Annotated in this window: 53 protein-coding genes and 1 pseudogene (1 of these 54 only partly in view); 28 read left to right on the top strand and 26 right to left on the bottom strand. The window is 56.0% G+C overall.

Features of this window, described 5'->3' with window-relative positions:
* The 8 genes from JMF85_RS01490 to JMF85_RS01455 form a co-directional block, all read left to right on the top strand.
* A protein-coding gene (locus JMF85_RS01490; protein WP_201317625.1) for a cadherin-like beta sandwich domain-containing protein crosses the window boundary here: on the top strand, window positions 1-4285 show its 3' portion. Its footprint begins 512 nt before the window's first position; the window shows 4285 of its 4797 coding nt (coding positions 513-4797); the start codon falls outside the window, past its left edge; its stop codon occupies window positions 4283-4285.
* Window positions 4286-4468: 183 nt separating this feature from the next.
* Window positions 4469-4786, top strand: coding sequence for a metal-sensitive transcriptional regulator (locus JMF85_RS01485; RefSeq protein ID WP_201317652.1), 318 nt, complete (start codon window positions 4469-4471; stop codon window positions 4784-4786).
* Between the two features lie 23 nt (window positions 4787-4809).
* Window positions 4810-5010, top strand: coding sequence for a copper chaperone CopZ (gene copZ / locus JMF85_RS01480; protein WP_201317624.1), 201 nt, complete (start codon window positions 4810-4812; stop codon window positions 5008-5010).
* Between the two features lie 136 nt (window positions 5011-5146).
* Complete coding sequence (locus tag JMF85_RS01475) at window positions 5147-7576, top strand: heavy metal translocating P-type ATPase (RefSeq protein ID WP_201317623.1); 2430 nt, start codon at window positions 5147-5149, stop codon at window positions 7574-7576.
* Window positions 7577-7740: 164 nt separating this feature from the next.
* Complete coding sequence (gene bacA / locus JMF85_RS01470; protein ID WP_127606785.1) at window positions 7741-8538, top strand: undecaprenyl-diphosphate phosphatase; 798 nt, start codon at window positions 7741-7743, stop codon at window positions 8536-8538.
* Between the two features lie 123 nt (window positions 8539-8661).
* On the top strand, window positions 8662-8781 hold the full coding sequence (locus JMF85_RS01465; RefSeq protein WP_201317622.1) for a sporulation protein YjcZ: 120 nt from the start codon (window positions 8662-8664) through the stop codon (window positions 8779-8781).
* Window positions 8782-8967: 186 nt separating this feature from the next.
* On the top strand, window positions 8968-9273 hold the full coding sequence (locus tag JMF85_RS01460; protein ID WP_054795782.1) for a DUF2325 domain-containing protein: 306 nt from the start codon (window positions 8968-8970) through the stop codon (window positions 9271-9273).
* Window positions 9274-9407: 134 nt separating this feature from the next.
* On the top strand, window positions 9408-10043 hold the full coding sequence (locus JMF85_RS01455; RefSeq protein WP_127606789.1) for a stalk domain-containing protein: 636 nt from the start codon (window positions 9408-9410) through the stop codon (window positions 10041-10043).
* An 89-nt stretch (window positions 10044-10132) separates the two neighbouring features.
* Here the strand turns inward: JMF85_RS01455 and JMF85_RS01450 are convergent, their stop codons facing one another.
* Window positions 10133-10393 (bottom strand): hypothetical protein, encoded by a 261-nt coding sequence (locus JMF85_RS01450; RefSeq protein WP_127606791.1) that lies wholly within the window; start codon window positions 10391-10393, stop codon window positions 10133-10135.
* A gap of 111 nt (window positions 10394-10504) precedes the next feature.
* Window positions 10505-10606 (bottom strand): sporulation protein YjcZ, encoded by a 102-nt coding sequence (locus tag JMF85_RS27905; RefSeq protein WP_127606794.1) that lies wholly within the window; start codon window positions 10604-10606, stop codon window positions 10505-10507.
* A gap of 361 nt (window positions 10607-10967) precedes the next feature.
* Between JMF85_RS27905 and JMF85_RS01445 the strand changes: the two genes are divergently transcribed.
* Together JMF85_RS01445 and JMF85_RS01440 are read left to right on the top strand one after the other, a co-directional pair.
* On the top strand, window positions 10968-11354 hold the full coding sequence (locus tag JMF85_RS01445; protein WP_201317621.1) for a hypothetical protein: 387 nt from the start codon (window positions 10968-10970) through the stop codon (window positions 11352-11354).
* Window positions 11354-12082 (top strand): HD domain-containing protein, encoded by a 729-nt coding sequence (locus JMF85_RS01440; RefSeq protein WP_236595701.1) that lies wholly within the window; start codon window positions 11354-11356, stop codon window positions 12080-12082. Before JMF85_RS01445 ends, JMF85_RS01440 begins: the two co-directional genes overlap by 1 nt.
* Window positions 12083-12095: 13 nt before the next feature.
* Here the strand turns inward: JMF85_RS01440 and JMF85_RS01435 are convergent, their stop codons facing one another.
* The 3 genes from JMF85_RS01435 to JMF85_RS01425 form a co-directional block, all read right to left on the bottom strand.
* Window positions 12096-12434 carry a L,D-transpeptidase gene (locus JMF85_RS01435; RefSeq protein WP_054795792.1) on the bottom strand — a complete coding sequence of 113 codons (339 nt, stop codon included), beginning with the start codon at window positions 12432-12434 and terminating at the stop codon, window positions 12096-12098.
* Window positions 12435-12502: 68 nt separating this feature from the next.
* Window positions 12503-12799, bottom strand: coding sequence for a Rieske (2Fe-2S) protein (locus JMF85_RS01430; protein ID WP_201317620.1), 297 nt, complete (start codon window positions 12797-12799; stop codon window positions 12503-12505).
* Window positions 12800-12851: 52 nt separating this feature from the next.
* A complete protein-coding gene (locus tag JMF85_RS01425; RefSeq protein ID WP_372813767.1) occupies window positions 12852-14507 on the bottom strand; it encodes a hydroxysqualene dehydroxylase in 1656 nt (551 codons plus the stop codon).
* Between the two features lie 192 nt (window positions 14508-14699).
* On the opposite strand from JMF85_RS01425, the gene JMF85_RS01420 reads away from it, so the two are divergent.
* Entirely contained in the window at window positions 14700-14906 is a 207-nt protein-coding gene (locus JMF85_RS01420) for a MarR family transcriptional regulator (protein WP_054795787.1), read from the top strand.
* 122 nt (window positions 14907-15028) lie between these two features.
* On the opposite strand, the gene JMF85_RS01415 is transcribed toward JMF85_RS01420, so the two are convergent.
* A complete protein-coding gene (locus tag JMF85_RS01415) occupies window positions 15029-15502 on the bottom strand; it encodes a YdeI/OmpD-associated family protein (RefSeq protein WP_201317619.1) in 474 nt (157 codons plus the stop codon).
* Between the two features lie 114 nt (window positions 15503-15616).
* Window positions 15617-16855 carry an MFS transporter gene (locus tag JMF85_RS01410; RefSeq protein WP_201317618.1) on the bottom strand — a complete coding sequence of 413 codons (1239 nt, stop codon included), beginning with the start codon at window positions 16853-16855 and terminating at the stop codon, window positions 15617-15619.
* 132 nt (window positions 16856-16987) lie between these two features.
* Between JMF85_RS01410 and JMF85_RS01405 the strand changes: the two genes are divergently transcribed.
* A complete protein-coding gene (locus JMF85_RS01405; protein WP_201317617.1) occupies window positions 16988-18961 on the top strand; it encodes an ABC transporter substrate-binding protein in 1974 nt (657 codons plus the stop codon).
* Between the two features lie 162 nt (window positions 18962-19123).
* Here JMF85_RS01405 and JMF85_RS01400 read toward each other — a convergent pair whose 3' ends face one another.
* On the bottom strand, window positions 19124-19597 hold the full coding sequence (locus JMF85_RS01400) for a hypothetical protein (RefSeq protein ID WP_054797561.1): 474 nt from the start codon (window positions 19595-19597) through the stop codon (window positions 19124-19126).
* A 187-nt stretch (window positions 19598-19784) separates the two neighbouring features.
* On the opposite strand from JMF85_RS01400, the gene hisC reads away from it, so the two are divergent.
* Window positions 19785-20927, top strand: a complete 1143-nt coding sequence (hisC, locus tag JMF85_RS01395; RefSeq protein WP_236595700.1) for a histidinol-phosphate transaminase — start codon at window positions 19785-19787, stop codon at window positions 20925-20927.
* A gap of 135 nt (window positions 20928-21062) precedes the next feature.
* Here the strand turns inward: hisC and JMF85_RS01390 are convergent, their stop codons facing one another.
* From JMF85_RS01390 to JMF85_RS01380, 3 genes are all read right to left on the bottom strand, one after another.
* Window positions 21063-22511: a hypothetical protein gene (locus JMF85_RS01390; RefSeq protein ID WP_201317616.1), complete on the bottom strand. Its 1449-nt coding sequence runs from the start codon at window positions 22509-22511 to the stop codon at window positions 21063-21065.
* 123 nt (window positions 22512-22634) lie between these two features.
* Window positions 22635-23207: a thymidine kinase gene (locus JMF85_RS01385; protein ID WP_054797562.1), complete on the bottom strand. Its 573-nt coding sequence runs from the start codon at window positions 23205-23207 to the stop codon at window positions 22635-22637.
* Between the two features lie 263 nt (window positions 23208-23470).
* On the bottom strand, window positions 23471-25306 hold the full coding sequence (locus JMF85_RS01380; protein ID WP_201317615.1) for a PAS domain-containing sensor histidine kinase: 1836 nt from the start codon (window positions 25304-25306) through the stop codon (window positions 23471-23473).
* 329 nt (window positions 25307-25635) lie between these two features.
* Between JMF85_RS01380 and gltB the strand changes: the two are divergent.
* The 3 genes and pseudogenes from gltB to JMF85_RS01365 all read left to right on the top strand — a co-directional run bounded on the left by gltB (window position 25636) and on the right by JMF85_RS01365 (window position 32296).
* Window positions 25636-30230: pseudogene (gltB, locus tag JMF85_RS01375) on the top strand (glutamate synthase large subunit).
* A 16-nt stretch (window positions 30231-30246) separates the two neighbouring features.
* Entirely contained in the window at window positions 30247-31731 is a 1485-nt protein-coding gene (locus JMF85_RS01370) for a glutamate synthase subunit beta (RefSeq protein WP_201317614.1), read from the top strand.
* A 133-nt stretch (window positions 31732-31864) separates the two neighbouring features.
* Window positions 31865-32296 carry a hypothetical protein gene (locus JMF85_RS01365; RefSeq protein ID WP_054797563.1) on the top strand — a complete coding sequence of 144 codons (432 nt, stop codon included), beginning with the start codon at window positions 31865-31867 and terminating at the stop codon, window positions 32294-32296.
* A 93-nt stretch (window positions 32297-32389) separates the two neighbouring features.
* Here the strand turns inward: JMF85_RS01365 and JMF85_RS01360 are convergent, their stop codons facing one another.
* Both JMF85_RS01360 and JMF85_RS01355 read right to left on the bottom strand, forming a co-directional pair.
* A complete protein-coding gene (locus tag JMF85_RS01360) occupies window positions 32390-32905 on the bottom strand; it encodes a hypothetical protein (RefSeq protein WP_054797564.1) in 516 nt (171 codons plus the stop codon).
* Window positions 32906-32966: 61 nt separating this feature from the next.
* Window positions 32967-34763 (bottom strand): ABC transporter substrate-binding protein, encoded by a 1797-nt coding sequence (locus JMF85_RS01355; RefSeq protein WP_201317613.1) that lies wholly within the window; start codon window positions 34761-34763, stop codon window positions 32967-32969.
* A gap of 162 nt (window positions 34764-34925) precedes the next feature.
* Between JMF85_RS01355 and JMF85_RS01350 the strand changes: the two genes are divergently transcribed.
* Window positions 34926-35375, top strand: coding sequence for a hypothetical protein (locus tag JMF85_RS01350; protein WP_054797565.1), 450 nt, complete (start codon window positions 34926-34928; stop codon window positions 35373-35375).
* Window positions 35347-36939 (top strand): DUF4153 domain-containing protein, encoded by a 1593-nt coding sequence (locus JMF85_RS01345; RefSeq protein WP_236595699.1) that lies wholly within the window; start codon window positions 35347-35349, stop codon window positions 36937-36939. The genes JMF85_RS01350 and JMF85_RS01345 overlap by 29 nt, the downstream gene beginning before the upstream one ends.
* Here the strand turns inward: JMF85_RS01345 and JMF85_RS01340 are convergent.
* The 3 genes from JMF85_RS01340 to JMF85_RS01330 form a co-directional block, all read right to left on the bottom strand.
* Complete coding sequence (locus JMF85_RS01340) at window positions 36923-37690, bottom strand: HAD family hydrolase (protein WP_054797566.1); 768 nt, start codon at window positions 37688-37690, stop codon at window positions 36923-36925. The two genes, JMF85_RS01345 and JMF85_RS01340, sit on opposite strands and share 17 nt — an antisense overlap.
* A 132-nt stretch (window positions 37691-37822) precedes the next feature.
* Window positions 37823-38269: a bactofilin family protein gene (locus JMF85_RS01335; protein WP_155615021.1), complete on the bottom strand. Its 447-nt coding sequence runs from the start codon at window positions 38267-38269 to the stop codon at window positions 37823-37825.
* Window positions 38266-39300 carry a M23 family metallopeptidase gene (locus tag JMF85_RS01330; RefSeq protein ID WP_127606824.1) on the bottom strand — a complete coding sequence of 345 codons (1035 nt, stop codon included), beginning with the start codon at window positions 39298-39300 and terminating at the stop codon, window positions 38266-38268. Before JMF85_RS01330 ends, JMF85_RS01335 begins: the two co-directional genes overlap by 4 nt.
* A gap of 134 nt (window positions 39301-39434) precedes the next feature.
* Between JMF85_RS01330 and JMF85_RS01325 the strand changes: the two genes are divergently transcribed.
* A complete protein-coding gene (locus tag JMF85_RS01325) occupies window positions 39435-39812 on the top strand; it encodes a hypothetical protein (protein ID WP_230876181.1) in 378 nt (125 codons plus the stop codon).
* Window positions 39813-39822: 10 nt separating this feature from the next.
* Here the strand turns inward: JMF85_RS01325 and JMF85_RS01320 are convergent, their stop codons facing one another.
* From JMF85_RS01320 to JMF85_RS01305, 4 genes are read right to left on the bottom strand one after another with little or no spacing between them, the layout of a single operon-like run.
* The gene (locus JMF85_RS01320) at window positions 39823-41244 is read right to left on the bottom strand and encodes a GerAB/ArcD/ProY family transporter (protein WP_201317612.1); all 1422 of its coding nucleotides are present in this window, start codon (window positions 41242-41244) and stop codon (window positions 39823-39825) included.
* A 31-nt stretch (window positions 41245-41275) separates the two neighbouring features.
* The gene (locus JMF85_RS01315) at window positions 41276-41506 is read right to left on the bottom strand and encodes a hypothetical protein (RefSeq protein WP_127606828.1); all 231 of its coding nucleotides are present in this window, start codon (window positions 41504-41506) and stop codon (window positions 41276-41278) included.
* Entirely contained in the window at window positions 41503-42672 is a 1170-nt protein-coding gene (locus tag JMF85_RS01310) for a Ger(x)C family spore germination protein (RefSeq protein ID WP_155615023.1), read from the bottom strand. Before JMF85_RS01310 ends, JMF85_RS01315 begins: the two co-directional genes overlap by 4 nt.
* A complete protein-coding gene (locus JMF85_RS01305; RefSeq protein WP_127606832.1) occupies window positions 42669-44297 on the bottom strand; it encodes a spore germination protein in 1629 nt (542 codons plus the stop codon). Before JMF85_RS01305 ends, JMF85_RS01310 begins: the two co-directional genes overlap by 4 nt.
* Window positions 44298-44521: 224 nt before the next feature.
* Between JMF85_RS01305 and cls the strand changes: the two genes are divergently transcribed.
* Complete coding sequence (gene cls / locus JMF85_RS01300; protein ID WP_127606834.1) at window positions 44522-45952, top strand: cardiolipin synthase; 1431 nt, start codon at window positions 44522-44524, stop codon at window positions 45950-45952.
* Here the strand turns inward: cls and ligD are convergent.
* The 5 genes from ligD to JMF85_RS01275 form a co-directional block, all read right to left on the bottom strand.
* Window positions 45945-46856, bottom strand: a complete 912-nt coding sequence (gene ligD / locus JMF85_RS01295) for a non-homologous end-joining DNA ligase (protein ID WP_127606836.1) — start codon at window positions 46854-46856, stop codon at window positions 45945-45947. The genes cls and ligD overlap by 8 nt on opposite strands.
* Window positions 46857-46941: 85 nt before the next feature.
* A complete protein-coding gene (locus JMF85_RS01290; RefSeq protein WP_201317611.1) occupies window positions 46942-48093 on the bottom strand; it encodes a cation:proton antiporter in 1152 nt (383 codons plus the stop codon).
* 235 nt (window positions 48094-48328) lie between these two features.
* Window positions 48329-48751, bottom strand: a complete 423-nt coding sequence (gene arsC / locus JMF85_RS01285) for an arsenate reductase (thioredoxin) (RefSeq protein WP_155615024.1) — start codon at window positions 48749-48751, stop codon at window positions 48329-48331.
* Window positions 48752-48793: 42 nt separating this feature from the next.
* Window positions 48794-50086 carry an arsenic transporter gene (locus JMF85_RS01280; protein ID WP_054797569.1) on the bottom strand — a complete coding sequence of 431 codons (1293 nt, stop codon included), beginning with the start codon at window positions 50084-50086 and terminating at the stop codon, window positions 48794-48796.
* Between the two features lie 16 nt (window positions 50087-50102).
* A complete protein-coding gene (locus JMF85_RS01275) occupies window positions 50103-50393 on the bottom strand; it encodes an ArsR/SmtB family transcription factor (protein ID WP_397375509.1) in 291 nt (96 codons plus the stop codon).
* 188 nt (window positions 50394-50581) lie between these two features.
* Here JMF85_RS01275 and JMF85_RS01270 point away from each other — a divergent pair, with 188 nt between their 5' ends.
* A complete protein-coding gene (locus JMF85_RS01270; protein ID WP_372813757.1) occupies window positions 50582-51565 on the top strand; it encodes an ATP-dependent DNA ligase in 984 nt (327 codons plus the stop codon).
* An 82-nt stretch (window positions 51566-51647) separates the two neighbouring features.
* On the opposite strand, the gene ku is transcribed toward JMF85_RS01270, so the two are convergent.
* A complete protein-coding gene (ku, locus tag JMF85_RS01265) occupies window positions 51648-52529 on the bottom strand; it encodes a non-homologous end joining protein Ku (protein WP_155615026.1) in 882 nt (293 codons plus the stop codon).
* A gap of 200 nt (window positions 52530-52729) precedes the next feature.
* Here ku and JMF85_RS01260 point away from each other — a divergent pair, with 200 nt between their 5' ends.
* From JMF85_RS01260 to tsaD, 7 genes are all read left to right on the top strand, one after another.
* Window positions 52730-52933 carry a hypothetical protein gene (locus tag JMF85_RS01260; RefSeq protein ID WP_054797571.1) on the top strand — a complete coding sequence of 68 codons (204 nt, stop codon included), beginning with the start codon at window positions 52730-52732 and terminating at the stop codon, window positions 52931-52933.
* Entirely contained in the window at window positions 52930-53112 is a 183-nt protein-coding gene (locus JMF85_RS01255; protein ID WP_054800003.1) for an H-type small acid-soluble spore protein, read from the top strand. The genes JMF85_RS01260 and JMF85_RS01255 overlap by 4 nt, the downstream gene beginning before the upstream one ends.
* A gap of 137 nt (window positions 53113-53249) precedes the next feature.
* A complete protein-coding gene (gene thiL, locus JMF85_RS01250) occupies window positions 53250-54308 on the top strand; it encodes a thiamine-phosphate kinase (protein WP_127606846.1) in 1059 nt (352 codons plus the stop codon).
* Window positions 54309-54310: 2 nt separating this feature from the next.
* The gene (tsaE, locus tag JMF85_RS01245; protein ID WP_054797573.1) at window positions 54311-54787 is read left to right on the top strand and encodes a tRNA (adenosine(37)-N6)-threonylcarbamoyltransferase complex ATPase subunit type 1 TsaE; all 477 of its coding nucleotides are present in this window, start codon (window positions 54311-54313) and stop codon (window positions 54785-54787) included.
* A complete protein-coding gene (tsaB, locus tag JMF85_RS01240) occupies window positions 54748-55635 on the top strand; it encodes a tRNA (adenosine(37)-N6)-threonylcarbamoyltransferase complex dimerization subunit type 1 TsaB (RefSeq protein ID WP_230876182.1) in 888 nt (295 codons plus the stop codon). The genes tsaE and tsaB overlap by 40 nt, the downstream gene beginning before the upstream one ends.
* 16 nt (window positions 55636-55651) lie before the next feature.
* On the top strand, window positions 55652-56152 hold the full coding sequence (gene rimI / locus JMF85_RS01235) for a ribosomal protein S18-alanine N-acetyltransferase (RefSeq protein WP_127606848.1): 501 nt from the start codon (window positions 55652-55654) through the stop codon (window positions 56150-56152).
* A gap of 67 nt (window positions 56153-56219) precedes the next feature.
* Window positions 56220-57287 carry a tRNA (adenosine(37)-N6)-threonylcarbamoyltransferase complex transferase subunit TsaD gene (gene tsaD, locus JMF85_RS01230; protein ID WP_054797575.1) on the top strand — a complete coding sequence of 356 codons (1068 nt, stop codon included), beginning with the start codon at window positions 56220-56222 and terminating at the stop codon, window positions 57285-57287.
* Window positions 57288-57549 lie beyond the last annotated feature (262 nt).

Here is a 57549-nt window from a genome sequence, read left to right as displayed (position 1 = left end):
GATCCGGGTACACCGTGCTGCTCCGAGCGCTGTTGATCATTTGAGCGTAACGGCGTCGCCGGAAACTGCAAGGGTGTATAACGAGACCGAATGGAGCCTCTCCTTTACGCCTACGGAGCCATTGACGCACGAAGATAAGATTTATTTGGCCCTGACGCCAGGGTTTACTTTCAATTTCAAAGAAAACAACAGGATTTATTGGAGCGGCCTCCCTGCGGTGACGGTGAACGACATTCCTGCCAGCGCCGTCATCCTTACGACAAACACTTCGAACGAGGACGTTCTGGAAATTTGGCTCGGTGAGATGCCTGCTTCTTCGACGGCTAACGTTGTCTTGAAGCAAGGAGCTCTTCGTAACCCGCCGACGATGGGCAGCGTTCAATTTCAAGTGACGACGAGCAAGGACACGACTCCGGCTGTCGCTTACGGTACGATAGCGCCAAGCTCGTTAAACGTGGCAGCCTCCAATCTGACGGCAAGTGCGCAGAACGTCGCCTATAGGTTGACCTATACGGCGAGAAGCGAAATCAGCGAGCATAACCGGATTTATTTGAAAGTGCCGTTCCATATAAGCAACGAGGCGGCCGAAACGGTCCGGTTAAATGATACGGCGCTGCAGCACATCGGATCGGATGGGAACGGCGTGTACTATTTAACGCCTGCGAAGGATCAGATCATTGCAGCCGACAGCCCGGTATCGCTGGAATTTAGCCCCGCGGCGGGCATTGCCAACAGCTGGCAAAGCGCAGAGCCTTTGCTGATTGGGGTAAGCACCGATGATCAAAAACAGGTTTTGGACTATTTCCCCGTTATCTATGAGATGGACGAAACGAAACCGACCGGCGGCTTTACGGTGAATGGCGGAGCGGCCAAGACGTTCTCCCGCCGGGTAACCTTGGATTTGAGCGCAACGGATGGAACGGGGTCCGGCGTGTCCGGCGTCATCGTATCGGAGGATCCCGAATTTGAGCATACGGCTAATTACCCGTATGTGCCTCAGATTGATTATTTGCTCAGAGGGAGCGATCCGGTTCACACCCTTTATCTGAAATTTTCGGACTGGGCGGGGAACGAAAGCGACCCTTATACGGCAACTATCCAGTACAGCAGCGAATTGAACTTGTCTTCGTTGGCTGTGGACGGCGGTTACGCTGTTTTTCCCGAAGTTTCGGATGAGGCTCAGCATTACTATATCCAGGTGCCGAACGATGTAAGCACCCTAAGTTTGACGCCCGAGACGAACGATCCAGACGCCGTTCTCTCGGTATCGCCCGATGTGCTGGATGCGAACGGTCGAATTACGCTGCCTTCGCTGAGGCCGGGCTCGAACGAAATCACGATTACGGTTTCCAAGGGTGCCGATCACAACGTATACGGACTGACGGTTTTCCGTGAATCGTCTCCGCTGATCGGCATCAACAATGGAGATATCGTGTCTCTAGGCTCCAAAGAATGGATCGTCGTCGATAAAGACCGCCGCGAGCTTTTGTTGAAAGAGGTCGATACGGGCTGCCCTGACTCGACGGACAATGACGGTACTTGCCATTGGGGCGTCAGCGGTTCTTCATGGTACTTTGAGGGCGCAGAAGCGGATGGTTATGTGTTCCGGCCCGAGCAGCCGGGGAGTATCGCCCATTATTTGAACCACATGTTCTGGGGGGAGCTGGGTGCCGATCAGAGCCTGGTTCAGCGTCATCCTTTCGATCAAACCCTGTATTTGCTAAATTACGAAGCTCCGCTTGCCGACATGACGAGAAGCTCGTTCGAAAGTAAGGTTGTAGCGAATGTAGGCCTGCTGGGGGTTGACCGGTATGAAGCGCTCAAGGCGGAGCTGTCCGCTTACGAATCGGAGTTCACGTATTTTCTGATGAATCCGATTCGGGCGGAGTCCGAAAATGCTCATTTCATATTGGCCGTAGATCCATTGGGCCATGTACGCTACTCGGACGCCCCGTCCGCGGTTCGTCCGGTTGTGTATTTGAAGCCGAGTGTTAGCAAGACGACCGGCAGCGGCGTTGCCGGCGATCCTTACCTGCTGGCCGAAGTGGAGGGCAACGCGGATATCGCCAAGGTTCGGGTAGGGGAAAACGACTTCGAATACGATGCAAGCACGACGCCCCCGGCTTGGTCGGCAGAGGTGGAGGCGGAAAGCGTCATGCTGTCGGTTATCATGAGCGACAGCAGCAGCTCGTTTAGGGTCCACGATACATCGCCGGCTGCTTTGAGTTATACGGTGAACGATAACACGATTACGATCGATCCGCTTCCGAAGGGCGTTTCGACGCTTCATCTGACAACAACGGCGACGGACGGTACGACCAGGCACTATGACGTTCGCATCGCGCGTCCGGCGCTGAGCGCGCTGGATATGGTGCTGGAAGCGAAAGCGGCATTAGACGAAAACGAAATTAAAAGCGATAACTTGAGTCTGGCGAGCGTCACGCAAAATGTGCATTTGCCGGTTATCGGTTTGCACGGTACGACGATTGAATGGCAAAGCGATCAGACCGCTGTTGTGGACGTGGACGGTACCGTCCATCGCCCGCCTTTTTACGGGACAAACGCGAATGTTACGTTGACAGCGACGATTCGTAAAGGAAACGCATGGCAGACAAAGACATTTGAGTTAACGGTGCTGAAGGCCGAGCCGGCAACGGCCGACCATGAAGCGGCGGTGGCAGCCGCGAAGGCGGCGCTGACGTGGGAGTCGATCCGCGGCTGGAACAGCGCGCCGGATCGAGTGGTTTCGAATCTCGCCCTCCCTACGAAAGGCGCAAGGGGAACGATGATTACATGGAGCTCCAGCGCATCGTCCGTCATTTCACCAAACGGAACGGTCACGAGAGCCGCCTACGGTTCGGGCGACATTACAGTGACGCTGACGGCAAAGCTGACACGAGGCAACGCGAGCGCCCTGCAGCCGTTCATCCTTACCGTTCTTGAGGAAGAACCGGAGACGGATGCGGATGCCATCGCGGTAAACGCGGCCTATCATGCCTTAACTTGGCTGGAGCTTCGCCAGGCGAACACGGACATCGATAGCGTGACATCAAGCGTGTACCTCCCATCCGTAGGTGTACAAGGAACAACGATTCAGTGGAGCTCGAGCCAACCTTCGGTTATCGCGCTGGATGGAACCGTCGTGCGACCGTCGTACAGCCAGGGCGATGCTTTAGTAACGCTGAGAGCGGTCATTAGCCGCGGCGGAGCATACAGCGAGAAGCTTTTTGCGGTGAAGGTGCTGAAGCTGGAGCCGACAGGGGCGGAAGACCAGACAGCCGTAGAGAGAGCGAAAGTCGAGTTGACGGAGTTCATCCATACGTCCTATAACCTGGGCGGTATTACGACGAATATGCAGTTACCTGCGACAGGAGCGCAAGGTTCATCGATTTCATGGAGTTCGAGCCATACGGCGGTGGTCGGTAATGACGGTACGGTGAATCGACCGGCTTACAGCGCGGGCGATGCGACGGTTACCTTAACGGCTACGATTAGCCGGGGCGGGGCAAGCGTTCAACAACTATTTACGGTTACCGTTGTAAAAAGGGCCCCGTATCCTATGGGTGAGCCTGTAGCTGCGGATACCAACCGGCCTATGGTATTTAACGGCGGCATCATCCTTAATTTGGCCGGTGCCGGCGTGGGCAGCGGTGCAACCGTATTGGTGACCGCCGGCGCAACGGACGATATGAGACCAGGCATGCAAGTAGCAGGCAGCGTGGCACATATTTCACTGTCCAACGTAACGCTGGCTCCGGGCAGCACCGTTGCCCTTACCTTGCCGGTGAATGCCGCGGCGGACTTATCCAAAGTCGGAGTATTCGACTACAACGAATCGACAAAACAATGGGAAGCTTTACCAACATCCATCGATCCGGATACCCGTCAAGTCACGGTGCACATCTCGCACTTCTCCACGTACGGGGTGTTCGAAGCCGATACGGCGGCTGCGCCGATCGTTTCGTTCAACGAACAATCTCAGCTTGTGCTGCCTTCCGTGAGCGGCATATCTTATTATTACTCGCTGGACGGAACAGAACCGGGACGAGAGTCGCTTCTTTACAATCCGGCAGCCAAGCCGACAATCGGGCATACGACTCCTGTACACGTGGTGGCGGTCGAGTCCGGTAAACGGAACAGTTCGGTTCGGGCCGCGGCGACATTGGAGTATGTCATCGGGCAGGCGAAGAGTCTCAGCGATTGGAATAAGGACGGGAAGGTCGATTCGTCCGACATGAAGGCGCTGCTGAAGCTCATTCCGGCCCGCCGTGAATCATCTGAATAAAAGGAGGAGGCTGACGATAAGCTGCATGTCGTCAGCCCTTATTTTTCAGTAAAAGGAGGAGATTTAGTCAAATAAACGACTTTATAAAACCGTTGACATAGGGTAGGGGGGTACTGTATGATATCGGTATCGGAACAGGAGGTGCCCACCATGATGAACAGTTCTCACGAAGTCGAAGATCCGATGTCCTGCAGCGATACTCTCTGCTACCCGCCGGACGATGAAAGAAAGAGCCATCATTTCGAGAAAGAAAAGGCCAGCCTGACTGCGAGATTGAACCGCATTGAAGGTCAGATTCGCGGCGTTAAAGGCATGATCGAGAAGGATGTGTACTGCGACGATGTGCTGAACCAAATCGCGGCGGTGCAAGCGGCCTTAAATGGAGTCGGCAAGCTGCTGCTCGCGGCCCATATGAAAAGCTGCGTTATCGAGCGGATCGAAGCCGGCGAAAGCAACGTGATCGACGAACTCCTGATTACGGTTAACAAATTAATGAAATAATATCAGCGAAGGAGGGATACCGCATGTCGAACGTTACGTTGAGAGTAGAGGGCATGTCCTGCAACCATTGCGTAAATTCCGTCGAGGGAGCGCTGAAAAATTTGGGCGCTGTCGGCAAAGTAGACCTTGCAGCCAAATCGGTAACCGTCGAATTCGACGAAAGCAAGGTTTCCTTGAACGCGATTAAAGAAGCGATTGAAGATCAAGGCTATGATGTCGTGTAACGACGAATCGCGCGAAAGAGAGCACCTGGGTTAACTTGGTGTGCTCTCTCTTTCCTATAACTCGACAACAGACATAACCGGATGTAAAGCGGCGATTGCAAGAGAGGCCAGGAAGTGTGTAGGGGGGAGAAGAGATATGGAGAAAACCGACCAGGCAGGAACGCAGCAGCAGACGACTTTGCAAATTACCGGGATGACCTGCGCCGCTTGCGCCAACCGGATTGAGAAGGGGCTCGGCAAGCTCGATGGCGTCACCGAAGCAACCGTCAATTTCGCACTGGAACAAGCGTCGGTCACGTATGACCCGGATCAAATAAAGCTCCAGGATATGGAGCAAAAAATCGAGGCGCTTGGTTACGGTACCGTCAAAGAAACGGCCGATTTCCAAATCGGCGGCATGACGTGCGCGGCTTGTGCGACCCGCATCGAGAAAGGGCTCGGCAAGCTCGGCGGCGTCACTCGCGCGAATGTGAACCTGGCGCTCGAGACCGCCCGTATCGAGTACAATCCGGCCCAAGTGTCGATAACCGACATGGTGCGCAAGGTCGAGCAGCTAGGCTACACCGCCGCCCTGAAGCAAGAGTCCCGGGAAAGCGGGGACCACCGGCAGCAGGCGATCCGCAAGATGCGGATGAAGCTGCTCGTATCAGCCCTCCTTTCCCTGCCTTTACTGTGGGCGATGGTCGGTCACTTCTCCTTCACGTCCTTCATCTGGGTGCCGGCTCTGTTCATGAACCCGTGGTTCCAGCTCGCGCTGGCCACACCGGTACAATTCGCGATCGGCCGCCAGTTTTATACCGGCGCTTACAAAGCGCTGCGCAACGGCAGCGCCAACATGGACGTGCTGGTGGCGTTGGGCACTTCAGCGGCTTATTTTTACAGCCTTTATCTTACGGTCCAATCGTTGAACGCTCACGGGCATCAAGTCGAGTTGTACTATGAAACAAGCTCCGTCCTGATCACGTTAATATTGCTCGGCAAACTGTTCGAAGCGCTGGCCAAGGGACGTTCTTCCGAAGCGATTAAATCTTTGATGGGGCTGCAAGCCAAGACGGCGCTTGTCTTCCGCCAAGGGCAAGAGCTGGAAATCCCGGTGGACGAAGTGATGGCCGGCGACGTGATCATCGTGAAGCCGGGCGAGAAAATTCCGGTGGACGGCCTCGTGCTTGAAGGAACGTCCTCCGTAGACGAATCGATGCTGACGGGAGAAAGCATTCCCGTGCAAAAAAGCGCCCAAGACCGTGTCATCGGAGCTACATTAAACAAGAACGGCATGCTTAAAATCCAGGCGACAAAAGTCGGCAAAGAAACCGCACTGGCGCAAATCATTAAAGTCGTCGAGGAAGCGCAGGGCTCCAAAGCGCCGATTCAACGGGTAGCGGACGTCATCTCCGGCATCTTCGTGCCGATCGTTGTCGGGATCGCCCTCGTCACGTTCCTCGTCTGGTTCTTCTTCGTCGAACCGGGCGAATTCGCCGGGGCGCTGGAGAAGGCGATCGCCGTGCTCGTCATTGCCTGCCCTTGCGCGCTGGGACTAGCGACGCCGACTTCCATCATGGCCGGCTCGGGGCGTTCCGCAGAGCTTGGCATCCTGTTCAAGGGCGGCGAGCACCTCGAGGCGACACACAGAATCGACACGATCGTCCTGGACAAAACGGGCACGGTAACGAAGGGCAAACCGGAATTGACCGACGTGCTGCCTGCCGAAGGCATCGACCCATCCAGCTTCTTGCGTTGGGTGGGCGCCGCGGAACGCAACTCCGAGCACCCGCTAGCCGAGGCGATTGTGGCAGGCGTCCAAGAGCAGGGCCTTGCCCTGCCGGAAGCCGGGCAATTCGAGGCGATTCCCGGCTTCGGCATTCGCGCCGAGGTGGAAGGCAAGCAGATTGCCATCGGCACCCGGAAGCTTATGACGCAGCTTGGCGTTAGCCCCGGCGCGGCGCTTGAGACGATGAGCATGCTTGAAGAGGCTGGCAAAACCGCCATGCTGGTCGCCGTGGACGGTACCTATGCAGGGATGGTGGCCGTCGCCGATACGATCAAGGAGACATCGAAAGAGGCGGTTGCCCGCCTGCAGGCGCTCGGGATCGAAGTCATGATGATCACCGGCGACAACGAACGGACGGCTCGGGCGATTGCCGCGAAAGCCGGTATCGACCGGGTGCTGGCCGAGGTGCTGCCGGAAGGAAAAGCCGCCGAAGTGCGCAAGCTGCAAGACGCCGGCCGCAAGGTGGCGATGGTCGGCGACGGCATCAATGACGCGCCTGCGCTTGCGACAGCGGACATCGGCATGGCGATCGGAACCGGAACGGACGTCGCCATGGAAGCGGCTGACGTAACGTTGATGCGGGGCGATCTTAACAGTATTCCGGACGCCATCTTTTTAAGTAAAAAAACGATGAGCAACATCCGCCAAAACTTGTTTTGGGCGCTCGCCTATAACGTGATTGGCATTCCGATCGCAGCAAGCGGCTTTCTCGCCCCTTGGCTCGCGGGAGCCGCCATGGCGCTCAGCTCCGTCTCGGTCGTGCTGAACGCGCTGCGCCTGCAGCGGATGAAGCTCTAATTCCCACCTTCGACAAGCCGGGCCTTGATGGTCCGGCTGTTCCGGTTTTGCTTGGCAAAATGGCCAACCAGGGATCAGCCGTCTTTTTCCGCTTCTCTCTTGACTCCCGATCCTCTATAATGAGGAATGGTGGACAATAGAGAGTATATGGGAGTGTGAGGAAATTGAACGACTTTTGGTCGGCCGTCATTCTGGGCATTGTGGAAGGATTGACGGAGTTTTTGCCCGTATCTTCGACGGGTCATATGATTTTGACGGCGCACTTGATTGGTTTCACGGGCGAAAAGGCGAAGACGTTCGAGATCGTTGTACAACTGGGTGCCGTTCTAGCCGTATTTGTCTTGTATTGGCGGAGGTTTTTCGGCTTTCTCAACTTGAAGCGAAGCCTCTCGAACAGCGGTCGAGTCAACCTGATTCATATCGCGCTGGCCATGCTGCCTGCGGTCGTCGTGGGCTTGGCGCTGCACGATTTGGTCAAGAAATATTTGTTCGGACCGGGAACTGTGCTCATAAGCCTGGTGGCCGGAGGAATTCTGATTATTATAGCCGATCGGGCCCGCGTGCGCGTGACGGCCGAGACGATGGACGACATTACATATAAGCAGGCGTTCGGGATCGGCTTATTTCAATGTTTAGCGTTATGGCCGGGTTTTTCACGCTCGGGCTCGACCATTTCCGGAGGGATATTGCTCGGGACGAGCCAGAAGGCGGCAGCTGAGTTTACGTTCATCGTGTCCGTGCCGATCATGTTCGCCGCGACCTTCCTGGATTTATACAAAAGCCGGGATTTGTTGTCCATGGACGACTTAGGTCTTTTCGTTACAGGGCTGGCAGCTTCCTTCATCGTCGCGATGATCGCCGTGGTGACCTTCCTGAACATCATTAAACGACTGAGCCTATCGTGGTTTGCGTATTACCGTTTTGTGTTAGCGATTGTATTTTACCTCATTCTGTTCTTATAAAACGGGCCATTATTTAGAGACCCCCCGTTAATTGTCCATACCGATTCCCGCTCAGGACATATATTGAACCATGTTCGCGGGAGAGTGACCCACGGCTAACTCAACAGAGGGAGTGGATCGCGAATGGGTGCTGCGGGTGCAGGCTTCGGATGGGGCGGCGGTTACTTTACGACAACGGGCGTTATTTTGGTTCTCTATATTTTGCTGGTCATCATCTTGTTTGCCGTTCTCTATTTCATCTAAGTGACGAGACTGTCCTCGCCGCATCGCGAATTTCCCGCGATGCGGCTTTTTGGCCATTATCCAGGGAGTCTAGAAAAATAAGCCGGGTAAGGTTGACATTATCGTTGAGAACCATTATCATTGATTTATAAGGAATTGAGAATGATTATCATTGATGATAAATACATAGATAAGGGAGATTAGAGCATGCCGTCGATATTGGTCGTAGGCGCCGATCATTTGGGCAATATGCCCGAACATTTGGCGGAAATCGGATTTGATGATGTGGTGCATATGTCGGGTCGCAAGTGCCAAATGGTGCGTAAAGGTATTCCGGATAAGGTTGACGCGGTGCTCGTGCTGACCGATTACGTCAACCACAATTTGACCAAAGTGATCAAGCAGCAGGCGAAGGATCAGGAAGTGCCGATTTATTACGCTAAGCGTTCATGGTGTTCCGTGAAGAAGGCGCTTTGCGATTGTGCCGACAGCTGCGAATGGTTGAATAAATAAGAAGTCGGAGCTCGCCCGGCGCACCGCCGGACTCCGAAGCGACGTCCGGTCTTGTGCCGGGCGGTTTTCGCGTTTTCTGGTTGTCATGTATACTAGAGCTATCGGTGACTATCAGAATAAAGGAGCTTACGCCTTTGAAAAAGTTCTTGTTAGGCATGATGTGCGGTGCGGCGCTGACCGCTTCCACAACGCTGTATGCGGCAGACGGGGTTTGGGCGCTGTTGTTTCCGGTCAAGTTTCAATTCGACGGCGAAAGCCGTGACATCGGGTCCCGGTTTACGGTGCTCAATTACGAGGGGCATACGTATGTGCCGCTGCGCTTGATGACGGAAGAGCTTGGAGCGGGCGCCGCTTATGATCAGAAGACGCGAACCGTATCCGTCGTGAAGGAGCCTGTAGGCGGGACGGAGGCCGAGCGGAAAGTATGGGCTGCGCAGTATAGGTTGGAGCGGGGCATGGGGAGCAAGGACGTTAAGCGATGGTTCGGCGACCCGTCTCAAGTGACGTGGATCGATAGCTCGAGCCAGCAGATCTGGCGGTATGATCTCGGAGCCAAGACCGATTATCGCTTCGGGAGCTTGAACGAGACCGACGTGCAAGGACTGAAGCGGGGAGACTTGGACGCACAGCTGTTCATTCGTTGGAACGGCGAAGGCCAAGTAGACCGTTATGATTTGTGGTATACGTCCCGAGCGGATAACGGAGAGCGGCATATTTATACCCATATCGTGTATCCGGACGGATCGACGGCCGGGGCGCTCTATGAATAGCGGCCGTATAGGTTGAACAACTCGGGATACTTCCACGACCAGACTTGCTCAAGAGCCGGCCTTCCCCTTGGAGGAGGACCGGCTCTTCGTCATGACATGGACATCGAGGCGCTCAGCACAACGAAAAACACGATAGCGAAGATCAAATAAAGGACGATCGCGATCGCGGCGATAATTAAGGCGGCTCTCGCATAGTTTCGCTTGTTCGGGTTGGTGCCTTCTCCGAACCCCCAGACGAACAGCATGATGATGTTGACGATCGGAATGGCCAGAATGATCATCGTCAAGATCCAATCCTTGACCGAAAGCTCCTTCGCTTCGCTGCGGTCGATTGTGTGACCCGAAGGCATTCTCCTCACCTCTCTCAAAAGTTATACCTTACCACCATATGTACGTCTTCGCCGTAACATGCAAACGGCCAAAGGTTTCCCTTTGGCCGTAGTTTTGTGCTTTTAGTCAGATTAGATCAACCATGCACGGCTTACGATTACCAACAAGATGAAGAGAACCAAGATGACACCAGTCGATGTAAAACCTCCGCAAGAACAAGAGAAACCACCCATTGTTCATTCCTCCTCTAGAGTTGTTGTTGTTGTGGAGCGTGAGCTCATTAACACATAATCATACTATGTCGCAGGGCATTCGGCTGGATGGGCGAATGCCGCGCAGCCATTGAAAATGGGCAGTCGAACCCATCTTCACACCCGCCTGCTCACGAACGACGTCTGTGTAACAGGCGCTTTTTGCGTTTCTACGGAATTCTTCACCCCTTCCGGTGCAAATATAGAAGAAATATAGTGCGTTGCTTGGGCAATTTCAAAGGCTTTGCGCAAAATAAAGGGGCTGCTGTCCTTTTTTGTAAAAAGTCCGAAACTCTTTCCGTGCTTCGGCAGTCTATACTAAGTACAGAAGAAGGCGGAATCCATGAGCATTATTTTTATCCTGTTTGCGGTGTTCGCAATCGTCGTGATCGTAAGCTCGATAGGTAGAAGGAGCGGGCATTCCGGCCCGGGCAGGCGGCATCGCAGCGGGGAAAGCTTCATGTTCCCGCCTGCGTCGTCGTCTTTGGAGGATGACATGGCCCGCCGTCATCATCATCATTATAGCGGTTCGGACGACCTCGATTCGAGACGCTCCACCGATTCAGGCAGTAGGGGCGGCGGGGCTGACGGCGGCGGAAGCGGCTGGGGTGGAGGAGACAATGGCAGCAGCAGTGGCGGCGGCGGTGGAGATACCGGAAGCAGCAGCAGCGGTGGCGGCGGTGGTGGAGATACCGGAAGCAGCAGCAGCGGTGGCGGCGGCGGAGATTGATGGAAGGAAGGGAAGATGAACGGGAGATGAACGAAATGAACGAAACGTACCGAGAGCGACTGCTGGAACGCGCACGAACGTATGCGCAGGAGGAAATGGGGCGAGACAGCAGCGGTCACGACTGGCAGCATACGGCCCGGGTGGCCCGCACGGCACGCCTGCTCGCAGAGCGTGAACAGGCGGATGCCTTCCTATGCGAGCTGGCCGCGCTCGTGCACGACATCGCGGACGAGAAGCTGAATCCGAGCAAGGAAGCCGGATTGGATAAAGTGAATACATGGCTGATCGAGAATGGCGCGGCTGAGCCGGATCGCCTGCATGTGATGGACATCATCGCCAATATGTCTTACAACGGCGGACATGGGGGGCAATTGTCTACCCTGGAGGGACGTATCGTTCAGGATGCGGACAGGCTTGATGCGTTGGGTGCGGTAGGTATCGCGCGAACCTTTGCCTATTCGGGCTGGAAAGGGCAGCTGATTTTCGACCCGGACCTCCGCCCGCGCGATTCGATGAGTCAAGAGCAGTACCGCAAGCAGCCGAGTACGGCGATTAATCATTTTTACGAGAAGCTGTTGAAGCTGAAGACGAAGATGAACACGACGGCCGCCCGTGAGCTCGCGGAAGAGCGTCATCGGTATATGGAGGCGTTCCTGGCGCAGTTTTACCGGGAGTTGGGCGTGGAGAACGACTGGGGGACAAGCGTCAGCGCAAAAGACGTGAAGTAATTTCCGGAGCGGACTATGGACGAATCGTAACGCGGTCGCCCACGAAGACGAGCCTGGATAACGCGATTACATCTGCATTGTGCATGCGGATGCAGCCGTGGGAGGACAGTTTTCCGATGGAGGAAGGGTTATTGGTGCCGTGTATTCCGTAATGCGGCTTCGATAACCCTAGCCAGTAGGCGCCAAAAGGCCCTCCGGGGTTCGGTTCTTTGTTAATAATGGTAAATTCGCCGCTGGGCGTGCCGGTCAACATGGTGCCGATGCCGACCGGATACGTCCGATAAACGCGGTTCCCTTCTAACACGTGCAGCTTTCGATCCGAAAGATCTACAATGATACGATAGGTAGGCACAACCAACATCTCCTTTTTCCGAGATGTTACAGTGTACGCAAGCTCGATCCCAAGCGCGCCTTCCGAAGTTAGCCATCCACCTGAGCGATCAGCATCCCGTCCCTGACTACGACCGAATAAGCAGCCAAGCTGCGGGCAGGTACGTTCAGACAAGCGCCCTTATGCGGATCGAAAGACCAGCCGTGCATCGGGCAGACCAACTCTTCATCCTCGATGTCGACAAGCTGGCCGGCGTGCGGGCATTTGCGGGAGACGAGCCGGTAAACGTCACGGTCTTTCAGAAGAAAGCAGGGACGTTGTTCGACCTCGACCTCGACAGGCAGCTTTTGAAATTGCTGCTCTGCGCCCAATACGAATACTTTCATCCCCTCACCTCAAGCTCCCTAATTCGACATGGCCCGTTCGTCCTCCTACCGGTTACCCGATCGGAGTGAAAATTTTACCATCCCACGGCAGCCCTTTCTTAAACCGTGACTCGTCGTGGATTCGGTACGGCGTCAGCAGAGGGAACTGGTACATCTCCCACACTTTGCACTTGTGCACATCGAGCCCGGAGCGTTCGATAATCGCGTTGACGGCCCGCCGGGCGGCTTCGTTCGCACCTTCCATGGTGGCGAGGTCCGTATTTGTTTTCACGTAATCCGAGGCGAGGAACAAGTTGGGGATGGCGGTGTATGCCTGCGGGCGCAAATTCCACGTGTAAACCTTGTTCACAAGCAGCGGCTCCAAATTGACCGCAACCCCGTCCGGATTCGGCAAATGCACATCCTCGTCGAGGAACCACGAATGCACGTTGTCGTCCTCCAGGACGACGGCCCCGTTCACGTTCAAGCTTTGCTTCAGCTGCGTCCACACTTCTTGCATCACTTCTTCGCGCGTGCACCTCTTCGCGGGTTTGCCGAAGAGGACGCCCGGTGCCTCCCAGTCCGAAATGTCCACGGACAACACGCCTTGAACCATGCCGTCGCCATAATCGGCCAAATCGAAATCAGGCCAAAATTGCTTCTGCGACACGCTGGTCAGCGCCCAAGGCGAATCCATATAGATCATATGGCCGTGGATGATCGGAACGTCCCGCTTCAAATAAAACTGGATGCCGTTCATCCAATCGACATCTTCCGCCAGCTGCCGAATTCCGTCGAGCGTCGGGTCGGCGTGCAGCATCTCGTCAGTGACAAATTGCGCCATCACTTCAACGGGGAAAGCCGCGACGTAATAATCCCCCTGCACCTCGCAGGTTTGCCCGTTCTCCGTAATCGTCGCCCCGCTGATGACGCCGTTCTCGCAATGAATGCGCTCGACCTTGGCTTCCAGATGGTAGTCGACGCCGAGACTTTGCAAATACTCAAGCCACGGGTGAAGCCACACTTCGTTCGTCGGTCCGTCCAACAGCCGATCCGCGCTGCCGCCGGGCACGACCATGTCAAGCATAATTTGGGCGCCAACGGCCCCGACCGTGCTGGTGTTGGCTTCCCGCGCTTTAGCTGCGACCAGAATGCGCGTCATCCCGGCGAATACACGGCGAAACTGGGCCGACTGCTCATCGGCGTTGATAAAGCTCCACCACGGGATGTTCTGGTACTGCTGCTGCCGGCGATCGTCGGAGCTGGTCATGACCTGCCAGATGCGCTCCATGTACAGGCGGATCTCCTCATCGGTCAGTCCGAGATTATTGTCGAACAGCGACTTGAATGCGTCCTTCACATCTTCAATGGAATGTGGAAACTCGGTGAGAAACTCCACCGGAGGCCCGTCCACCCGAGCCAGTCCGAGCCGTGTGCCTTCGACTAAATTGCCGGCGACGCCCTGCTCGTTATCCCCGTAAGGAATCCGTTCCATCGTATCGACAATATGCTTATAGAAACGCGGAAAAAACCGGAATCCATGCTCTCCTGGCAAATCCTTCCGTCCCTCCGTACCGCTTCCCGGCACCGGCATGGAACGGGCTTTACCCCCGGGCAGCCTGCGCATCTCGTACACGGCTACCTCAAACCCTCGTTCCGCCAATTCCTGGGCCGCACTCATACCGGCGACTCCGCCTCCCAATACGACAACCTTCGCGCTCATCGACACCGCTCCCCTAATTATGTATTCCTAGATCTTTTATACCATGAATACATAGGCCTAAGGAATCAAGTTTTGATTAAAATGAGAAAAATAGCAAAAAAAGAGATATTTTACAAAAAGAAACCCCCTCAACCGTCGACAAGGCCGCGAATGTTGTAAAACAACATTCGGCTTGTCCGAAGAGGGGGCTTTAATAATATGCAATTGTCGAATTGCAGCGGGTGCGGCAAACTGCAAACCGGCCGTTTCGAAACGTTATGCACAGATTGCTTGAAGAAACACATTGAGGTTTCGCATCAGATCAAACATTATCTGCAGCTGCATCCGGGAGCCAGCTTGATCGACATTTGCCAGCACACCGGATTGCCGCTGAGCACGGTTAACGAGATCATCAAGCGGGTGTAATCCTCACCAGCGCCAGATCCTGTAAAGCTTCAAGGAATAACAGGCACCGGCGATATGCTGCTCCTTCTCCGGTAACGTTTAGCCCGCGTTCCGGTTTACGTCGTCCGGCAGCCTTGCCCGGATTAGCCCTTCAGCCTTCTGCCTTCAGCGAGCATGCCGATCGCTTTCTCAATCCGGCCGGCACGGGTTTCCGGTTTCTTGGCGGAGACGATCCAGTCGACATACTCCTTGCGATGGGAATACGAAGCTTGCTCGAACCTGGACTCAGCTGCCGGATACTGGCGCAGAGCGGCTGACAAGTCGTCCGGCACCTCGATCGTTCGCTCTTCCGTATCCCGTTCCATATATACCTTCACGGTATCTCCGGATGCGGCTCCTGCAGCCTCCCTCAGCTCGCGTTTCACGACCAAGTAGTGTATGCCATCGCCCTGCGGCATGACCGAGCTTCGGTAAGGCACGCCGTTCACGGTTCCTTTGACCTTGACTTGGCCCTTGGCGCCGAACACGCTTTCCACCTGAAACGGCACCTTCACATACGTCCATGTTCCGATTCCTTCCGGTCGGTGAAGCTTGGCTTCAAACTCCATCTTGCGCATCTCCCTCGCTCCCTCTTTCCATCTCGCTTCCCCATCTTCCTGAACTTGCCTTAAAAATCGCTGAGCAGGATGCCCGGCTGACCTCTCAACCAGCGAACGTGTGTTTGACAGGCATTATACCACATCACGCTTGCCGCCGAAAATAAGCCATGCCGCCGTCAGCAGCGCCAAACAGATTGCGCAGGCGCTGCTGAGGCCGTCCGGTCCGAGCGCAGCGAGCAGACCGACGGCGGCCAGCGGCCCAAGCGCGGCCCCGACGTCGATGACGACGGTATACGTGGTCATGAAGGTAACGGCGGATCGGCCTGCAGCTGCATCCGAAGCCATGGCGTCGGTCAGCGTCGTGATCGCGGTGCTGGCCAGCATGACGCCGAGCAGCGCGAGCAGCCAGAGCGGCAGCGGCACCGGCGCGGCCAGCAGCGCGAACGAGACCGCGCCAAGGCCTAGCACGGCGGCATAAAGTCCGCGCCGGTCGGGCAGGGCGTCGGAGCGCTTGCCGATCCACGGCGAGAGCAGCGGCGACCAGCCCCAGCGGATCGCCTGCGCGATCCCGGCGAGGGAGGCGGCGCCCAAGCTCGCGCCAAACAGCGTGATCGCCGTTCCATTCGGCAAGCGGGAGGCGAGCAGGGGGCTGAGCCCGGCCAGGAGGATGCCGAAGAAGACGAACCCCATCCCCAAGCCGGAGCTTAGTGTAAGCACGGCAAAGCGTGAGCTTCGCAGGGAGGCGGCCGTTCGCTGGGGCGGCTGCGTTTCGGGCTGTTTCGCGCCAGCTTTGCTGTGAGCGGCCTGCGCAGGCAAGCGGCGCCAAGCTAGCGGCAGAGCGAGCAGCATAACAGCGCCGAGAACCGCTGCGACGAGGCGCACGCCGAGCACGTCGGCCAGCATGCCACCCAACAGCATGCCGGCCAGGCTGCCCATGCCCATAATGCCGTTGTACCGGCCCAGCAGTTGTCCGCGATTGTCGCCGCCGCCGGGGGCGGACGCATCGAGGATGACGAGGTAACCGCCGATCCGCAGCAGCGACCAGGCGGCCCCCCATAAGGCGCGTGCCGCGAGCAGCAGGGCAAAGCCGCTTCCCAGGCCGAACGCCAATGTGGTCAGGCTGGCCGCTGCGACGGCTGCGGTGATGCCGACGCGGACGGGCATCCGGGCGTACAGCCAGCCGATCAACGGACCGAGCGGCAGCCGGACCAGCCGGTTGACCGACAGCAGGAGGCCGATTTGCCAGAAGGAATCCAGTCCGTACTGCTGCATACCGTAGACCGGCAGCACAATGTACAGCATGGAGTCGCCCAACAAGCAGACGCCCGTAATCCAGGCGATCGCGATAGGCGCGTGTCGTGTATCGTTCATATTGGCGAAACCCGCTTTCTGCGTGAAGTGATAAGGTTTATTGTACGTAGAAAAAAGGGTACGAAAAGGGTAAACTGAACGTAAATAATTTCCCCCTTTTCTCGGCAGGGCGGTGAAGGAGTTGAGCGGCGTATGAGGCTGGAGGAACATTACCTGGAGTTGTATCGCGGCCTGCGGCTCCGGTTGACGGATCGTCAGGCGGAGGTGACGCTTCCCGAGCTATCGCAGCTGCTGCATTGCTCGGAACGGAACGTGAAGCTGCTGCTTCGACGTATGCGGGAGCGGCTGTGGATCGAATGGCGCGCCGGGTTAGGACGCGGTCACCGTTCCAGACTGACGTTCGCGGTCGACCCGGAGTCGATGCTGGCGGCGGAGACGGAACGGCTTCTGGCTGAAGGCCGCTTTCAAGAAGTGATGGCATTGACCGAACGGGGGGCTTTTACGGACGAGGGCGCGGCCCGAATGGACGTTTTGCTGCGGGAGGCTTTCGGTTACCGCCTGCAGCCGGGGAGCGGAACAAGCGCCGAAGGCGTGCTGCGTTTTCCGGCTTATCGGATTCCCGCCGCGCTGGACCCGGCTTACACGACCCGGCGAACGGAGCTGCATCTCCTGCGGCAATTGTTCGATACGCTGCTCGTCTACGACGAACTTTCCGGGCGATTCCGACCGGGCCTGGCTCACGAGGCGGAGCGAAACGAGGCCGGAGACCGATGGGTCTTTTATTTACAGAAGCATGTCCGCTTTCACCACGGCAAGCCGTTCACCTCAAGGGATGCAGCGTTTACGTTGCGCAGACTTACCGATCCGGACGCCGGGTCTCCATACGCCTCGTTGTTCGCCGTAGTGAGCGGCATCGAATGTTTGGACGAGCATCGTTTGCTGGTCAGCTTGCATGCGCCTGCGCCCTATCTAGGCTCGCTGCTGGCTTCTCCGGCCGCGTCGATTGTGCCGGCGGAGCTGCCTGCCGACTTTGCTTCGCTGCCGGTCGGAACGGGGCCGTTTCGGTTAAAACGGCCCAACGCCCGCGGCCTGATTCTGGAGGTGTTCGCGGATTATTACTTGCGTCCGGCTCATGTGGACCGGGTGGAGATGTGGCGGTGGCAGCCGATCCGATCGAACGACGGAGCCGTTAGGCTTGAGGGCGATAACGAAGTGGGCGAGTTGAATTTTCGCCATTATCGGGAGCGGGAGGAGGCGGCGCTCGGCCCTCGGTGGCGCGAGGTGGAGCGGATAGACCGCGGCTGCAAATACGTGTGCCTAAACCTGGGCAAGCCCGGTCCGCTGAACGATCCGGCAATGAGAGCATGCATCTTTCGCGCGCTCCGCGATCCGGCCTTTGTCCGGCAGCTGGGCGGCAACCGCGGCGATTTCGCCGATACGTTCATCGGGTACGAAGAAGCAAATGGACAGGCTCCATATTCGGATACGGGTAAAGTCACCGATGCAGGTACAAGCACGAGTACGAGTACGGGTACGGGCACGGAGTTAACCGGCCGTATGCAGACTGAATGGATCGTTGGAGCCCGGCAGGCCGAACCGGCTGAACAAATCGAACCGGCAACAACGGTTGTCCGTCCGGATCGCCCCTTGCGCATTGTGACCTACCCGGGGGCCGGCCACGAACTGGACGCCGAATGGCTTGAAGGCAGACTTGTGGAATTTGGAATTGCCGCGGAGGTCGAACAGGTGGAATACGAACGCCTGCTGGATGAGGAAACGCTCGCCCGCGCCGATCTTTTCTTATTGGAGCAGCCCGTCGGAGAAGACGCCGAATGGACGCTGCTTACGATTCTGGCGAATCCGGGCGGCCCGGTCCGGCGCTGCTTGCCCGTCTCGACCGAACGGGAGGTCGGGGAGCGGGTAACATATGCGCTTCGGCACGCGAACCGGGAGCGGCGCTTGCGCGACCTGAGGGCGATCGAGACCAAGCTTATCGAAGAGCGGTTTGTCGTACCTTGGTACCGCTGGCGGCAGACTGCCTCTTTTCCGCAGGAGCTGGAGGGGGTTACAATTAATGCGCTGGGTTGGGCCGATTACAGGAACGTATGGTTTCGCGCGGGTTTGAAGGACGAAGCGATGTCGTCAGCCGAGAGAATAACGCCATGATAGGCTGAAAATAGCGTGAATCGAAGAGCGGAACGTCAAGGACGGCGGCGTCGCAACCGCACAATGCTCCAAGCGTGAGCGGCGTTGCGGCCCTCGTGTTCAGGTGCTTCGTGGCGAAAGCTTTGAAAAACCGTTCGTCCGAACGGTTTTTTAATGCTTTTATCACTGGGGTGGCTTGTTGTCCGGAGTCTGCTCTTTGGAGCCGTTGAACAGCGCTTCGGTGAGCGACTTCAGTTTATCCATCAGCTTGCCGTAGCCGAAGCCGACCAGGAACGCAATGCCGATTTTGGCGTAAACGCTGTTACCCGTTTGCAGCAGCATAATGCCGCTTTGAAACAGCACGATCGTCATGACGGAAGCCCCGGCGCATTTGATCGGGCGCAGCAAATACCAGACCAGCCACCGCTCGGTCAGTTGATCGTAATATTCATGCAGCAAGCGCAAAGCGTACAGCGTGCCGCCGATGGCGCCGGCTAATGCGTAATAAGCGTAGTGCTCCAAACCGGCCATATGGACGCCGAGTACGGAGGTTACCGTGCCGCTTTTAAGGAGTCCCCCGAACCAAAAGCTGCCGACGAACCAAGCGAGCAAATAACCGATGATGCCGAACTTATAACTGGGACGTACCGGAATCATGGATGTCCCTCCTTTGCTTGTACCGGATGGTACATCATATGCAGGAGGCTTTTGCTGCGTGTTTGTTGCCTGCTTCTCGGGTATGCCTATCAACAAATACTTTACTTTATTAACGCATTAATGTAATATTTATTTATTGAAGTAAAGCAATAAAGTAGATTATGCGAAAAGGAGTCTCGATCACGCTATGAACAACGATCAACGAATGCAGGCAGAAGCGCCGGCACAGGGCGAGGTGCGGCCGCGCAAAGTGTTGGACCGCTTGAAGCCTTACTCGCCGGGCAAGCCGATTTGGGAGGTGCAGCGGGAGCTTGGACTCGAACGCGTCGTTAAGCTCGCTTCCAACGAAAATCCGCTCGGTCCGTCCCCCCGGGCGCTGGAGGCGATCCAAGCGGCGCTCCCGGACATTCACCGGTATCCCGACACGCAGTCGGTGCTGTTGAAGGAAGCGCTGGCGCAGGAGCTGCAGCTGCGGACTGAGCAGCTGGTTGTGACGAACGGGGGGGACGAGCTGATCACGCTGCTCTCCGAAACGTTCCTAGAGCCCGGCGACGAGATCGTGGCGCCCTCCCCGACGTTCAGCGAATATGAATTCGGCGCGCACCTGATGGATGCGCGCGTTGTCTCCGTTCCGCTTGCCGAAGGCTTCCGCTATGAAGCCGCTTCGCTGCTAGCCGCCGTGAACGAGCGGACCAAGCTGGTCTGGCTGTGCTCCCCGAACAACCCGACCGGCACCTACATGCCCCGGCAGGAGCTGGAGCGTCTTCTGGCCGGGCTGCCGCAGGGCGTCCTGCTCGTGTACGATGCGGCTTATTGCCATTATACGGCCGCTGAGGATTATACCGACGGATTGGAGTTCGTCCGGGCCGGCAGGCCGGTGATTGTGCTCCAAACGTTCTCCAAAGCATACGGACTGGCCGGAATTCGCGTCGGCTTCGGCGCTGCGCCGGAAGCGATTATCCGCCGCATTATGCAGGTGAAAGAGCCTTTCAACGTCAACGCGCTTGCCCAGACGGCAGCAGCGGCTGCGCTATCCGACAAGGAGCATGTGCTCCGTTCGAGAGCGCTTAACGCACAGGGAAGGGAGCGGCTGTACGCAGGCTTGGACCGGCTCGGGCTCGCCTATACGCGAAGCATGAGCAACTTTGTGCTGGTCGAGCTGGGAGCGCGCGCCCATGAACAGTTCCGGGCGCTGATGGCCAAAGGGGTTATCGTTCGTTACGGCGATATATGGGGGCTGCCGCGGCATATCCGGGTTAGCATCGGCACCGAGGAGGAGAACATTTTTTTCCTCGAATGTCTCGAACAAGTCCTTCAAGAATCGCGATAAGCGAGAGCGGGAAGAAACAAGGGACGGAGCGAATCGCACGCATTCGCTCCGTCCCTTGTTTCGGGTTATTCTGCTCTAGCTTATGGCTGTTCACCTGCTGGTAGAACCCCGTGTCAGCAACTGCCCATGGCCCGGTCAACGTTCAAGCCGGCTTTTGCGCCATTCCCGCACAAGCCGCACGATCGTGACGATGCCCAGACCGAAGGCGACGGCGATGCCGGTCATGGCTACGAGCAAGGCCATGTACTGAAACGCCGAATAGTTTGCGAAACGGCTTAGATCGGTCGGCTCCTTCAAATCTTCGACGACCAGGTTCATGCCGAAAATACCGCTGACGACCGTGTAAATCGTCAGGATGAGCAGCAAATAATTCGAGCGTTTGGCAGCGAAGTTTTCCTCGTATTTGAACAAATCGTCCAGCGTCCGTTTCACGTCCCCGTACAACGTTTCGATCCCCAGACGCTCGCGCAGCCGAACGTACATGTCTTTGCCTTGCGACTGCGATACCGCTTCTATAAAGAAATTTTTCGACGAGAACGTCGTAATATCGCGAATCAGCTTCTCGATTTTATCCGGGTCCTTATCGATCTGCACATGGGAGTAACGGTTGGATAATTTGAGGAGTACAATTTTGTGAAAAAGATTGATCAGCAGCGCGTAATAGTATTCGCCGTACATATGGCTGACGAGCTGCTTCACCCGGTGGCCGGATTGTCTCGTTAGACAGACGAACGACGTCTCTTCAATCATATACCACGTTTCCGGCGACCAACGGTCGTATATGCGCTCGCTGCAGAAACGTTCGATATAGGCGGTGTTGCAGGCGCTGACGTAAGGCCTGCCCCGATCGTCCATGCCGTCGAGCCGGGAGGCTCTGTAAGCGTCGACCGTCGTGATTTCTTCCTGCCGTTCGAAGGCAAGCAGGCCCTGCACATACATCCGCTCATCGACAAAATAGGGGAGCTTCTCGAAGAACGATTCTTCCAGGTCCGACTCGTCCAGGAACCGTGTCAACGCCGGCACGACCGTTTTGAAAATAAAGTCCTCCACTTCCTCGGACTCGCAGTCCGCCGCCCCGATGCGGATGTTCCGCTCCGCCTCGTTCATGCTTTGCAGCATGCGAAACCGGCTGGCGAACGCCAGCGCCTGCGAGAACGTGAACGCAGGCTCGCCCCCATCCGTCAATTCCACCCGCAAGGTCAGAAAGCCGATATCGAAGGGGCAAACGAACATGTCCGCGGCATGCAGATGAAAGCGCCAATGGTGTTCATTCGCGGTCATGCGGCACGGCAAATCGATGCGTTTGGAATAACGCCGAAAGGCGTGTGCATCGGGCTGCCGGGGGAAAATCATATTTTTGGCGAAAGGAAGAAAGAACTTCTCGAGCCGGCGGTGGGAAACTTCGCAACCGCTGCCGTAGAATGCGGTTTCCAGCTCCTCCTGCTGCAGCGAGAAGGAAACGAAGCCGTCCGTGAGCAGCTCGCGTTCCAGCTTGTCCTGACAGTTATGGTCCAAGGAAAACGGAAAAATAAATTGAAATTGAGCGGCCCGCAGCCGCTTCTCGTGAAGAGCGATTCCGCTCATAGCCATCTCTCCCTGTCTCGGTGAATCTCTAGTTAAGTAATACACCGAATGGGCCGTTCTCAATCAAAGTGAGTCGGGAACGTGAAAAAGCCTTATCCTGCGGCTGCAAGGATAAGGCCGGACTTAAAGCTTCGGATTCGCGTGACATTTGCGGCATACCGGGTAATAGGCGTCATTCCCGCCGATTTGAATTTGCTCGCCGGTGTAGACCGGTTTGCCTTGCGCGTCGACCCGGAGATTCATGGTCGCCTTGCGCTCGCAAAACCAGCAGATCGTCTTCATTTCTTCAATTTTGTCGGCGTACAGCAGCATATATTTGCTGCCCTCGAACAGCTCGTTCTGAAAGTCGTTTTTCAATCCGAAGCCCATAACGGGAATGCGCAGCTCATCGACGATACGCGCCAGCTGCATGATTTGCTCCTTGCCCAGAAATTGCACTTCGTCGACCAGGATGCAGGAAATGCCTGCGGCGTTCGCTTGCACCGACGCGAACACGTCCGTATGCGCGTAAATGGGAATGGCCTCGCGACGCAAACCGATGCGCGAGGAGACATATCCGACTTCGTCGCGGTCATCGACCGCCGAGGTGAAAATAAGCACGGATTTGTTTTGTTCCTCGTAGTTGTGCGCTACCTTCAAAATTTCTATCGATTTTCCGCTGTTCATTGCGCCGTATCTAAAATACAATTGGGCCATGCGATAGTTACACCCCGCTTGATAGAATGACGCAACCTATCATATCATACGGGTTTGGATTTTGAAATGGGTGAAGCGTTCGGGAAAATTCCCTAAGACCCGACGTAACACAAACGAAAATTCGACAAATTTCGAGGAAATGGCCGCCGGCCATTCGAGGGGAAGCATGATCCGGAGGGACAGGCTTCCATCGGGCGACGGGGAAGGCGCGCACAGACAAAAACCGCTCTTCCGTCGGGAACAGAGGAGCGGTTTAAGCAGGTTTATCCAATGGGAAGCGTAATTTTCACGACGGTTCCCCGGTCCGGTTCGCTTTTGATTTCGAGACGGCCGTTATGCTCGGTGATGATCTTTTGGCTGATCATAAGTCCGAGGCCGGAGCCGTTCTCCTTTGTCGTAAAGAACGGTTCGCCCAGCCGCTTGAGCACGTCGCCCGGGATGCCCGGACCGTTGTCGGAGAAGACGACTGTCACATAGCGAGGGTCGGTTTGCTCCACGGCGATTTGGATCCTGCCGCCGCCGGTCATCGCTTCCATCGCATTTTTAACAATATTAATAAACACTTGCTTCAATTGATTCTCTTCGCAATGAATGGACGGCAGGTCGCCGTGAATTTGCGTGTCGAACTGAATGTTGTTCAGATTTGCCTGCGATTCAAGCAAGGATACGACGTGGACGAGAATCGGCGAGAGCGGGCGCTGCTGGAACGCGGCGGCTTGCGGCTTGGCCAGCAGCAGCAGTTCATTGATGATTTGTTCGATGCGGTCCAGCTCGGACATCATAATATCCAAATATTGCTCTTTATAATGAGCGCCTGTTTTCATAAACTGCGTAAATCCTTTGAGCGAGGTCAGCGGGTTGCGGATTTCATGCGCCACGCCTGCCGCCAGTTGGCCGGCGACGGATAATTTCTCCGAGTTGCGCAGCAGCTCCTCGGTTTTCTTATGCTCGCTGATATCTCGCCCGATGATGCAGATGCCGGTAATCTCGTTGTCGGAGCCGACAACCGGGGATATCGTCAAGCTGAGATCGAGCATGGCGCCGTCCTTGCGACGGCGCTTGGTTTCGAACCCGGAAATTTGCTTGCCCTGCAACGCTTGGCGGTACAGCAGCTCCGATTCGATCAGCAGCTCGTCCGGAACATTCGGCGGCCGTTCGCCCAGCAGCTCTTCCTTCGAGTAACCGAACGTCTCGACGAACGCTTTATTGACCTGAATAAGCCGGAAATCGGCATCCAAAATCGAGATGTTGTCGGCCGCGTGCTCGATCATGGATTTTAACTGCTGTTTGGTTGCGCGCAGCGTTTCTTCCTGGTTCTTAAGCGCCGTGACATCGCGCAAAAAAATCGACAAACCATTCTTGGACGGATGGCAGCTGACCTCAAGCCACTTGTCAAGCATCTGGAAATAATAAGTGAAATAAACGGGAGCGGCATCATCCATCGCCCGCTGGCATTGCTTATAAAACCCCGAGTTGATCCATTCCGGCAGCACGGTGTGCAGGCTCCGGTTCAGCAGTTCATCGCGGTTGTGCTCAAGCAGCAGCTCCGCGCCTCTGTTCACGTATACGAATTCGTTTTTGCGGTTGAGCATCACGTAGGCGTCCGTCATCATTTCCATTAATGAAGTCATGCGTACGAGCGCTTCGGTTAACGATTCCTCGAGCCCTTTACGTTCTGAAATGTCCTGCGTTTGCAAATAAATATAAGAGGGCAGCGCATTCTCTCCGTACAGACCGTAGGCGTTTACATTTAACCACACGGTGCTTCCGTCCGCCCGTATCCAGCGTAGTTCCGCTTCGTAACGGGGCAATTGCCCGGCGACCATCTGGCTCAAGTGATGCATGCATAATAGAAGCTCTCCCGGGTGGAGCAGCGACTGCAAATTCATCTTCTGCAGCGTTTCGGGTCCGTACCCGAGCTGTCGGCTAAGCGAATCTCCGGCGAGCACCAGGTTGCAGTCCGTATCCAGCAGAACGGCTCCGGCCTGGGAGCTGGTGAAGCTTTTTAAAGCCAATTCGACAAGAATCCCTTCCAAGCTGACGCTTTCGCCCTGCCGCAGCTTCTCAGGCATTCGATCGCGGGCAATCCGGTCATCCATGCCACCATTTCCTCCATGCATTACGATATGCAAATAACATTCGTCAAAAATCTACATATCCCTCTTTTTGGTTGAGAGCAATGTCAGAAATAATCAGATTATATATGAAATTTTAGACAATAAAGCGCTCTTTTTTTAAATTGCTATAATAAGAATGGAATGTTAATATAAGACATATTATCTGTATGGTTCATAGATTTCCACAGTTTGGGCGCGGCGGAGAAGCTCCCATTCTTCCGCATCGATCCCCCTAGACAGCTTCGTACCCATGCCCATCGGACTGGACAGTATTCAACAAAAAATCCGTAGATGAGAGGAAAGCGCGAGGAATGAACAGAACAGGTTTACCCGTGAAGCAAGGTCTTTACGACCCGGCCCAAGAGCATGACGCTTGCGGCATCGGTTTCGTCGCCCATCTGAAAGGTTATCCCTCCCACGATATTGTGACATCGGCGCTTACCGTGCTTTGCAATTTGGATCATCGCGGCGGTCAAGGTTGCGAAACGAATACGGGAGACGGCGCGGGCATCTTATTGCAAATTCCGCATAAGTATTTCCGTAAGGCTTGTGGTACGGAGGGAATCGAATTGCCGGCGGCAGGCCGTTACGGCGTAGGGATGATCTATTTGCCGCAAGAGGTGGAGACTCGCATCGCCTGTGAGCAGCTTGTGGAGCAGGCGGTCCGCGATGCGGGGCAGCGGCTGCTCGGCTGGAGAACGGTGCCGACGAACAACGAAACGCTCGGCGATTCGGCGAAGGGCTCCGAGCCGTATGTCAGGCAAATTTTTATCGGCGCTTCCGAGGACGCGGCGGAGGAGCTCTCCTTCGAACGGAAGCTGTATGTCATCCGCAAAAGTTCCGAGAACGGCGCAAGGCGCCTTGAGGGCGGCGGCGCCTTGTATGTCGCCAGCTTGTCGAGCCGCACGATCGTATATAAAGGCATGTTAACCCCTGAGCAAGTGGACCGCTACTACATCGAATTGCAAGACCCCGACTTCGAATCGGCCTTGGCGCTGGTTCACTCCCGTTTCAGCACGAATACCTTCCCCAGCTGGGAGCGTGCACACCCTTACCGTTACCTCATTCACAATGGAGAGATCAATACGCTTCGCGGCAACGTGAACTGGATGCGTGCCAGACAGGCCGTGTGCCGTACGGAACTGTTCGGCGACGACTACGATGCGATTTTGCCGATCATCGACACGGACGGATCCGACTCGCAGATGTTCGACAATTGTTTGGAATTTCTAATGCTTTCCGGCCGCTCGCTGCCGCATGCGGCGATGATGATGATTCCGGAACCGTGGTCTAAACACGAAACGATGAGCGACGAAAAGAAAGCGTTTTACGAATACCACAGCTGCCTCATGGAACCGTGGGACGGCCCGGCCGCGATCTCGTTCACCGACGGTCGATCGATCGGCGCCGTACTTGACCGCAACGGCCTGCGTCCGGCGCGTTACTATGTCACCAAGGACGACTGGGTCGTGCTCGCGTCCGAAGCGGGCGTGCTGCCGGTGGCGCCGGAGCGCATCGTCTCCAAGCAGCGTCTCCAGCCGGGACGCATGCTGCTCGTCGATACGACGGAAGGCCGGATTATTGCGGACGAGGAGATCAAGGAACGGATCGTGCGGGAGCACCCGTATCGCGAATGGCTGAACGAACATTTGGTTTCGCTCAGCGAGCTGCCGGAGGCCCCGGAGGTGCCCGGCGTATCCGCCGGCGAAGCGCTGCTGCAGCGTCAGCAGGCGTTCGGCTACACGTTTGAGCAATTGCGCAAGGTGCTGGAGCCGATGGCGCGCACCGGTGTCGATCCGATCGGCTCGATGGGCTTTGACGCGCCGCTTGCGGTGTTGTCCGAACGGCCGCAGCTCTTGTACAGCTACTTTAAACAATTGTTCGCGCAGGTGACGAATCCGCCGATTGACGCGAACTTCGAGGAAATCATTACGGCTCAAGGCACACAATCGGCCCGGAAGGCAGCCTGATCGATCCGAAGCCGGAGAGCTGCCGGCAAATCCGGATCGAAACGCCGATTCTGACGAATGCGGAGCTGGCGAAGCTGCGTCATATCCGACGGGAGGGCTTCCGAACCGCAACGCTGCCGATGGTATTTCCGGCGGCGGACGGCGCGGAGGGGCTGGAGAAGGCATTGGCGGCATTGTTCGTGTCGGCGGATGAGGCGATTGCCGGCGGCGCGACGCTGCTCATTTTGTCGGATCGCGGCGTGAACGAGAAGCTGGCGGCGATTCCCGCGCTGCTCGCGGTGTCCGGGCTGCATCACCACTTGATCCGCGAAGGGACGCGTACGAAAGTAGGGCTGCTCGTTGAATCGGGCGAACCGCGCGAGGTGCATCACTTTGCGCTGCTGCTCGGGTATGGGGCCGGCGGGATCAATCCGTATATGGCGATCGAATCGCTTCAGGGCATGATCGATCAAGGGCTGCTGAAGGGTGTTGCCTACGAGAAAGCCGTCTACCACTACGTGAAGGCGGCGACCAAAGGCGTTGTGAAGGTGCTGGCGAAGATGGGCATCTCGACCATCCAGTCGTATCGCGGCGCACAAATTTTCGAAGCGATCGGTTTGGACGCTTCCGTAGTCGACCGTTACTTCACTTGGACGTATACGCCGGTTGGCGGAATAGGCCTGGAGGCGATCGCGCAAGAGGCGCTGCTTCGTCACCGGCGCGCTTTCTCGCCGCAAGAGGGCGTGGATCGGGTGCTTGATACGGGCGGCGAGCTGCAATGGCGTAAGTACGGGGAGGAGCATCTCTATAACCCCGAGACCATTCACGCGCTGCAGACGGCGGTGCGTACGAACAATTATACGATGTACAAAAGCTTCGTGAAGCTGATTCATCAGGAGAACGAGCGTTATATGTCGCTCCGTTCGCTGTTCTCGTTCCGCTCGAATCGCGAACCGGTGCCGATCGAGGAGGTCGAATCCGTCGAATCCATGTTCAGGCGCTTCAAGACGGGAGCGATGTCGTACGGCTCGATATCCAAGGAAGCGCATGAAAGTCTCGCGATCGCGATGAACCGCATCGGCGGCAAGAGCAACACGGGCGAAGGCGGGGAGCATCCGGACCGCTTCCAGCCGGACGGGAACGGCGACCTGCGGCGCAGCGCCATTAAGCAGGTCGCGTCGGGGCGCTTCGGCGTGACGAGTCACTACCTGGTCAATGCCGACGAAATTCAAATCAAGATGGCGCAGGGCGCAAAGCCGGGCGAGGGCGGCCAGCTTCCGGGCTCCAAGGTGTACCCGTGGGTCGCCGAAGTGCGCGGCGTGACGCCGGGCGTTGGCTTAATCTCGCCGCCGCCGCATCACGATATTTATTCGATCGAGGACTTGGCCGAGCTGATCCATGATCTGAAGAATGCCAATCCGCGGGCGCGCATCAGTGTGAAGCTCGTCTCCGAAGTGGGCGTCGGCACGATTGCCGCCGGGGTGGCTAAAGGCAAAGCGGACGTCGTGCTGATCAGCGGCTACGACGGGGGTACGGGCGCTTCGCCGCAAACGTCGATCCGCCATGCCGGTTTGCCGTGGGAGCTGGGCCTTGCCGAAACGCACCAGACGCTTGTGCTGAACAATTTGCGCAGCCGGATTACCGTGGAGACGGACGGTAAGCTGATGACCGGCCGTGATGTTGTGATCGCCGCGCTGCTGGGCGCCGAGGAGTTCGGTTTCGCCACGACGCCGCTCATTGCGCTTGGCTGCATCATGATGCGCGTCTGTCATCTCGATACGTGCCCGGTCGGTGTGGCCACGCAAAACCCGGAGCTGCGCAAACGATTTGCCGGCGATCCGCAGCATGTCGTGAATTTCATGCATTTTGTGGCGCAGGACGCGCGCGAGCTGATGGCGGAGCTCGGCTTCCGCACGATCGAAGAGATGGTCGGGCACACCGAAATCTTGGAGACGAAGCAAGCGGTGCAGCACTGGAAAGCGAAGGGCATCGATTTGTCGCCGCTGCTCCATCAGCCGGAGGTCGGGGAGGAGGTCGGTCGCTTCTGCTCCATGCAGCAGGATCACGGACTCGACCGGTCGCTCGATGTGCAGGAGCTGATGGCGATCTGCGAACCGGCGCTTGAACGGCGGGAGAAAGTGCATGCGATTGTGCCGGTGCACAACGTGAACCGCGTCGTCGGCACGATCGTCGGCAGCGAAGTGACCCGGCGTTACGGCAAGGAAGGCTTGCCGCACGACACGATCCGGCTGCACTTCAACGGCTCGGCCGGTCAAAGTTTCGGCGCCTTCGTGCCCGGCGGGATGACGCTCTCGCTCGAGGGCGACGCGAACGATTACTTCGGCAAGGGGCTTTCCGGCGGCAAGCTGGCCATTTTCCCATCGGAGAAATCGACGTTCATCGCCGAAGACAACATCATCATCGGGAACGTGGCGTTCTACGGGGCGACGGACGGGGAAGCTTACATTCGCGGGATGGCGGGCGAACGCTTCTGCGTACGCAACTCCGGGGTGCGCGCCGTCGTGGAAGGCGTCGGCGACCACGGCTGCGAATACATGACAGGCGGCCGTGTCGTGGTGCTGGGTCCGACCGGGCGCAACTTTGCGGCAGGCATGTCGGGCGGCATCGCTTATGTGCTTGACGAGCACGGGACGTTCGCCGACCAGTGCAACAAGGAGATGGTGCTGCTGGAGAACGTGGAGGAAGTGTACGAGGCTGAAGAGCTGAAGAACATGATCCAGCACCACGAGACGTATACGGGCAGCGCTGTGGCGCACCGTATTTTGCACAATTGGGAGCACTATTTGTGGAAATTCGTGAAGATCATTCCGAAGGATTACAAGCGGATGTTCGAAGCGATCGAGCGCGTGAAGCGTTCCGGCTTATCCCAGCAGGATGCGATGCTGGTCGCTTTTGAGGAAAATATGAAAGACGTCTCGCGCGTCAGCGGCAACTAAAGGAGGAACGATCGAAATGGGTAAACCTACCGGTTTTATGGAGTTTGAGCGCGAGGTCCCGATCGACAACGGTCCTCTGCTGCGCATCGCGCATTGGCAGGAATTCAGCATCCCTTTGACGGAAGAGAAGCTGCAGCAGCAGGGCGCACGCTGTATGGATTGCGGAATCCCGTTCTGCCATACGGGCAAAATCATCAGCGGTATGGCCGCCGGCTGCCCGGTCAACAACCTGATTCCCGAGTGGAACGACCTCGTCTATCGCGGGCAATGGCGGGAAGCGCTGGATCGTCTGCATAAGACGAACAACTTCCCCGAGTTTACGGGACGCGTCTGTCCGGCGCCTTGCGAGGGCTCCTGTACGGTCGGCCTGAACGGCTCGCCGGTGACGATCAAAAACATCGAGAAGTCGATTATCGACCGCGGCTTCGCCGAAGGCTGGGTCGTGCCGAACCCGCCGAAGACGCGTACCGGCAAGAAGGTCGCCGTCGTCGGCTCAGGCCCGTCCGGGCTCGCCGCCGCGGCGCAATTGAACCAAGCCGGCCACACCGTTACGGTGTACGAGCGCGCGGACCGTCCGGGCGGCTTGCTGATGTACGGCATCCCGAACATGAAGCTGGATAAGAAATACGTGCAGCGCCGGGTTGAGCTGCTTGCTGCCGAAGGCGTTACCTTCGTAACGGGTACGGAAATCGGCAAGGACCTTCCGGCATCGAAGCTCAAGGAAGAGAACGACGCGGTCGTCTTGTGCGGCGGAGCGACCTTGGGCCGCGACCTGAAGATCGAAGGCCGCGAGCTGAAGGGCATCCATCTGGCGATGGAATTCCTGTCGAAGAATACGAAGAGCTTGCTCGACTCCGGACATCAGGACGGCGCTTTTATTTCGGCCGAAGGCAAGCATGTCGTCGTCATTGGCGGCGGCGATACCGGCACGGACTGCGTCGGCACCTCCATTCGCCATAAGTGTGCGAGCGTGACGCAGTTCGAGATTATGCCGAAGCCGCCGGAAAAGCGTCAACCGAACAACCCGTGGCCGGAATGGCCGAAGGTGCTCAAGGTCGACTACGGCCAAGAGGAGGCGGCGGCGGTGCAGGGCGAGGACCCGCGTAAATATATGATCTCGACGAAGAAGTTCGTCGGCGATGAGAACGGACATGTCCAAGAACTTCACACCGTGCTGATCGAGTGGAGGAAGGACGACCAAGGCCGGTTCGTGCCGGTTGAGGTGCCGGGCAGCGAACAGGTGTATCCGGCGCAGCTCGTGCTGCTCGCGATGGGCTTCCTCGGTCCGGAGAATCCGGTGCTTGGGCAGCTTGGCGTTGAACGTGACGAGCGGAGCAACGCCAAAGCGGCTTACGGCCGCTTTGTGACCAACGTCGAGGGCGTGTTCGCCGCCGGGGATATGCGGCGCGGCCAGAGCCTCGTCGTGTGGGCGATCAACGAAGGCCGGGAAGCGGCCCGCGAAGTCGACCGTTATTTGATGGGCTCGAGCAACTTGCCTTAATCGGGCCAACGCGTCTAACCTGTCTAACCCGTCTCCCTTCGGTCGGAGGCGGGTTGTTTGTCGGGCAGTCTCCATGTGGATTCCGTATGTTTGAATCGGGATGGCCTGCATTTAGTTTATGTAGCGGACAGATATGAGATTCAATCGCGGCGCGGAAGTCGAGGAGGCTGAGAAGGTGCACAAGGAATTGAGAACGATGTTGACGCCTGAGGAACTACAGGCGTTGTTACCCGCCGAAGAGGAGAAGGCCGAACAGGGATACGCCGATCACGTCGGGCGCCAGCTTGCTCAAGAGGTTGCCCAATTGCACAAGGAAATTGCGCGTTTGGAGCAAACCGTCGATCGGCTGACCGACCGGCTGGAGAAGCTGGAGCGGGCCGGTTGTCCGGGCGTCCAGGCGTCCGACCTGGCTTCTATAACCGGGGAGCCGTCGCCCCCTCAGAACCAGGTTGAACCGTTCATGAGGGAGGACGCGCTTCTTCTTCCTTCCCGTACCGAAACGCACGGGCGCAAAAAGACGAAGCCTTATGAAGATACCGGCATTGGCCGATGGTTTTCACTATAACTGGAAAAGGGATGTCCTGAAAGTCGGATGACTTCACGGATGTCCCTTTTATCGTTGATAAGCCTATAAGGAATACATGAATCAACTTGGGTCTTAACGACGCGGTTTTCTCCGGCGGCGGGGGATCCGGCAGCTGCACACTTTACTGGATCGGTAAGGCGTCGATTTCATCGTAATCGCACGGGAGGAAAATCGCAGCGTCTGCACAATACGCGGCACATCGCGGTTGACCATCCGCTTCAGCAGCCCGATGGGCGTCCCGTACTTGCGGTAATCGTAATCGCCGGTTTTGCGATTGATAAATTCATGCGGCAGCTCCTCCGGCGTCAAATAGGCGAACACGCGCCCGTCGCGGGCCGCAATCAAAGACAAGGGCGAATCCCCATAGCCGAGCCGCAGCCAGTCCTCCTGTGTCATGCGGAACACCAGTATCGTGAAAATATCGTCATACACGTTTCCCTTATACTTAAACCGAAAATGCAGCTCGTATTCCGAGTCGGGGTCCAGCTTTTTTTTACTGACGACACAATAATTCCGCCACCACGACGGAAAACGCAGCGTAAAGCCGTATTTATCGTTCCTGTACAGCAGATCGGACGATTTGGCCACTTCTCCTTCGCTCCTTCCGGTTGCGCTTTCTTCCTACCATCGTATGCGAAGGAGACTTGGCCTATGGCTTGAACCAGATGTTTTTAAACTGCACCCAGTCCAGGGCGCCCTGCGAAATGCCTTTTACGGAAGTGTGATACACGGTCTTCAGCCGCTTGAAGTATAAAAAGCCAAGCACCCGTCTCGCCGTTAGCAGCGACTCCACTCGCTGCAGCAGCTCAGCCCGTCGCGATTGGGAGGGCTCCAGCAGCGTTTGCCCGAGCAGGGCGGCGACGCTGCTTTTAAGCGATGGCTCCAAATGTCGCTGCATGCTGGTGTAGAGATCGAACAAGCGCAGCTCAGCGTCGTTATCGAGCATGATGGAGAACAGCAGCAGATCGGCGTGCAGCCGCTGCTCGCTCTTGAAAGCCTGTGCGGACAGCAGCTTGACCTCGCAGGCGAAGCCGGCTTCCTGCAGCAGCGTTTGCACAAGCAAAGCGTCTTCTTCGTACTGCATGATCGTACAGATGCGCAGCCTTTGGCCTTGGTAGTCGCTGCGCTTCACGAGCGCCTTCAGCCGTCCGGGTTCATAGGTATACGGCTCCGCCACCGGAGAAGACAAGCCTTCGCCGTACCGGATGAAGCTGTCGGCCGTGTAGATGGCGTCGCCGCCAAGCCTCTCCAGCAGCTTGCCGCGGTCCAAAGCGGCCATGACGAGTCCACGCAGCGCCGGATCGTTCATCGGCCCCTGCTTCAGCAGGTTGAAGGTTAGAAACCGGCATGTAGCGCCCTGCTGTTGAACCTGCTCCCATTGGTTCGGCGCATCAAGGGGGAGCCGGAAATTATGGATGACCTGGAAGCTTTCCAGCGTTCGGTCGTAATCCTGCGTTTGCAAATTCGGGATATGCCACAGCTCCACCCGGTCCAGATGGGCCCGCCCCTGGAAATAGGAGGGGAATGCCTCCAGCATGCACAACGATTCGTCGAGATGCGTCAGCTTGAACGGCCCCGTGCCGACAGGGGCCAGCGCGAACGATTCCTGCTTGTCCTCGCAAGCGTCGGCGGGCACAATCGACGCCCGGTTCGTGCCTGCAAATTGCAGGAACAGCTCATTCGGCTCGGTTAAACGCATGCTGACGGTTATCGGATCGACGATGTCGACGCGTTCGATCTGCTGATGAACCCAGCTGTACAGCGCGCCCTCGGACAAGCGCTGCAGCCTGTTGAACGTGTAGGCCACATCCTCCGCCGTCAGTTCCCGCCCGTGATGAAACAGCACGCCTTTACGCAGATGAAACGTCCAGACTTTCCGGTCGGCGCTTACCTCCCAGGCGTGGGCGAGATGCGGTTCGATCGTTTGCGTGAGCCGGTTGTACCGCACGAGCGGGTCGAACAGCTGGTGCACAAGGTGCGCCTCCGTCGAGAAATGGATGGTCGCGGGATCGAGTGATTGCAGCGGCTGCGTTAACGGAAAGCGCAGCGTATCCAGCCGTTTGTCGCCAAGCACCTCGCTGGTAATGCCGAAATACCCGCTCAGCCAGCGGTGGAAGCTTTCCTTCACCGTTCCCTCCAGCGTCGAGAGGCTCAACTGCTCCAACGCACCGCGCAAATCTTTGCGCTCCACCAGTTCCTTGGCGAGCAGGAGGGCGATCTCCTCGGCCGGAACGCGGAAAGACAGCAGCGAGCGGTTGCTCCGCCCGCGCTTCGGCGTCCATTCCAGCCATCCGAGGTCCTGCATCTTTTTCAGCAGCAGCTGCGCATTGCGAGGGGAGCAGCCCAGCGCCTCGGCGAGCTCGTTCAAGGTGATGGAGAGCTCATGCTGAACCCCGGCGTGCGGATATTGATCATGCAGACGCATATAATGAGCGGCTAGCTTCATAGCAAACGATCGCCTCCAATTCAGTCTTATTAAAATACGAAATTCATGTTTCAAAAGTTGCTATTTTTATTCCTGTTTTACAAGGTACAATGATTCATATAGACGAACATCCCTATTGCGCCCTGAATATATAAAATTACCCATAGATGGGAGGAATTTTAGATGAATGCTTTGCTTCTAACGTTATCGTGGGAAGAACAATTGCTGCAGGAGGCGGAGAAGGACCTGCGAACTGCAGAAGACACAGGATCGCTGGCGTTGTCCGTTTGGGCCGTCGCCCAGCTCGCTTACGGTAGGCTGTGCGGTGTTAGCGCGCTGGAAGGCTTTCATGCCGACCCGTCGGAGACGTATCGGGGACTAGCGGAGCAACTCGGGCTTTCGCCTCAGCTTGAGCGGGAACTGTGCGCCGTCTATCAGGTTCACGAGCAGGTCGGGCAGGGCGCTTCGGCGTTGTCGGATTTGTTGAACGAGCCGTTATTGCGGGAGCTCGGAAGTCACCTTCTACGAATGCTCAGAGGTGCGAAGCAGCCGGAGGCTGAAGTCGTCCCCGCGATATTTCATCCTGCAAGGAGGGCCGCCGCCGGTGAAACTGCATTCGAACGAACGATTTAACGAGAAGAAGCTGCTGCTCGCCTCCTTAGGTTGTGGAGTTGTCCACCACTATCTCTTTTATGATCGAAGCTGGGGCGTTTCCGTTCCGGTATTTGTGTTAGGTTTTTACTTGCTCTTCTATACAATGGCTCAAGGACATATCGGACGCAAAAAGGACCCGTCGCTGCTGCTGCTCCTGCCGGTCGGGTTGCTCGCGCTCACGTATGCGCTGTATACGAATATGCTGTTTGCCGTCTTAAATGCGCTTGCGATCCCTTTCCTTGTCGTGCTGCATACAACCTGGCTGACCAGCCGGGGCGGTAAAGCGCCGATCTGGGTCCGCATGCTGGAGCAAGTGTTCGTCCAGACGCTGCTCTATGCCCCCAGGCCCTTTGCCGTCCTGTTCGGATGGATGTCCGTCAGGATGAAAGCCGGGCGCTCCAAGACGCTGATGAAGGTGCTGCTCGGCTTGCTTTTATCGGTTCCGCTGCTCGCCGCAGTGGTCGGGCTGCTGGCCTCGGCCGATACGATGTTCGATCGATCGCTGGCCCGGCTGCCGAATTTGTTTGAAGACGTAGAGCTGGGGCGTACCTTATTCCGTGCGTTGTGGATTGGCGCCATAACGGTCGGCGTGTTCGCTTACGTCGCCGGGCTGCTACAGCCGAAGTTGTGGTCGTCGGCCCGGCCGGCATCTCCCTATATGCCGAAGACCGCAAGCGTCCCGTCCGCGAATGTCGAATGGGGCGTCCTCGCTTCGGACGGCGCCGTCTCTCAGGCGACCGCTCCATCCGCAGCACCGTCCGATCTTCGTCTGGATCCGACGGTCGCGTCTACCGTGCTGATCGCGCTGAATGCCGTTTACTTGCTGTTTGCCTTCGTCCAGTTTTCATATTTCTTCGGCGGAGGCGGGGGAGCAGGCGCAGCCGCATTGCCCGAAGGGGTCACATACGCTTCCTATGCGCGCCAAGGCTTTGCCGAGCTCGTCGTCGTGACGCTGATCAACTTAACCGTGCTGATTACATTTCTATACGGCGTCCGCCGCCCGGGGCCGCTTGCATGGACGCTGCTGCGCACGCTGCTTGCGCTTCTGGTAGGCTGCACAGGCATTATGCTCAGCTCCGCCTACTTGCGTCTTTCTATGTACGAAGAAGCGTATGGATATACCGTCACCCGCCTGCTCGTCCATGCGTTCATGATATTCCTGCTCGTGCTGTTCGTGCTCGCTTTAGTGAAACTTTGGCGGGAGAAGCTGCCGTTGCTGCGATATTATGGGATAACGGCGCTCGCTGCCTACGTCCTGATCAATTACATGGGGATCGATGCGATGATCGCCCAGAACAATATCAAGCGTTACGAGAACAGCGGCGTCATCGACGTAGGCTATTTAGGAGGGTTGAGCTTCGAAGCGGTGCCGCACTTGGTCGACTTGCGGAAGAATCACCCGGAGCTGGACGCCGTGGAGGGTGTGCTGCATAACTTTACCTATCGGCTGGAACGACAAGAAGGCTCTGCGTCCTGGACGGAGTTTAACGTGTCCAAGCGGAGAGCCTCGCAGATGCTGCAACCGGTCAAGCCGGCTCGTTAGGAGCCTCGGCCTGCCGGGCGGCAGCAGTGTAATCCCGAATCGTTTCGGGAATCAGATGCAGGGAGGACAAAGTGAAGTAGGCGCCGACCGGAGCCACGTTGACCTCGACTTGATTGTAAGACCATTCAAGCTCCGCCGGCATGAAGATGGCATGGATACCGCAGGTGAGCGCCGGAATAATGTCCGTACGCAGCGAGTTGCCGATCATCCAGGTGCGGCTGCGGTCGAAGCCGTGCGAGCGGATCAAGCCGTCCAAAAACTCGGTGTTTTTGTGACGGGTGATATGTATCCGAGCGGCGAAATAACGCTCCAGCCCGGCTTCCTTGACCTTCCGCATTTGAATTGCCGGATCGCCGCCCGTATACAAATGCAGCTCATGGCCTTCGGCCGTTAAGGTGCGAAGCGTTTCTTCCATATAAGGATAAGGCTCGATGCTGTGGCCGTAAACCGAAGCGCCGAGCTCCATCAGCCTCTCGATTTCCGCTTCGCTTTTGTGGCGCCCGGTCAAGTCGGAATAGTAGTCGTACGTGTCGACGAACGATTGGGGGAAATGATCCGGCGAGAAGCCTTCGACCAGCACGCGCTCCAGGTCGATTTCCGCTTGCTTTTTCTTCACCTCGTCGATGGACAGCTTGTACCCGTGAAACCAGGCTTCCATCTGATCGGCGAACTGTTCCATGACTAAATCGAAAAATTTATTACAGTAAATTAGCGTGTCGTCCATATCGAAAAGGATGATTTGCTTCGTCATAGGCTTTTCTCCTGCTTTACCCGCGTATCCGCGTTTTTCCAACCATTATAGCATGGGGTACCCAAGGTTGCATCTTTGCCGGGTTTCATTCGGCCCGCGGGTGCTGCCCGGGAAGCCATGCGAGCAGGTTTCTTACCCGGCCTCCGAACCGCCGGCCAGCCGTATCGGTCCGTCCGAAGCAGCAGCGCCGCTCCCGGTCTCCGCCGGCGCTTCTTCCAGCCCGGTCATCGCGCTCAGTCCCTCGAATACCGCCCCTTTCTCGACGATAAGCTGTCCGGCGGCGATGCGCCCGGTTAGCTTTCCGGTCGAGGTGATGCGCACCATGCCTTCCGCGTGCACGGAGCCGTCCAATCGTCCGGCGACAATCAAGTCCTGCGTGCGAAGCTCCTTGCAGCTCACGGCTCCCTTCTCCCCGATCGCCACCTCGCCGTTCGCATGTAAGGTGCCGATGAATTCGCCTTCGATCCGCAGATCGGCTTGAGACGTTATGACACCTTCCATCCGACTGCCTTCGCTGATTAAAGTGACGGCGCCGTTCCCGCGCGAGCGGTTGCTCGGTTTACCGAATAATCCGATCATGATTTCGTTTTCTCCTCTTTCGTTCGTTCCATCGGCAAATAGCCGGACGGATCGGTGCTTTTACCGCCAAGCAGCACTTCGTAATGCAGGTGCGGGCCGGTGCTGCGCCCGGTCGTGCCGAGCTTGCCGATCGGGTCGCCTTTGTCCACGAGGTCGCCCTTACGGACAGTCGCCCGGTTCAAGTGCATGTACCACGTGAGCAGCCCGGACGTATGCTCCACGATGACGTTATGACCGTGGAGCTTATCGTAGCCGACCTCATGCACGACACCGCCGCCCGCCGCGTAGACCGGGTCGTCCAGCTTGCCGGCGATATCGACCCCGCGATGGAAGCTAAGCTTCTTCGTGAAGGGATCCTGGCGATAGCCGTAATTTGAAGTGACGATGCGAGAGTCGGTCGGCCATAACGTCGGCGTCCTCCGCAGCCGTTCTTGCTTTTCCTGCAACTGCTGTCTGGAATCGGACAAGCTCGTCTCCAGCTTGTTCATTTCGTTTTGCAGCGCCATGTAGGCGGCCCCTGTCGCCATCGCTAAGCGCCGGATTTCCTCATGGGTGACGGGGACGGCCGGACCTCCCATGCCGAGCGCGGCGGAGGCAGCCTCCGTGCCTGCGGTCGAGGCTTCGCCCGCAGGCAGGCCGCCGCTTTCCGCGTTTTTCTCCGCGCTGACAGGGGCCAGCTTCTGCAAATCCTCCTCGAGCTTCTTCATCTGCGCAACTTGACTATGAACCTCGGCCGCTTGCTTCGACAGCATGTAGATGTCGTTCTGCAATTCTTCAATTCTTCGATTCTTGCTTGTTAACGCTTGCTCCAGCTTAGCCGTTCGACCGCTCAATTCGCTGGTTTTCAGAAACGTTGAAGCGGCCGTGTGCGCATGCTGCAAGTAGAGGAATGCAGCCGCTCCGACTGTGATCATGACGGAGGCGGCCACGCTCCATACGACACCCCGGGCCAATTTGAGGCGAACGACGCTGCCGTTCGCTTCGGGAATGATAACGAACGTCAGCTTATTTTGAAACCACTTGAAATTCATGACGACTCCTTTCGGTATGTTGGCCGCCGGCGGGCGGCAATTAGATGGCATTGAACGTATGTTGTCAAGAAATAAGCTTCCCCTACATAGATTTGTACTAGAACGTGATGTGAAGGGGAACGGAGGGAATTCCATTGTCGTTTTTAAGAACAAGCCGCATGACTTTACAGGAGCGGCTCGCCCAGCATGTAAAATTCGAGGTCGCTCTGCAAGCCGAAGGCTTCGCCAGCGAGCCCGGCGTGCTGCAGAAAGTCGGCAAGCGCTTCATGCGCGTCAACAACCAATATTTCGTTCCGAGTACGATGCAGGAAATCGTACTGCTCGGCGCTTCGCTGAAAGTAACGGGAGCGGCTGCAAGCATCCGCACGACCTATGCCGGCACGTTCGAAGCGAAGCTTGTCCGGACGGGCTTCGATTTCATCGAGCTGCTCGTTACCCGGGAAGAAGAGGAAGAAGAGCTCCGGATGCTTATTCCTCTGAATCAGGTCATCAGCGTCGAACGAATCGGGTAACGACACCGGGTTATGTCTGGGACGAATGCCGAACCACGAACTTCTTCGCCGCTCTCATTTCCATGTGGGAGGTTACCACCGCTCCGACCAAGCAAATGGCGTAACCGATCCCGCTTAGCGTTCCGACGACAGCGTATGTCATCCCGAGCCAGATGCCTAAGAATACCAGGCATGCGCTCAACAGCAGCAGCACATTCCCGGCCGTAATCCAGGTGGAGTGCCGGATGCAGTCGATCCGGCTGATGAACCGGGAGCTGGTGGTAGCGTCGGAACGGCCTTGCGCAGGTTGTTCCTGCTGCTTGCCGGGCGATGGCGTCCCGCTCTGCGCCTGGTCCAGGCGCAGCTCCCGCACCGGGTATTTGCGCATGAACAAGAGCAGCGCGGCGAGCAGCAGCGGTTGATAGCCGAGAATGATGACAGGGGAGCTGTAGTTACCGAAACTGAACACCTCGGCCGCACTGTCGAAGGCGAGCAGCGTAGTCAGCAGCAAAAACAAGCTGACGGGCGAATTGATCGACGTATAATCCCGTTCCTTCAACAGGCTTGCGATGCCCGTCAACATCGCCAAGTAGAGCAAAATATCTTTACACGCGGTGATCGGATACCAGATGCTAAGGATAAACAGATCGACGCGGTCTAAAAAATCGGTAATGTGAATGTGTTGGACCAAGCTATAGTTCGGATAAACCATATGGCCCGGGATGACCGGTCCGAGCACAAGCACCTGCAAAAGCAAAGACAACGTCAGCAGGAAAGTGGCGATGAGAGTGCCGTGACGAAACGCCGAACGGATTTGCTTCGAGCTCCAGATCGTATGCAGGAAAGCGCCGACGAACAGAATATCGCCGAACCAGCCGATCCCGAGCACGTTGGCATAGAAGTATTCGACGGGTTTGACCGTTAAGGCTGGCCGGATTAATTGCGTGTCCAATTCGTTCGATAACAAGAACGGCATGGACAAGAGCAGCACGAAGAAGAAGGGGAAGAACAAGTCGTTAACCCTTCCTACGACTTCAACGCTCGTCCTTCCATAGAAGGCGAGCAGCAGCACGAATAGCAGCACGAGAATTTCTTGAGGAGTGTTCGGCAGAAGGATCGTGCCGATGAACTTCCCGAACGCACGCAAATCCCGCATAAGCACCATCCATAAGTGAACGAGGATCAGCAGGTTGGCGCAAGTGCCGATCCATCGGCCGAATACGATCGTGGTAATTTCGAACAGATGCTTCTGTGGAAATCGTCGGGCCAACTGTGTCAAGACGAACCCGATCAGCAGTGCGTATAAGCCCGGAAACAAATAAGTCAGCCAGGCGTCGATTCTGCCTAGTCGGATGAGCTCATGTTGAATGCTGATCAATCCGCCTCCGGAGAGCAGCGAAGCGATTAACCAGGCGAATTGCCGGTGGTTAATAATTTGTATTTGGGCTGGCATCCTGTCACTCCCTCTTTAGCTAGAAGCCTTGTTAACCATGAATGAGTGAGAACATCCACGGAGAAACGTGGGCGATGAAAAATTGGGTCGGCATCGGGATCTTGTATCCCAAAAGAACAGCTGCGTACAAGCCGAAGGTCATGGCGTACAGCAAAAAATAGAGCCTGCGCATCCCCCGTTTGAGGGTGGACCAATGCTTCAAATTTAAAAACATCAGGATAAGGGACAGCACGAGGAAAAGAACCATGAACTGTAAGTTCATTCTGCATCCTCCGATTTTGTAACGTTATCGTAAATCAATCCGGTTTCCGACAAGATGCTTTTCACCTTAATGTTAAATTTGGCAGTCTTTAAGCCGTTCGGCCATTCGTTCTTGAAACGCTCGGTCCACAAATTCGGATAGGCGCGCCATACGTAGGCCCCGAGCTGAGCCGAGTCGCAATTGTTGTCGATCATCTGCTTTAACGTGTCTTCAACGGATTTTTTCATTTGTTCGGCAAGCCGCGCCTCCATGAGATGGATCTGATCGGCCCGGGTAAAGTCTTGAGTCCCCGTGCTTTCCAACAACTTCGCTTTCGTTATCAAATTGATGTCGAACTGCAATTGGTTGCCGGCTAGTCTTGCTTGCACATCGCTGTGGGCTTCAAAAATCCGAACGGTAATGTCCGTATTCTCCACATGCAGCGTAATGGAGACGTTAACGAACCGCTCTTTCAACAAGGCTAAGCCCGCGGCTGCCCGCCCTTCCAACGTATCGACCATCTTGTCACCGCGGAATTGGCTGTAGCCGAGCACTTCGACTTCTTTGGAAGGCTTGGTCCCTTTCTCGGATTCCCGGACGCCCATATAGATGGCGACGGGGTCGCCGCCCGGCGAACTGAGCGCCAGCGCAAAATCTTTCATGTTCATGTCGATAATCACTTTCGATTTGGCCAATTCACGAATCGCTTCCGAAGGAAATCGTTCGAACTGCGGGCTGGCCTGCAGCAGCTCGTAGGCTTTACCTTTGGTGACGATGAAATAGGTGGTCATCCGGCTTTCGGGCGACCGGGGAGTCGCGTCAAATACTTTGAACACGCCTGCTTTGGCTAATTGTTCTCCAATCAAGACCGTACGACGATGCGCCAGAAACATACGGCGCGGCATGCGGTTCTGCAGCTTGGCTTGCGCTTCGCGGTACGTTTTGCCGACCTCCGAATCGATATAGTAGCTCTTATCGCCGGCGGTGCCGCCGCCTCCCCCCGTAGCCCCGCCCATCGAACCCGGCAGCGGCACCATGACGCTGTACCGAATCGATCCGTCCTTTTCGATGTCGAGGGCGGTAGAGAGGATGAAGGCCAGGTCGTTGACTTCGGTCCGGTCCCAGCAGCCGGGCAGCAGGAGAATCGCTGTGGCTAGCAAGCCGAATCGAGACCAAGTACGAATCATGATTCATCCTCCTCTCCGTGACCATGATTCTCATGGCGGACGTGCTTCCCGCGTTGTCCGGACTGCTCCATAATTTCATCCACAACGTCGTCACTCATGCGCCGGCTGTCTTGTACAGGCAGATAGGCCGGACGCTTCTTCATCGCCCACCAGGGCGCACGGATGACGATATCCTTCAGATCCGAAGAAGAGAGCGGACCGAGCGGCGATAAATAAGGGATACCGAACGAACGCAAGGACGCCATATGGCCGATAATCAGCAGCACGGAGGTCATGATGCCGTACATGCCGAATAACGAGGCGGCGATAATGATGGGAAAGCGGAGCATGCGCACCGCAATCGCACCATTAAAGCGCGGGATGGTGAAGGAAGCGATCCCCGTGATCGAGACGATGATAACCATAGGCGCCGATACGATGCCCGCCTGAACCGCCGCTTGCCCGACCACCAGAGCGCCTAAGATCGAGACGGCGGAGCCAATGGTCTTGGGCAGACGGATTCCGGCTTCCCGCAGCGCCTCGAACGTTACTTCCATAATGAGAGCTTCCACGACGGCGGGGAACGGGATTGCTTCGCGCGACGCCGCAACGGATAACAGCAGCGTTGTCGGCAGCAAGTCCTGATGGTAGGTCGTAATGGCTACGTATAACCCCGGCGTAAGAAGAGAGAGCATCAGGAAGAAGTAACGTAACCACCGGACCAGGGTGGCGATTTGGAAACGTTCGTAATAATCCTCGCTCGCTTGCATAATTTCGGCGAAGATGAACGGCACGAGCAGTACGAATGGCGTGCCGTCGACAATAATCCCGACTCGGCCCTGCAGAAGGGCGCCGGCAACCATGTCGGGACGCTCGGTATATTGAAGCTGCGGAAATGGCGAGTAAGCCGAATCTTGAATGAATTCCTCCAAATAACCGGATTCCAGAACCGCATCGATGTCGATTTTCTCCAGCCGCCCGATGACTTCTTCCACGATCTTCGGGTTCGCCAAATCATCCAGATAGGTGACGATTACGTTGGTGTTGCTCTCCCGTCCGATGATCATCGGTTTCATCTTCAGATGAGGCGTCTTCAGCTTGCGCCGAATCATCGACGTGTTGGTCCGGATATTTTCCACGAAGCCTTCCTTCGGACCGCGTACGACGGATTCCGTTTCCGGCTCGTTGATCGACCGTTTCTCCATCCCCCGGATGCCGAGCAGCAGCGCCTGATTGTTGCAGTCGACGATCAAGCCCGTGTCGCCGCCGAGAATCGAGAGCAGCAGATCTCCGTAATTGTCCGCCTTCTGAAGCTGGGAGACGGGCAGCACCTTCTCCGAAATGTTATCGATGATGCTTTCTCCGCCCTCAAGAATCATGAGCGCCCTCATCGCTTCATGCACTTCTTCCGTCTTGGCCATCCCGTCTACGAAAAAGAGGATGGCTCTCAAACTGTCCTGGAGCTTAAATTCCCGAATGACGAAGTCGGAGCAGTCCTCAAACAAATCCTTCAAATATCGGTTGTTATCCTCGAGCTTCAAAGAGATCGGGACTGAACGCAGCTCGTCGATGAATCGGTAATCTTTTTTGAAAAGCGAGTGCTCGTCGCTGCTCTCCTTTTTCTTCCGGCCTCTCGTCGTCACCATGACGCTTCCTCCCTTCTCGCGGTAACAGAGCCAAGCTTTGCCTTTCCCATGTCCGGTATATTTTTCACCAAACTCAAAAATTTATGACAGCGATGATGGAAAAAGCCGGGTAAGAAAGAAAAAGCCGGGGTTTGGGAGGAATCAGGTATCCAGAGAGTGGTTAAGCTAGAAAAGAATTTTGAAGAAGGAAGCGGTATCCTGCATCCGTATGAGGAGGTGAAGCGGTGCTTTGGCTCGTCATCGCACTTGTCCTGTTTGTCATTCAAATTTTGACGATTCTCATAGGGGAGTTCCGGCACCCGTCCAAGGCGATGGCCTGGTTATTTGTTTTGTTCATTATTCCGGTGATCGGGTTCGTTGTCTATTATTTTTTGGCAACTGAATATTCCCAGCGGAAAAAAGTAAAACGAAAAGGGCTTCGGCTCGTAAAGGATATTCGGCACATGGGGAAGAAGCAAATCCCCTTCGATGTGGAGATTGAGGAGGAGCGGCTTCAAGGGTGGCGGCAGGAGCCACGGTTGTTCGCGCTTTTGAATAACATGCCGGGTTCGCAAATCATGATGCGCAACGAAGTGAAGGTGCTGACGAATGCGTCAGTCGCCTATCCGGCGATACTGGAAGCGATGGAGAAGGCCGAGCGCTTCATCCATTTCGAATTTTATACGATCCGGCACGACGCGACAGGCCGGAAGTTTCAAGACGTGCTGATGCGCAAAGCGCGCGAAGGCGTTAAGGTACGGTGCATATTCGACGGAATCGGCAGCTACCAGCTCAGCGAGAAATTCATTGGTGAACTGAAGCAAGCGGGCTGCGAGGTGTATTTCTTTTTGCCGGCGTTGATCGCCTTCTTCGATAAGCGGATCAATTACCGGAATCACCGGAAAATCGTCGTGGTCGACGGCTTGAAGGGTTTTCTGGGCGGCATGAACATCGGGGATGAATACTTGGGCGGCAATCCGAAGCTCGGGTTTTGGCGCGATACGCATATAGCATTCGAAGGGGATGCGGTCTATGCGCTGCAGAATACGTTCTTGACCGACTGGCATTTCGTCAGCGGCTATCGTTTGACCGATACGGGCTTGTTTCCCGAGCACGAATGCGCCGGCCGGAAGCCGGTGCAAATTTTGTCCAGCGGCCCGGATGCTCATTGGGACACGGTTCTGGAGATGTACTTCGGAGCGATTACGACAGCGAAGAAGCGGATCTTTATCACGACGCCTTATTTTATTCCGGAGGCCAGCATCATCATGGGGTTGAAAACGGCGGCCATCAGCGGCGTCGACGTGCGCGTCATTTATCCGAAGAAGCCCGATTCGCGGATCGTCAACTACGCCTCGTTATCGTTTATGGAAGAACTGATGCAAGCGGGGGTTCGCTTCTACGCTTACCACAAAGGATTCGTTCACGCCAAAGTGATCCTGATCGATCATCTGCTCGCCTCCGTCGGCACGGCCAACATGGATATGCGCAGCTTCTACAGCAATTTCGAAATGAACGCGGTTTTATTCGATAAGGAGACGCTGCAGCGTATCGAATCCGATTACTTGCAGGATTTGAAGGATAGCCGGGAGCTGAAGCTGGACCAGTTCGAAAGACGCTCCCGGTATCAGAAAGGCAAGGAAGTGGTAGCGCGGCTCTTATCGCCGCTTATGTAGGAGGCAGGATGGAGAGAACGTGGTCCAGGCTTTGCGGAGGGACGGCGGCGATCAGATCGCCCTTTTGCTGCAGCCGTTCTACGATGTTCAACAGATGAAATTCCCGCGGATCGCAGCGCAGCCGAACTTCGCTCCAATCCAGCGGCGTCGAGACCGTGGCATCCCGCCGGGCACGCGGCGTGTAGGGGGCGGATAACGTTTTACCGTACCAGTGCTGCAAATAATCGATATAAATCTTCGTTCCGCGATCCTTCTTCAGGCGCTCGACGGTGAACAGCCCGGGATACTTCTGAACGGCATACTGGGCGACGAATGCGCCGATCCGTCTCAGCTGTTCGAACGTATATCCGCGCTCCGCCGGAATCGGCACGTAAATTTGTACGCCGGTGGCGCCCGACGTCTTCGGGATGGAACGGATGTTCATCTTGTCGAGAATGTCCCCGATCACCTCCGCAGCCTCCATAATGCGCGGCTCCGGATCAAGGCTCGGATCGATGTCGATCAGCCATTCCACCGGCAGCTTTTCGCCGATCCGGTGGAAGGACGGGTGAAACTCCAGACAAGCGAGATTGCCGAGCCACAGCAAGGTCGGCAGCGAGTCGAGATGCACGTAGCGAATGTCCTCCAGCGTCGCCGTTTTCACGAAATGGGGCGTAGGCTCCGGGGCGTTTTTTTGATAAAACGACTTGTCGTTCCACCCGTGCGGAAAGCGGATCGTCGTCAAATACCGGTCGCGGCAGTATTTCAGCAAATAGGGGGCGAGCTGTGCCAATTTCTCCAGATACATCGCTTTCGTAATGTTCTTCTCCGGCCATAACGGCTTCTCCGGATTCGTCACGGTAAGCTCCTGGCCGTCGATTGTGATCGTCCCTTTCACCGGCGGTCGTTTCGTCGTGGGGCTCAATCGGCGTCCCTTCTTTCCTTGTCGGATTGCCGTTATTATCCGTTGCCGGAGAGGGAACTATACGGGTGTTTCGTCAAGGCGTGGCCTACTGCTTCTGCTGCTTCCCGGTCTCCGGTTTATGGAAGAACAGCTTCATCATGGGCGGAGTCACAATCGTGGTGACCAGCACGACGACGACGATCACAGAAAACAACTCGGGTTGAAGCAGATTGCTTTCCAAACCGATAGCCGCAATGATGAGTGCAACCTCTCCGCGGGATACCATAGCTGCGCCAATCCCTAAGGAACTCCTCCATGAAAATCCGGCTAATTTCGCTCCGATCGCCGACCCGGCCAGCTTCGTTGCTATGGCGAGCAGGCTTAGCCCGATAATGAGCCCGATATGCTGTGCGATTCCGCTAAATTCAGCGGTTACACCGATCGATGTGAAGAAGACGGGAACGAAGATGGAGTAGCCGATCGTTTCGACTTTTTCCGTTATCTCATGCTTGTATTTTGTCAAGCTGATGGCAACACCGGCGATATAGGCTCCGATGATAGCAGCCACGCCTGCATATTCTGCTAAATACGCATAAACAAAGCAAATCATTAAACCTGCGGAAATGACCGCCTCCGTGACGCGAAGGGGCGCGAATTTTTTCAGAACCCAAGGAACGACTTTCCAAGCCAGAAGGATGGCCACCGCGAAGAATGCAACCTTCTTCAGAACGACGGTCCCCAGATGGACATCGCCGCCTGCAAAGCTCATGACAAACGCGAGCGCAATAACGACGAGAATGTCGTCGATCACGGCCGCGCCCAATATGGTGGTCCCTTCGCGCGACTTTAATCTGCCCATTTCCTTCAACGCTTGAACGGAGATGCTCACGCTTGTAGCCGAGAGCAGCAGTCCAAGGAAGATAGACTCGGTCGGAGCCAGACCGATGGTCATACCGGCCAAATACCCCAGTGAAAAAGGTACAACGATGCCGCTAACCCCTACGAAGGCTGAAGCTTTCCCGGTACGCTTGAACTCTTCCGTGTCCGTTTCCAGCCCTGCAATGAACATCAGCAAGATAACGCCGATTTGACTGATTTCTTTCAAAATATCCGTGTTGGTGATAATCCCAAGCACGCTTGGTCCTAAGAAGATACCGATGAGAAGCTTGCCCAGCACGGAGGGTTGTCCCAGCTTGACGCTGAGGTCTCCGGCGATTTTGGAGGCAAGCAAGATGACGGCTAGTTGAAAAATAAGCATGATGATTCCACCTTTCATTTTTTATTCTTTGTGGAAGTACGAAAAAAATACAAAAAGAGCCTGTCAAACCATAGCCGCTAAAATGAACATAGCAAGGCCAGGGTGACAGACTCCTCCGAAAAACAATGTTAGATTTAATTGTTAAGGTAATACGTGCAAGGACTTGATACTTATACGCGGCTAAGATGTAAAGGTTTCATAACCGGGCCGTTAAATCAGGCTACAAACCATTATGCTATTGACCGGTTGCGACGAATTGTTCCACACGCGCCTTGATGGCATCGCGAACCTCACGAAATTTGGCCAGGATCTCTTCCTCGGTGCCCGTCGCTTTAGCCGGATCCTCGAAGCCCCAGTGCCATTTCACAACATGCTTATTCGAGATGACGGGACAATGCTCATCCGCATGTCCGCAAAGCGTAATGACATAATCGGCCTTGTTCAACAGCTCGGGATCGATCACATCGGAGGAGTTCCCGCTAATGTCGACGTTCACTTCCTTCATGACCTGTACCGCTCTCGGATTCAAGCCGTGTGCCTCCAAACCGGCGCTTTTCACCTCATAGTTGTGGCCGCCGAGCGCTTTCAGAAACCCGTCGGCCATTTGGCTGCGGCAAGAATTGCCTGTGCATAAGAAGTAAACCCGTTTTTTATCCATGATAGCTCTCCTTTTGAATTACATTTGAAGTTCAACCGAGTCTTACGAAATCACGCTTAGCCACAAATAAAGCCCTGTTAAGGTGATCAGCAAAGTGGGAACGGTCAGCAAGACGCCTATTTTAAAGTAATACCCCCATGTAATGGTGACCCCTTTCTTGGACAAAACATGGAGCCACAGCAGCGTTGCCAAAGATCCGATCGGTGTGATTTTCGGTCCAAGATCCGAACCGATGACATTCGCGTAGATCAGCGACTCCCGAATAACAGCGGTCGTATTCGTGCCCTGAATAGCCAACGCATCAATCATGACGGTAGGCATGTTGTTCATCATGGACGATAGCAGGGCGGCAATGAACCCCATTCCTATTGTAGAAGCAAACAGGCCTTGATCGGCAATCCTTTGTATAAGTCCACCCAATATATCCGTCAACCCGGCGTTTCGGAGTCCGTACACGACGACGTACATCCCTATCGAGAAAATGACGACCGCCCATGGCGCCTCTTTGACGATGCGTTTCGTTTCCATATGCGGACTTTTCCGCGCGGCCGCAATAAACGTAAGAGCGGCGGCCAGCGCAATAACCGAAACAGGCAAAGCGATGAACTCGCTTAGAAAATAGGCAGCCAGCAGCACCCCCAGGATCACCCATGATAATCGAAACAACCGGATATCTTTGATCGCCTCGTGAGGCTTCTTGATGTCCTCATAGCGATAGGCTTCGGGTATGCTTTTGCGGAAATACAGATACAGTACAAGCAGGCTGGCAAGCAGCGAAAAGAGGTTCGGTACGATCATCCGGCTCGCATATTCCGCAAAGCCGATTCCAAAATAATCGGCCGACACGATATTGACCAGGTTGCTGATGACAAGCGGCAACGAGGTTGTGTCCGCAATAAAGCCGCTGGCCATAATGAACGGCAGAACCTTGTTCTCTTCAAATTTCAACGCTCTCACCATAGCCAATACGATAGGCGTCATGATCAGAGCTGCGCCGTCATTGGCGAACAAAGCGGCAACCGCCGCACCCAACAACCCCATATAGACGAACATCAGAACGCCGTTGCCCCCGGCCAAACGGGCCATATGAAGCGCCGACCACTCGAAGAACCCAATATCGTCAAGTATAAGAGAGATGAGGATAATGGCCACGAAAGCTAAAGTGGCATTCCATACGATACCGGTAACGGTCCATACGTCAGTGATGGAAACTACACCGCATAGAAGCGCTGCAACAGCGCCGCCGCTTGCAGACCAGCCGATGCCTAGTTGTTTCGGCTGCCAAATGACAAAAATCAACGTAATGGTAAAAATCAATAATGCGGCGATGGCCATGAGTTCCTCCTGTTGGTTAACAAATCCCTTTTACTTGAAGCACTTTTTCTTTAAACGAAGGGAGATAGTTTAATGTCTCCTCCAAACACGGTTTGTCGCTCACGTTAAGAGCATAGTAAACCCATTGTCCTTTTCTGGTTTCCGTAACTAACCCCGCGGCTTTCAGCTTGCGCAGATGCTGACTTACGTTAGGCTGGGTCGACTGTAAAATTTCAACCAGGTCGCACACGCACATTTCCCGTTCTTTCAGGCATGCAAGAATGGTCAAGCGGGACTTGTCGCTAAGCATCTTATAATGTTCGGCCATGACCTCCAATTGCTCCACATTCATTCAACCTCCCTAAGCACGCTTTTGCTGCTCCTTAAATCATAGTATAAATATATAATCAATTACTTATATAATCAATGGCTTATATTTTAATTTTGTGTAAAGACACGGATGCGTACCGGCTACATGATTGGACTTCAAATGACTAAAGCTAAGGAGAGAACTTGATGAGTCATGAAACAGCTGAAGGAGGCGCTATGATTTTAAAGCCGGTCGTTCCATTCGAACCTATAAACACCGATAAACTTCCAGCAGGGGATCATTGGGTTGCGCAAGTAAAGTGGGACGGAGTTCGCATGTTATCCTACTTCGACGGATCGAACGTCCAATTGGTGAATCGGAAATTAAATAATCGTTCCCTGCAATATCCTGAGTTTTTGTCTCCCTCCCGGTACTGTACGGCTTCTTCGTTTATATTGGACGGCGAATTCATCGCATTTGACGATAACAAACCGTCGTTCCATGAGATTATGAAGCGCGATAGCTTGAGAAAAAAACAAAGTATAGAGCTCGCGGTCGCTCAAACCCCCGTCACGTATATGGTATTTGACATTTTGTTCTGCAATGGAGCATGGGTAACAGACCGAGCTCTTTCGGAGAGACAACAAATTTTACAAGACCTGATCATTTCGCAGCCCGACGTCCAGACCGTTCAAAACTTTACCGACGCCGAAGGATTGCTGGCCGTCATGATCGAGCATCAAATGGAAGGGGTCATCTGCAAGAAGCTGGACAGCTCCTACGCGATAAACGGGAAAGATAAGCGCTGGCAGAAGCGTAAAGTGTTTTGGGATCTTTTCGCGGTAGTGGCAGGCGTTACTTTCAGGGGGGATGTCGTTAACTCCTTGCTGCTTGGATTGTATGATCAGGAAGGAAAGCTGTACTACATCGGTCATGCAGGCACCGGTAAGGTCACCCATCGCGAGTGGCGTGAATTGACGCAAAGAGTGGCCCCTCTTGCTACTAGAGTTAAACCGTTTGCCAATGAGCCTGAGAGAAGCAAAGATGCTGTTTGGGTAACCCCGGAAATTGTCGTTAAAGTACAGTTTTTGGAGTGGACTCCGGGGCAAACGATGAGGCATCCGAGTATTCAGGCTTTTGTCGATATACCTCCAAATCAATGTACGATGAAGCAAATTGTACATAAATAAAACAGGGGGCTGCCGCACAAATAAACCTAGCCGAATCAGCCAGGTTTATATCATGCCGGAGACTTTCCGACAGTCTATCCGTTTACGACGGCACGGTTTCCTTGTCTTTGGCCTTGCCTTTTGTGCTTTTGGCTCTCGATTTCGGCTTGTCCGGTTTGGCGCGGTCTGCAGGTAGAGGCGTCGGCTCCGACGAGACAGGCTTGACCGCCTCCAGACTTGCTTGCAAGGCCGACATTAAGTCGATAACGTTCGTACGGTGCGGCTCCGGCGCCACGCTGATTTGCTGGCCCGACACCTTCTGTTCGATGGCCTGCAGCACGGCGGCCCGGTAATCGTCCTTATACTTCTCCGGCTCGAAGGGCGTGGAAAGCTGACTGATCAGCATCTTCGCCATGTCGAGCTCCTTGTCGTTGACGTTGCTTTGCTCCGGCAAATTCGGAACCTGATCCACAGATCGTATCTCATCGGGATAAAAGATCGTTTCCATCGCAATGCAGCGGTCGATAATACGGATAGCCGCCAAGCTGCTCTTCGATCGGATCGATACTTTCGCTATGCCGATTTTGCCGGTTTGCTTCATCGCTTCCAGCAGCAGACTGTAAGCGCCGGCCCCCGTTTCATTCGGCGCCAAGTAATACGTCTTCTGGAAATAAACCGGATCGATTTCCGACAAATCCACAAAGTCGAGAATTTTAATCTCTTTCGTCACCTCGCCGGTCAGCTTCTCCAGTTCGTCCTTCTCAAACAAGACGAAAGCGCCCGGCTCATACTCATATCCGCGCGAAATTTCTCCCCATTCGACTTCTCTCTCGCAGTGCTGGCATTTTCTCACGAAATTGAGCGGCGTGTTGCATGCGGTGTGAATCATTCTCATTGAGATGTCTTTATCTTCCGTGGCCGAGAACATCTTAACCGGCACATGCACAAGACCGAAGCTGATTGCGCCTTTCCATACGGTATGCATAAGCAAGCCTCCTTTGGACCGAAGTGCGGGCCCTTTTCCATAGTATGCGCAGAGAGGGCTCCACTCATTGAAGGTTTGGCTGGGAAGTTTTTTGCGGCTTCCGCCCGGCGAATGGACGAAAGCTTCGCCGGACAAGCTACCGTGTAAGGAGCTTGTCGGCTCTTTAGCGTATTTAAACGATAAGAGGAGGGTGAATACGGGTGAGCGAAGCGAACACATCCGGCGGTTTGGAAACAAACGATTCCACGCTTGAGGGAAGAGACTCGCATTTTATGGACATCGATCGGATGATCAACGAAGGTCTTGGTGGAGGCAACGTTACTCTGCACAACGGCCTGATCGACGATTCGACAACGGATACGATGGATCATCCCGACTCGGTGACCGGAGGTGAGGAACGATGAGAGTGCATCGGGCGCAAGAAATTTTGAACGCCGAGACGAAGATCGAGGTTGAATTCAACGGCGTTCCCGTCTGGATCGATAGCGTCGACCTGGAGCAGAAAACGGCCAAAGTGCACGCTGAAGATCAGCCGGCCGATGTGAAAGTCGTTCCGGTCGAAGCGCTGCAGGAGATCGAATAGAAGACGATCGAACGAAAGCCAGGCTTCCCGGCTTGCGCGAGCTTCCACGCCCGTGCGAGCCGGGAAGCTTTTGTGTTGCTACGAACCATTCGCAAGGTCTATAATGGGGTCATTACGTATTGCGGAGGCGGATATTTTTGGGAACGGTCGATGAATTTGCGCTGATCCGCTTGCTGACCGGCGGCAAGCAATCGACCGCCTTTCAGCGGGAGGGCGGAGTTGAGACCGGGATCGGTGATGATGCGGCGGTCGTGAATGTGAATCCGGGCACACAGTTGATTCTAACCTGTGACACGATGACGGAAGATATTCACTTCAAGCCTGTGACGATGCGATCCAGGGACATCGGGTTCAAAGCGATGGCTTCGGCGGTCAGCGACATTGCGGCGATGGGCGGCAAGCCCAGGTTCGCGCTGGTTGCACTCAGCTTGCCGAGGCAAACGCCTTTGGAACGGGTTCGCAGCTTATATGAAGGTTTGTATGATTGCGCCAACCGCTACGGCGTTCGCGTCGTTGGCGGAGACACGACCTCCTCGATCGGCGGCATGACCGTATCGGTGACGGTTATCGGCGAGACGGCCGCCGGTCAGGCGCTGCTTCGTTCGTCGGCGAAAGTGGGAGATGTTGTTTTCGCCACGGGGTACTTGGGGCGTTCCGCTGCAGGACTGGACTGGCTGTTGCAACGCAATCTGCCGCTTGAGCCCGAGGGAGCGGATGCCGAATCGCTCGCCTATGCGAAGCTGGTGGAGGCGCACTGCCGTCCGCTTCCGCAAATCGAAGCCGGGCTCGCGCTTCGCCAGTCCGGCCTGTGCCGCGCCCTTAACGACGTGAGCGATGGATTATCGAGCGAAGCATGGGAAATCGCTGAAGCATCGGGCGTGGGAATCGATTTGATCGAAGAGAGGATCCCGATTGCGGACGAGCTTTATACCTACGCGGCAGCCTCTGGCAAAGACCCGCTCGACTATGTGCTTTACGGAGGCGAAGATTACGAGCTGCTGGGCACCGCTCCCGCGGAGCATGCCTTGGAGCTGCAGATTGCGCTTGGCAAGGCGGGTGTTTCTCTTCACCTGATCGGTTACGTGAACGGCGAGCATTCAGGCGTACGTTTGATTCGCAGCGGCGGCGAAGTCATGCCGCTTGACAAGAAAGGGTATAATCATTTTAACGACGTCGGCGGAAAGGACGGGGTGTAACCATGTCCTCATATGTATTTATCGCACATGGGCTGGAGGATACCGTCAAGCTTGCGGCACGCTTGGCTTCGTTGTTTGTGCCGGGGACGGTTATCGCGCTTGACGGCGAACTCGGGGCGGGCAAGACGGCATTCTCTCAAGCCGTCGCGAAGGCGATCGGCGTGGAAGAAGTGGTCAACAGCCCCACGTTTACGATTATTAAAGAGTACGAGGGAACGAAGCTCCCTTTTTATCATATGGATGTGTACCGGTTGTCCTTGGAGGAAGCGGACGAGCTTGGGCTTGACGATTACTTCTACGGCGAAGGGATTACGCTGATCGAATGGGCTTCGCTTATCGAGGAGCTGCTTCCTCCCGAGCGTCTTTCGATTCAGTTGGAGCACGGGGAGAACCAGTCCCGCCGCTTTCGTATCGTCCCGAAAGGGGAGCCGTATCGGCAATGGTGCATACAGTTAAAGGAGAACGGATTGTTATTATGATGACAGCGGCGCGGCAATACGATGATGAACTATGGATGCTTTCGGTCGATACGTCCACGACGTCGATGACGACGGCGCTCTCGCGCGGCGGCGAATGGACCGGAGAACTTACCTCCTATGCGGAGCGGAACCATTCGTTATATTTGGTACCCACCCTGCAGAAGCTGATGGCTGAAGCCGGTATCCGGCCGAAGGAGCTGTCTGCCTTTGCGGTCGGCGTTGGTCCGGGCTCGTATACGGGCGTACGGATTGGCGTCACCGTGGCCAAAACGTTCGCATGGACGCATAACCTCGCTTTAATCGGGGTATCGACGCTTGAAGCGATGGCTCTGGGCGGCGCTTATATGACCGCGACGGGGGAGCAGGCGGATACCGGTGAAACAATAGTCGGTCAAGGAGGCCGGCTGGCGGCGATGGATGTCGTGTTGCAGCAGGCGAACGGGCAGCAGGAGAAGACCTGGGTCGTGCCGATGATCGAAGCCCGCAGAGGACAAGCTTTTGCTGCGGTTTACGAAGCTTCGCCCGCCGGCTGGCGTTGTGTCGTGCCGGACGGCATCCGGCTGATGGCGGCCTGGATGGACGATTTGCGCGTACAGGCGGAAGCGGATAAGCCGGTTCGAATTATTTTTACAGGCGAGGTCGGGCTGCATCGGGAGACGATTCAAGCGATGGCGAATCTTTGGAGCGGGTCTGTGCACACGACGGAGCATGGCTTGAGAGCCCGGTTCGTGGCGGAGCTCGGTCGTATGCGCTGGAAGCGGGGGGATTTGGAGCATGTTCATGCATTGGTTCCGAACTATACGCAATTGGCGGAAGCCGAGGCGAAACTTCTCGCCCAAGGGACCTAAGGGAGGCTTCGCGAAGATGAATGAGTTCCATCATACGGCGGAGGCCGATCACGATACAGTTCGATTTCGTGCAATGACCGAGGCGGACATTCCCGCTATTTGTGAAATTGAGCAGGAATCGTTCACGACGCCATGGACGGCAGGCGCTTTTCACAACGAATTGACCAACAATCAATTTGCCAAATATACCGTGCTGGAGTTCGACGGTGAGGTCGCCGGTTACGGCGGCATGTGGCTTATCATGGAAGAGGCGCATGTGACGAACATTGCGATTCGCCAAAAGTACCGCGGGCAAAAGCTCGGCGAACGTCTGCTGACGGAAATGCAGCAAACGGCCAGCTTATTCGGCGTGCAGCGCATGACGCTTGAGGTGCGGCCCTCCAATGAGATTGCCCGGCGGCTGTACGAAAAAAAAGGCTTTCGGTCGGTCGGTGTGCGCCGCGGTTATTACACGGACAACCAGGAAGACGCGATCATCATGTGGGCGGACTTGCCGAAGATCAGCCGGAAGGCTTAGGCTTAGCTCAATTTGCCGGAAAGCTTATCTCAGTTTGATAGAGGATTTGGATAGGAGCGATACGTCTGTGAATACGAAAGCAGGGGCAAGCCACGGGCCGGGGGAAAGGTCCGGCGGGGAGCCCGTCTATATACTGGCGGTGGAAACGAGCTGTGACGAAACTTCGGTAGCGATCGTGCGAGACGGCCAAGAGATTTTGTCCAACGTCGTGTCCAGCCAAGTGGCCACGCATGAGCGGTTTGGCGGCGTAGTGCCGGAGGTAGCCTCCCGTAAGCACGTGGAAACGATCACCTGTATCATCGAGGAAGCGATCGAACAATCGGGGGTGTCTCCGGCTGCGCTCTCCGCGGTTGCGGTCACGCAGGGCCCGGGTCTCGTCGGCTCGCTGCTGGTCGGTATGGTAGCCGCCAAGACATTAGCGCTCGCATTGGAGCTGCCGCTCATTGGCGTGCATCATATTGCGGGGCATATTTATGCGAATCAGCTTGTTCATGAGCTCGCGTATCCGTTCGTCGCGCTCGTGGTTTCGGGCGGGCATACCGAGCTTGTATACGTCGAATCCGAAGGCGTCTTCCGCATTATCGGACAGACCCGTGACGACGCGGCCGGCGAGGCCTACGACAAAGTGGCCCGAGCCTTGAAGCTGCCGTATCCGGGCGGCCCGCACATTGACCGGCTTGCGCATGAAACCGGGGAAGGGGTGACGCTTCCCCGGGCCTGGCTGGAGCCGGATTCTTACGACTTCAGCTTCAGCGGGCTGAAGTCGGCGGTATTGGCCGCGTTGAATACCGCGGCGATGAAAGGGCAGCCACTGGCGCCGGAGGCCGTGGCCAAGGGATTCCAGGACTCGGTCATCGATGTCCTGGTGGAGAAGGCACTTCGCGCCGTGAAGGCTTACGGCGCGAAGCAGCTGCTGTTGGCGGGCGGGGTTGCCGCCAACAAAGGGCTGCGCGCCGCCTTGGAGGCGCGCTGTGCACAGGCGGGCGTGCCGCTGCTGGCGCCGCCGCTGAGCCTGTGCACGGATAACGCGGCGATGATTGCCGCCGCGGCGTTCTTGAAATATCGGCGCGGTCAGTTCGCGCCGCTGGAGTTGAAAGCCGAGCCGCTGCTGAAGCTGGAGGCCTGGTCGGTATAAGGCGCAGCCGTCCGTTCTTTGAGAGAGCGGGCGGCTTTTTATGTCTGGCAGGAATTACCTCGAACTTTTCGGTTGCTTTTCATTCTTAGTTTTGGTATATTACTTTTTGCCGCTTCTGAGGCAGGCACGATTGGCTGCATTCGTTACAAGAAACTTTTAAAAAAAGACTTGCAATTTACGAATCGATCGTGTTAATATATGAAAGCTGCTTCGAGAGGTTGATTGAACCGACCGGAACAGTGGGATTATGAATAGTAGATTG

This window comes from Paenibacillus sp. EPM92 (assembly GCF_016586185.1).
Lineage (GTDB): Bacteria > Bacillota > Bacilli > Paenibacillales > NBRC-103111 > Paenibacillus_G > Paenibacillus_G validus.
This window is presented reverse-complemented; position numbering and strand designations above follow the sequence as displayed.

What these genes read in the sequence shown, in the direction of transcription:
- JMF85_RS01445 (WP_201317621.1), top strand. Translation starts at nt 10,968, where the DNA reads ATGAGCATTATTTTTATCCTGTTTGCGGTGTTCGCAATCGTCGTGATC.
- JMF85_RS01280 (WP_054797569.1), bottom strand. Translation starts at nt 50,086, where the DNA reads ATGGCCATCGCCGCATTATTGATTTTTACCATTACGTTGATTTTTGTC.
- hisC (WP_236595700.1), top strand. Translation starts at nt 19,785, where the DNA reads ATGAACAACGATCAACGAATGCAGGCAGAAGCGCCGGCACAGGGCGAG.
- JMF85_RS01430 (WP_201317620.1), bottom strand. Translation starts at nt 12,799, where the DNA reads ATGAAAGTATTCGTATTGGGCGCAGAGCAGCAATTTCAAAAGCTGCCT.
- JMF85_RS01365 (WP_054797563.1), top strand. Translation starts at nt 31,865, where the DNA reads ATGAGATTCAATCGCGGCGCGGAAGTCGAGGAGGCTGAGAAGGTGCAC.
- JMF85_RS01450 (WP_127606791.1), bottom strand. Translation starts at nt 10,393, where the DNA reads ATGCCTTCGGGTCACACAATCGACCGCAGCGAAGCGAAGGAGCTTTCG.
- ku (WP_155615026.1), bottom strand. Translation starts at nt 52,529, where the DNA reads ATGCATACCGTATGGAAAGGCGCAATCAGCTTCGGTCTTGTGCATGTG.
- JMF85_RS01410 (WP_201317618.1), bottom strand. Translation starts at nt 16,855, where the DNA reads ATGAACGATACACGACACGCGCCTATCGCGATCGCCTGGATTACGGGC.
- JMF85_RS01460 (WP_054795782.1), top strand. Translation starts at nt 8,968, where the DNA reads ATGCCGTCGATATTGGTCGTAGGCGCCGATCATTTGGGCAATATGCCC.
- copZ (WP_201317624.1), top strand. Translation starts at nt 4,810, where the DNA reads ATGTCGAACGTTACGTTGAGAGTAGAGGGCATGTCCTGCAACCATTGC.
- JMF85_RS01465 (WP_201317622.1), top strand. Translation starts at nt 8,662, where the DNA reads ATGGGTGCTGCGGGTGCAGGCTTCGGATGGGGCGGCGGTTACTTTACG.
- JMF85_RS01380 (WP_201317615.1), bottom strand. Translation starts at nt 25,306, where the DNA reads ATGGATGACCGGATTGCCCGCGATCGAATGCCTGAGAAGCTGCGGCAG.
- JMF85_RS27905 (WP_127606794.1), bottom strand. Translation starts at nt 10,606, where the DNA reads ATGGGTGGTTTCTCTTGTTCTTGCGGAGGTTTTACATCGACTGGTGTC.
- JMF85_RS01405 (WP_201317617.1), top strand. Translation starts at nt 16,988, where the DNA reads ATGAGGCTGGAGGAACATTACCTGGAGTTGTATCGCGGCCTGCGGCTC.
- JMF85_RS01400 (WP_054797561.1), bottom strand. Translation starts at nt 19,597, where the DNA reads ATGATTCCGGTACGTCCCAGTTATAAGTTCGGCATCATCGGTTATTTG.
- JMF85_RS01390 (WP_201317616.1), bottom strand. Translation starts at nt 22,511, where the DNA reads ATGAGCGGAATCGCTCTTCACGAGAAGCGGCTGCGGGCCGCTCAATTT.
- JMF85_RS01310 (WP_155615023.1), bottom strand. Translation starts at nt 42,672, where the DNA reads ATGATTCGTACTTGGTCTCGATTCGGCTTGCTAGCCACAGCGATTCTC.
- JMF85_RS01335 (WP_155615021.1), bottom strand. Translation starts at nt 38,269, where the DNA reads ATGATCGGATTATTCGGTAAACCGAGCAACCGCTCGCGCGGGAACGGC.
- JMF85_RS01315 (WP_127606828.1), bottom strand. Translation starts at nt 41,506, where the DNA reads ATGAACTTACAGTTCATGGTTCTTTTCCTCGTGCTGTCCCTTATCCTG.
- JMF85_RS01420 (WP_054795787.1), top strand. Translation starts at nt 14,700, where the DNA reads ATGCAATTGTCGAATTGCAGCGGGTGCGGCAAACTGCAAACCGGCCGT.
- JMF85_RS01270 (WP_372813757.1), top strand. Translation starts at nt 50,582, where the DNA reads ATGAGTCATGAAACAGCTGAAGGAGGCGCTATGATTTTAAAGCCGGTC.
- JMF85_RS01370 (WP_201317614.1), top strand. Translation starts at nt 30,247, where the DNA reads ATGGGTAAACCTACCGGTTTTATGGAGTTTGAGCGCGAGGTCCCGATC.
- JMF85_RS01340 (WP_054797566.1), bottom strand. Translation starts at nt 37,690, where the DNA reads ATGACGAAGCAAATCATCCTTTTCGATATGGACGACACGCTAATTTAC.
- JMF85_RS01305 (WP_127606832.1), bottom strand. Translation starts at nt 44,297, where the DNA reads ATGGTGACGACGAGAGGCCGGAAGAAAAAGGAGAGCAGCGACGAGCAC.
- JMF85_RS01485 (WP_201317652.1), top strand. Translation starts at nt 4,469, where the DNA reads ATGTCCTGCAGCGATACTCTCTGCTACCCGCCGGACGATGAAAGAAAG.
- rimI (WP_127606848.1), top strand. Translation starts at nt 55,652, where the DNA reads ATGAATGAGTTCCATCATACGGCGGAGGCCGATCACGATACAGTTCGA.
- arsC (WP_155615024.1), bottom strand. Translation starts at nt 48,751, where the DNA reads ATGGATAAAAAACGGGTTTACTTCTTATGCACAGGCAATTCTTGCCGC.
- JMF85_RS01440 (WP_236595701.1), top strand. Translation starts at nt 11,354, where the DNA reads ATGGAAGGAAGGGAAGATGAACGGGAGATGAACGAAATGAACGAAACG.
- JMF85_RS01475 (WP_201317623.1), top strand. Translation starts at nt 5,147, where the DNA reads ATGGAGAAAACCGACCAGGCAGGAACGCAGCAGCAGACGACTTTGCAA.
- JMF85_RS01385 (WP_054797562.1), bottom strand. Translation starts at nt 23,207, where the DNA reads ATGGCCCAATTGTATTTTAGATACGGCGCAATGAACAGCGGAAAATCG.
- JMF85_RS01275 (WP_397375509.1), bottom strand. Translation starts at nt 50,393, where the DNA reads ATGGCCGAACATTATAAGATGCTTAGCGACAAGTCCCGCTTGACCATT.
- JMF85_RS01330 (WP_127606824.1), bottom strand. Translation starts at nt 39,300, where the DNA reads ATGAATTTCAAGTGGTTTCAAAATAAGCTGACGTTCGTTATCATTCCC.
- JMF85_RS01350 (WP_054797565.1), top strand. Translation starts at nt 34,926, where the DNA reads ATGAATGCTTTGCTTCTAACGTTATCGTGGGAAGAACAATTGCTGCAG.
- JMF85_RS01320 (WP_201317612.1), bottom strand. Translation starts at nt 41,244, where the DNA reads ATGCCAGCCCAAATACAAATTATTAACCACCGGCAATTCGCCTGGTTA.
- JMF85_RS01355 (WP_201317613.1), bottom strand. Translation starts at nt 34,763, where the DNA reads ATGAAGCTAGCCGCTCATTATATGCGTCTGCATGATCAATATCCGCAC.
- tsaE (WP_054797573.1), top strand. Translation starts at nt 54,311, where the DNA reads ATGTCCTCATATGTATTTATCGCACATGGGCTGGAGGATACCGTCAAG.
- JMF85_RS01415 (WP_201317619.1), bottom strand. Translation starts at nt 15,502, where the DNA reads ATGCGCAAGATGGAGTTTGAAGCCAAGCTTCACCGACCGGAAGGAATC.
- JMF85_RS01255 (WP_054800003.1), top strand. Translation starts at nt 52,930, where the DNA reads ATGAGAGTGCATCGGGCGCAAGAAATTTTGAACGCCGAGACGAAGATC.
- tsaB (WP_230876182.1), top strand. Translation starts at nt 54,748, where the DNA reads ATGGTGCATACAGTTAAAGGAGAACGGATTGTTATTATGATGACAGCG.
- JMF85_RS01290 (WP_201317611.1), bottom strand. Translation starts at nt 48,093, where the DNA reads ATGCTTATTTTTCAACTAGCCGTCATCTTGCTTGCCTCCAAAATCGCC.